Raw genomic sequence first — 43,606 nt, 5'->3', positions numbered from 1 at the left:
GCTGAGCGGGAAGGGGCGGGCGTTGCCGCTGAGCGGGAAAGCGCGGGATCGGCCGGTGCGCCGATCCCGCGCTTCAACCGACCGATTGTAAAGCATTTATTTGCGGCGGAGGCGCCTCGTTCGGGCTGCGTTCATATTGGCGGTGGAAAGTTCGGCAACGGCTGCCGCCTGTAAACCCGCGGCAGTCTTACCGGCCCGGCAGGCCAGCGTGGGGAGAGAGCGATGAAGTCATTCTTGATGAAAGCCGTGGGCACGCTCGCGATGAGCGGCGCGCTGATCGCGGCGGTGCCGGCCGAAGCGCGCTCAGGGGGGCATCGCGGCGGCTACAGCAATCATCGCGGCGGCCATGGCAGCTCGCACGGCTACCGCAATCATCGCGGCTATGGTGGTCACTGGAACCGCGGCTATCGCGGTCACCGGGGTTATCGCGGTTACGGTGGCTCTTATGGCTATCGCGGCGTGTACGGCTACCCCGGCTATTATCACTACGGCCATTATAATGACGACGCCGCGCTGGTGCTCGGCGCGGGCATCATCGGCGTCGCGCTCGGCGCTGCGATCGCCTCGGACCGGGACGATCGTTACTACGACGAGCGCTATGACGATCGGCGCTACGATGATCGGCGCTACGACGATCGCTATTACGACGACCGCTATCGCGACTGACCGGGCGGAAAATCTTCCCATTCTGCCGCGTGAGCGAGAGGCCTGACTCGGCTTCTCGCAGACCGGCATTAATCGCAATCGGGCCAGCTTCGGGTGCCGTGAGGAATCGCGGCAAATTTCCGGTGGCGTCGCGCTGCGCTTGCGGCCACTGAGGGGGCCGTCGATCCTCACGCCCAGGTGATCGTTTGCGCCATTGCCTTCGCTTCCCCTCAATGGACGGGGACAGCTAGATGCTCACCGACCCGTTGTTCTACGCGGTAGCCATTCCCGCGGTGATCCTGCTCGGGCTCTCCAAGGGCGGCTTCGTCGGCGTCGGCAACATCTCGATGCCGATGCTCGCGCTGGCGATCTCGCCGCTCGCGGCCGCCGCGATCCTGCTGCCGATCCTGATCGTGCAGGATGCGGTCGGCATCTGGGCGTTTCGGCGCGACTGGGACGGGACGGTGCTCAAGGTCATGATCCCCGGCGCAGCGGCCGGCATCTTCCTTGGCTATCTGTTCGCCGCGCAGGTCTCGGGCGACGTCGTGCTTGGCGCGGTCGGAATCCTCTCGATCCTGTTCGCGCTGCACCGCCTGTGGCTCGAGCGCGGCGGCCGGCTGGTCGCGGCTTCCAACTCGCCGGTCTGGGTCGGCGCGCTGTTCGGCGCCGCGGCAGGCTTCACCAGCCAGATAGCACACGCGGGCGGGCCGCCCTATCAGATGTGGGTGATGCCGCGCCGCCTGCCGCGCGACGTGCTGGTCGGGACCACCGCGCTCTTCTTCGGCGCGGTCAATTGGATCAAGGTGCCCGCCTATCTCGCGCTCGGGCAGTTCACCACACCCAACATGCTCGCGGCCGCATTGCTGATGCCGGTCGCGATCCTCTCCACCTTCGCCGGCGTGCGGCTGGTGAAATCGGTCTCGGCCGAGCGTTTCTACACGGCGATCTATATCCTGATGCTGCTGGTCGGCCTCAAGCTGACCTACGACGCCTTCTCTTAAGCGCCTTCGCGTGGCTTGACCTAGGATATCGTGCGCCGCGGGATGCCTTCCCGGCGGCGCCCGCGCAGAGGCTGGGCGGGGGCGAATTCGATTGCGCGCAAGCGCCAAAGCGCCCACGGTTCGGTTCTGCCGTAAAGGAACCGATCGATGACGAAGGCCGAGGAATATCAGACGAAGGCCGCCGAGGCGCTTGCTCAGCTCGCCGAAGCGACCACCGAGGCCGAGCGCAGCCGGTTGCGGCGCGCGCACAGCGTCTACGTCAAGCTTTCCACCCACGGCGCCGAAGCGGCCGCGCGCGCCGAGCGCCGCCCGCCGCCGCGGATCAAGCCCGAAAAGCCGACCGCAGCCAAGCCCGGCGCGCCGAGGAGCGGGGCTTCCGCCTTCAAGATCTGAGCCGCGCAGGGATTATGCAGTAAGCGCCGTCCCCGGGGCTAGCCGTATTGCGGCTGTGTCGCGTCCCGGCTGCGCGTTCAGTCGCTGATGAACGTGCGGACGAACGCGCTCTGCGGACGTTCCTGGATATCGGCGGGCGGCGCGAATTGCTCGATCACGCCGGCGTTGAGGATCGCGACCCTGTCGGACAAAGCGAACGCCTCGTCGCGGTCGTGGGTGACGAAGATCGAGGTCACCCCGATCCGGCGCTGGATGTCGCGCAACGCGCCGCGCAGCTCGCGCCGGACCTTGGCATCGAGCGCGCCGAACGGCTCGTCGAGCAGCAATATCTCGGGCTGTCGGGCGAGCGCGCGGGCGAGCGCGACACGCTGCCTTTGCCCGCCCGAAAGCTGCGCCGGATAGCGTGTGCCGAGCCCGGTCAGCTGGACCAGGTCGAGCAATTCCTCGACTCGCGCGTCGATATCCGCCTTGGACGGCCGGCTGCGACGGTTCATCACCTTGAGGCCGAACGCGATGTTCTTCGCCACCGTCATATGCCCGAACAGCGCATAATGCTGGAACACGAAGCCGATCCCGCGTTCGGACGCGGGCACGCGGCTGACGTCCTGCGAGCCGAAATAGACTTGGCCCTGATCGGCATAATCGAGCCCGGCGATGATCCGCAGCAATGTCGTCTTGCCTGACCCCGACGGGCCAAGCAGCGCGACGAACTCGCCGTCGAGGATCGACAGCGACACCGATCGCAGCGCCGGGTAGGCGCCGAATTCCTTCGACACGTTTTCAACAGTGATAGCCATGGATCAGTGCCCCATCGCGGCGATCGCATCGCGATGGCGCCATTCGAGAAAAGTCTTGAGAACCAGCGTGACGAGGGCGAGCATCGCGAGCAGCGAGGCGACGGCGAAGGCGGCAACGAAATTATATTCGTTGTAGAGCACCTCGACGTGCAGCGGCATCGTGTTGGTCTCGCCGCGGATGTGCCCGGACACGACCGACACCGCGCCGAATTCGCCCATCGCCCGCGCGTTGCAGAGCAGCACGCCGTAGAGCAGGCCCCAGCGTATGTTCGGCAAGGTCACGTTCCAGAAGGTCTGCCAGCCGCTCGCGCCGAGCGACAGCGCCGCCTCCTCGTCGGTGCGGCCTTGCGCGGTCATCAGCGGAATGAGCTCGCGGGCGACGAACGGGAAGGTCACGAACACCGTCGCCAGCAGGATGCCGGGAAGCGCGAAGATGATCTCGATATCGCGCTCCTGCAGCCAGGTGCCGAACCAGCCGTGCGCGCCGAAAAGCAGGACGTAGATCAGACCCGACACGACCGGCGAGACCGAGAACGGAAGGTCTATAAGGGTGATCAGCAGCTCCTTGCCGCGGAAATCATGCTTGGTGATCGCCCACGAGGCGGCGATGCCGAATGCGATGTTGAGCGGCACGGCGATCGCCGCGACCAGCAAGGTCAGCTTGATCGCGGCACGTGCATCGGGCTCCGCCACCGCCTCGAGCCATCCCGGCAAGCCAGCGCGGAACGCTTCGACGAACACCGCCACCAGCGGCAGCAGCAGGATCAGCAGAAGATAGGCGAGGGCGGCGAGAATCAGGAGCGTGCGGACAAGCGCCCCCTCCTGCAAGGGCGAACGGAACTTCATATTGCCACCCTCCGGCGCTGCCAGCCCTGCAGCACGTTGAGCAGCAGGAGCATGAAGAACGAGGCGATCAGCATCACCGCGGCGATCGCGGTGGCGCCCGCGTAATCATATTGCTCGAGCTGGGTGATGATCAGCAACGGCGCGATCTCGGTGCGGAACGGCATGTTGCCGGCGATGAAGATCACCGACCCATATTCGCCGATGCCGCGCGCGAATGCGAGGCTGAAGCCGGTCGCGAGCGCCGGCGCGATCGTTGGAAAGATCACCCTGGTGAAGGTCTGCAGACGAGTGGCGCCGAGCGTCGCCGCCGCCTCCTCGGACTCCTTGCCCATTTGCGCCAGCACAGGCTCGACCGTGCGGACGACGAACGGCAGGCCGATGAAGGTCAGGGCAATGACGATGCCGGGCAGATGATAGGCGATCGGCAGCCCCGCCGGGAGCAGCTTCCCGACCCACCCGGTGTCTGCGTAGAGCGCGGTGAGCGCAATGCCGGCGACCGCGGTCGGCAGCGCGAACGGCAGATCGACCAGGGCGTTCACCAGCCGCTTGAACGGGAAATCGTAGCGCACCAGTACCCAGGCGACGAGCAGGCCGAAGACGCTGTTGATCGCGCCGGCAATGAAGGCCGTGCCGAAGCTCACGCGATAGGCGGCGATCGCCCGCTCGGACGCCGCGGAAGCCCAGAAGCTTTCCCAGCCTTCGCCGGCGCTGCGGATGAACACGGCGCTCAGCGGGATCAGCACGATCACCGACAACCACAGCAGGGTCAGGCCCATAGACAGGCCAAAGCCCGGCATCGACGACCGGGCTTTGGACTTTCTCTTCCGATGCGGCGGGCTTGCAGAAGATGCGAGTGTCGCCATCAGAAGTCCAGGTGAAGACGAGTTGCCAATGCGTCCCCCTTCGTCTTGCTGCCGACCGGATCAAGCGGAGTGTTGTCGCCGCTGAAACGAACCCAGTTGAACAGCAGCTTGGCGTTGGCGGTCAAATACCAGTTGAGCCCAAGCGTCCAGCTCTGCGCCTTGTTCCCGGCGCGCGCAATCACGGGGGTGTCGGCAAGCGACAGATGGTCGTAGCGCAGCGCCAGTTCGAACGCGCCGAGCCCATCCTGGCCGAAGGTGGTGAACGGCTTCACGCGATCGAAATTGCCGTTCCTGAACGGCCGGGTCTCGCCGGTGATGAACCAGGTGACATAGGCGTAATAGCCGTCGAACGCCTCGTTCTGCAGCGACGGGCGATCGAGCCACAGGCGGCCATATTCGCCGGCGACGGTGAGTGGCCCAAACACGCCGGTGGCCTCGCCGCCAAGGTAGCGCAACGTGTCGACGCTGGTGATCACGCCCGAATCGGCGATATTGCCGTTGTCGATGCGGATGTTGGGGCGATCGCTGAGCCTCACCGCGTCTGGTGTGTCCCCGGATTTGAGCGAGGTGCGATAGAAGCCCGATGCGCCGAGGTGGACGATCTTGCCGGTGTCGAACACCGGCTCCCAGGTGACGCGGCCGTTGACGCCCCAGCTTTCGTCGGGCGTGTTGATAAGCGCGGTGGTGGTCGAGCGGCTGATGCTTTCATTGTCGCCGAACAGGCCCACGGTGGCGTTGAGCGTGTCGCTGACATAGCCGAGCGAGACGCCGATGCGCCGTTCGGCGCCGGCATTGCCGAACGCGTTGGTGAACATGCCGCGCTCGAGGAAGACGTTGTAATTGTCGCTGTTGTTCGATTCGAGGCCGAACGGCGCCTTGTGCTGGCCGGCGGTGACCAGGAAGCGCGGGCTCACCACATATTGGAGATAGGCGTCGGTGAGGCTGACCGCGTTGCCAGCGAAATCGACCTCGATGCGATAGTTGAACTTCTTGAGCGCCGTGCCCTCGAGGCCGATCCGGGCGCGGCGGAAGCCGGTGCCATTGTTATAGTCGTAGCCGCCGGCGCGCTCGAGGAATGCGGCATAATCGGCTTCGATCACGCCGCGAGGCTTGAAGGTGAAGTTGCCGGTCGGCTCGGCGAACGTCGGGCCCCAGCTGAATTGCACGTTCTTCGCGGCGCGGGTCTCGACAGTCTCGAGCCGGCTCTGGTTGAACTGGGCCTGCTGCTCGAGCTCGCCGTTGCGCTTCTCGAGCTGCGAGACCTTGGCTTCGAGCGCGGCGAGCCGGTCGAGCACCGGATCCCCGGTTGGCGCGGGCGCTGCTGCCGGCGCGGGAGCATCGTCCTCGACGAGCGTGTCGATCGTGCCGCCGACCGGCGCGTCGCCGGCATCGGTGCGATCGGAAGAGGCCTCGAGCGATTGGGCAAGCGCCGGCGCCGAGACGAGCGCGAGCAGGGAGACGCCCGCGGCGAGCAGGAGACGCATGTTATCTCTCCATTCGAATAAAAGCGGAGGTCCGGTCCGTGACCGGACCTCCAGGAGCGCTGGCTAGGGAGTCAGCGTGAGGGGATTCAGCGTTTTGCAGCTTCGAAGATCTGGTCGAACAGGCTGCCGTCGTTGAAATGGGTGGACTGCGCCTTCGCCCAGCCGCCGAAGTTTCCGATCGTCATCAGCCTGAGGTTCGGAAATCGGCTCTTGTACTTGGCCGCCACCTGCGGGTTGCGCGGACGGTAGTAATTGGCCGCGACAATCTCCTGCGCCTCCGGGGTGTAGAGATATTTGAGATACGCCTCGGCGACCTTGCGGGTGCCCTTCTTGTCGACGACCTTGTCGACCACCGCCACCGGCGGCTCGGCGAGGATCGAGAGCGGCGGCGCGACGATGTCGAACTTGCCGCGGCCGAGCTGGTTGACCGCGAGGAACGCCTCATTTTCCCACGCGATCAGCACGTCGCCCTGGCCGCGCTGGACGAAGGTCGTCGTCGAGCCGCGCGCGCCGCTGTCGAGCACCGGCACGTTGCGGAACAGGCGGACCATGAACTCGCGGGCCTTGGTCGTGTCACCGCCGAACTTGCGGACCGCATAGCCCCAGGCCGCGAGATAGTTCCACCGTGCGCCGCCGCTGGTTTTCGGATTGGGGGTGATCACCTTCACGTCCGGCCGGATGAGATCGTCCCAGTCGGTGATCTTCTTGGGATTGCCCTTGCGGACGAGGAACACGATCGTCGAATAATAAGGCGAGCTGTTGTTCGGCAGGCGCGCCTGCCAGTCCGGCGCGATCGATTTGCCGCGCGCCGCAATCTCGTCGATGTCGTAGGCGAGCGCCAGCGTGACGACGTCGGCCTGCAAGCCGTCGATCACCGAGCGCGCCTGCTTGCCGGAGCCGCCGTGACTTTGCCGGATGGTCACATTCTGCCCCGACTGCGCCTTCCAGCGCTGCGCGAAGCGTTCGTTGACGGCTCGGTAAAGCTCGCGGGTCGGATCGTAGGAGACGTTGAGCAATTGCGCCGGAGCGGGCGCGGCCGCCGGCAAAACGACGCTTGCGGACAGCAGCGCAGCAGCCACGAGCTTCTTTATACTGTTCATTGAGAGACCCTCCCGTTGAGTGACCGTGAAGCTAAACACTAGTACACTAGTAGGGAACAGGTATTTCACTCAACTCGTCGCTGAAACTGCACCGTTCGCCGTCTCACCCGCCTCCTCGAAACCCGCCGCAGCGGCCAGGCTGGTGCCTTCGAGAATCTGCGCGCTGGTGTCCCTGACGATCATCATCACCTTGCGAATCGCGCACGTCTCCTCGTCGTGGCAGTCGCCGCAACGCGCGTAGAAATTGACGCTGGCGCAGGGGACGAGCGCGATCGGCCCCTCGAGCGTGCGGATCACCTCGCCGAACGAAATATCCTCGGGACGGCGCGCAAGCCGATAGCCGCCGGCCGGGCCGCGCACGCTGGTGACGATACCGGCTTTCTTGAGCTCGAGCATGATCAGCTCGAGGTACTTGCGCGGCACCTGCTGGGTCTCGGCGATCGATCCGATCTGCACCGGTGCGCCCTTGCCCCGCTCGACGAGATACAGAAGCGCGCGCAGCGCATAACGGGTTTTTTGGGAGATCATTTCGTTCCTGTCATCTTCCGCGGCGGCTGCACCGCTGCGTCCGCGCGCCACTCGCACGCCGACAATCGCCAATCCTCTATTCCTTCGCTTGGGTATAACGTGGGCGCGCGGACATCGGCAAGCAAGCGGTGGATCGACCCTTACGGGCGATGAACGCCGAAACGATTTGCGGGGCGCATCGTTATTGGTTCAGCTGAAGAAGCTCATTCCCCTTGATGGGCGTCCCGGACGAACGGCCGGGGCGCCCTTTTTTCCGACTTTTGCCTTCGATGCCGGCACGTCGCTGTGAGCGGCCACGCTTGACCTTTTGCCCGCCGGGCGCAATGAGGCTGGCATGATCGCAACCGGTCCCACTCCATTTGGCTTTGGCCTTTCCCGCACCGCGTGCGGGCGCGTGCCCGCCTGCCGATCGCGGCGCTGGCGGTGGTGCGCGGACATTGACGGCGTGCCCTGCTGAGCTGACCCGCTCCCGCGAAAGCGAGGAGCGAACTCCCGGAAGGCCCGCCCACCGAGCGGGCCTTTTTTTGGTTGCGAGACATTCGATCATGAACCCCACCACTGACAGCGAAGCTGAAGAAAAAGCGCCCCCGGCGGTCGAGGAGGCGATCGATCGTCTCTGCGCCGGCGAGGACCTCGACGTCGATCAGGCGGAGGCGCTGTTCGCCGCGATCGTCGACGGCACGCTCGAGGAGATGCAGCTCGCCGGCTTTCTGGTGGCGCTCAAGGCGAAGGGCGAATCGGCAGCCGAGCTGATCGGCGCTGCGCGGGCGTTGCGCGCCGCCGCCGAGCCGTTTCCACGCCCGGACATATTGTTCGCCGATACCTGTGGAACCGGAGGCGACCGCTCCGGGACGATCAACGTCTCGACCGCGGCCGCGTTCGTCGCCGCTGCCTGCGGCCTGCCGGTGGTCAAGCACGGCAACCGCTCGTTCACCTCGCGCTGCGGATCGGCCGACGTGCTCGAACGGCTCGGCGCGCGGATCGACTTGCCCCCGGCCGAAGCGCGGCGCGTGCTCGACGCGTCGGGCGTGTGCTTCCTGTTCGCGCCGCAATACCACCCCGGCATGCGCCATGCAGGGCCGGTGCGGCGCGCGCTTCGCGTGCGGACGATCTTCAACATGCTCGGCCCGTGCCTCAATCCCTCGGCGCCGCCGGTGCAGCTCGTCGGTGTCGCCGACCCAACCCTGATCGAGCCGATCGCCCGGACCTTGCAGAATCTCGGCTGCGGCCGCGCGCTGGTCGTGCACGGCGCCGGGCTCGACGAGATCGCGCTTCATGCCGAGACCGCGGCGATGCGCGTCCAGGACGGCAAGGTCGAGGCGATCACGATCACGCCCGAGCAGGCGGGGCTGCGGCGCGCTGCGATCGAGCCGCTGACCGGCGGAGACCCGGAGGAGAATGCGCGGCGCCTTCAGGCCGTGCTTGCCGGCCGCGGCAGCGAGACCGAGCGCGGCATGGTCGCGATCAACACCGGCGCGCTGCTGATGACGGCGGGGCTTGCCGACGATCTGCGCGCAGGCACCGAGGCGGCGCTGGCCGCGCTTGGCGATGGGCGCGCGTTGGCCCGGCTCGATGCTTTCGTGGCCGCCAGCCGTGGTTGAGCCGGGCGGAGTCCTCGGCGAGATCGTCGCGCGCAAGCGCAAGGACGTCGCCGAGCGGCTCGAAGGGCAGAGCCTCGAGTGGCTGCGTGCGCGTGCCGAACCGACCGAGCGCAGCCTGGCGGCGGCGCTCGCGCGGCCGGGCGCGCGCTTCATCATGGAGATGAAGCGGACCTCGCCGTCGCGCGGCGCCTCGGCGGGGCATGAGCCGGACGTGGTCGCGCGCGCCTATGCCGACGTCGCCGATGCGGTCAGCGTGCTCACCGACACGCCCTATTTCCGCGGCTCGTTCGCCGATCTGCGCGCGGTGCGCGCGACGTTCGACGGGCCGATATTGTGCAAGGACTTCACCGTCGACGTCCGCCAGATACCCGAGGCGCGCACGCAAGGCGCCGATGCGGTGCTGGTGATGCTGTCGGTGCTCGGCGACGAGCAGGCGGCCGCCTGCCTCGCCGAGGCAGAGCGCTTCGCGATGGGCGCGATCGTCGAGGTGCACGACGAGGCGGAGCTCGCACGCGCGCTGGCGCTTGGCGCCAAGATCATCGGCATCAACAACCGCGATCTGAAGAGCCTCGAAACCGATCTCGCGGTCACCGAGCGGCTCGCGCCATTGGTGCCGCCTGGCCCGCTCGTGATTGCCGAATCGGGCATCAGGAGCCGGGCCGACGTCGAGCGGCTGGCGCCTTTCGCCGACGCCTTCCTGGTCGGATCGTCACTGATGGCCGAGGACGATATCGCCGGCGCCGCCCGCCGGCTCGCTTTTGGCAGGGTCAAGGTCTGCGGCCTGACCTCGCCGGCCGATCTCGAGCAGGCGCGGGCCGCGGGCGCGAGCCTCGGAGGCATGATTTTCGCCCCCGACAGCCCGCGTGCGGTTTCCGACGCTGTCGCAGGCGCGATCGCGGCGCGCGCCGGCGAGCAGGCTTTCCCGCTGGTCGGCGTGTTCCGCGACGCATCGGTCGACGACATCGCCGCTGCCGCAGTGCGGTTCGGCCTGGTTGCGGTCCAGCTCCACGGCGCGCGCAACGAGAGCGAGATCGAGGCGCTGCGCCAGAGCCTGCCGGACGGATGCGAGATCTGGACCGCGGTCGGCGTTTCGCAGCGCGGCGATACGGCGGCCGGCGCGCCGGGCGATCGGCCGCTGTTCGATACGTCGGTCGGCGGACGCTCCGGCGGCACCGGGCAAAGCTTCGACTGGGGCGCGGTGAGCGGGCGACCCGATCTCGCCGAGGGGCTGCTCGCCGGCGGGCTCGGCCCGGACAATGTCGACGCCGCCACGCAGCTCGGCGCGTGGGGGCTCGACGTCAATTCGGGCGTCGAGGATTCGCCCGGGGTCAAATCGGCCGAGAAGCTCGCCGCATTGTTCGAAGCGCTGCGGCTGCCGGTCCGCGACGAAAGGCGGGCCGGGGATGAAGTACGGCGCCGGGGAGAAAGAGGATGTTGAGCCGCGGCCGTTTCGGCGATTTCGGCGGTGCCTATGTGCCCGAGATCTTGATGCCGGCGCTCGAGCAGCTCGAGGCGGCGTTCGTCGCCGCCGGATCCGACGAGGAATTCAACACCGAGCTCAACGAGCTGCTCACCAAATATGCCGGCCGGCCGACGCCGCTCACCTTGTGCCGCAACCTCTCCAAGCCTCCGGTGCGGATTTATCTCAAGCGCGAGGATCTGCTCCACGGCGGGGCGCACAAGACCAACCAGGTGCTCGGCCAGGGCTTGCTCGCCAGGAAGATGGGCAAGACGCGGCTGATCGCCGAGACCGGTGCCGGCCAGCATGGCGTCGCGACCGCGATCGTCGGCGCATTGCTCGGCTTCGAGACGCGCATCTACATGGGTGCCCATGACGTCGAGCGGCAAAAGCTCAACGTCTTCCGGATGCGCCTAATGGGCGCCGAGGTCACGCCGGTGACGAGCGGCGGCCAGACCCTCAAGGACGCCGTCAACGAGGCGCTGCGCGACTGGGCCGGAAGCTTCGCGACCACCCATTATCTGCTCGGTACCGCGGCTGGCCCGCATCCTTTCCCGACGATGGTCCGCGATTTCCAGCGGGTGATCGGCCGCGAGGCGCGCGCCCAGATCATCGAGGAGACCGGCGCGCTCCCCGACGCGGTGATCGCCTGCGTCGGCGGCGGCTCGAATGCGATTGGCGCGTTTGCCGACTTCGTCGAGGACAAGGATGTGCGGCTGATCGGAGTCGAGGCGGCGGGCAAGGGGCTCGACGGCCACGAGCATGGCGCGAGCCTGCTGCGCGGGCGCCCCGGCATCATCCACGGCGCGTCGACCTATCTGCTGCAGGACGACGATGGGCAGATCACCGACACCTGGTCGGTCTCGGCCGGGCTCGATTATCCCGGCGTCGGTCCCGAACATGCATGGCTGAAGGACAGCGGCCGTGCCGATTATGTCGGCGCGACCGACACCGCCGCGCTCGAGGCGTTCACCGCGCTCGCCCGCTCGGAGGGCATCATCCCGGCGTTCGAAAGCGCGCATGCGCTGGCGCACGCGCTGGTGATGGCGCGCGAGGCCGAAGCGGAAGGGCGCGCACTGACGTTGATCGTCAACCTGTCGGGGCGCGGCGACAAGGACATGGAGCAGGCCAGCCGCATGATGAATCTCGCGTGACCGGCGGACCGGTGGCGACTCGCTACGATGCGATGTTCGAGCGGCTGCGCGCGCGCGGCGAAGGCGCGTTCGGCGCCTTCCTGATGCTCGGCGATCCCGATCTGGAGACCAGTGCGAGGCTGCTGCGCGCCGCGGCCGAGGCCGGTGCCGACATGCTCGAGGTCGGCATTCCCTTTTCCGATCCTGTCGCCGACGGGCCGGTGATCCAGGCCGCCGCCGAGCGTGCGCTCGCGGCAGGTGTCACCCCGGCCGATTGCTTCGCATTGATCGGCGAGTTCCGCGCGGCCTTTCCCGACGTCCCGGTCGGCATCCTCACCTACGCCAACATCGTCGTCGCGCGCGGCGAAGGCGCCTTTTACGGTGCGTCGGCCCAAGTCGGGCTCGACAGCCTGCTGATCGCCGACGTGCCGGTGTTCGAGGCGGAGCCATTCGTCGCCGCGGCGCGCGCGGGCAAGGTCGCGCCGGTGCTGATCGCGGCGCCGAACACGCCCGAGAGCGTGCTCGAAAAGCTCGCCAACTTGGGGGCTGGCTATACTTATTGCGTCGCGCGCGCCGGCGTGACTGGCGCCGACGAAAGCCTCGCCCTCGACCACCGCGGCCTGTTCGGGACGTTGCAGCGGCTCGGCGCGCCGCCGCCGATCCTCGGCTTCGGCATCTCCAAGCCCGAGCATGTCCGTTCGGCCCTCGCAGCCGGCGCCGCGGGAGTGATCTCCGGCTCGGCGATCGTCAGCCGCATCGCCGCCAATCTCGGCGACCCCGCCGCCGCCGAGCGCGAGATGGTGGGCTTCATCCGCGAGATGAAGGCGGCGACTCTCCGTTAACGGCCCTGCCGCGGTCGCCCACCGGCACGCGACAGGATCCTGCGAGCGGCAGAAATAATTCTTTAGCCTCAGGATCTCCCGCGTCCCGGTTCGTTATCGCGTGATGGCGCGATCGGATGAAAAGGCGAGCGATGATCGTCGGGGGCGCGATGCCGAGAGCCCCACCGAGATACCGCTGCGCGGCTGGCGCGACATTGCGATCAGGGCCTGGCGCGAGGCGGCCAGCGACAATATCGAAATGATCGCGGCGGGTGTCGCTTTCTACGCTTTTCTGGCGCTGGTGCCGATGCTCGGGGCGCTGGTGCTGACTTATGGCCTCGTCGCCGATCCCGCCAGCGTCACCGCCCATGCGCGTGCGGCCTTCTCGCTGCTTCCTCCCGATGCCGCGCGCCTCGTGGCCGATCAATTGCTCCAGCTGAGCGCGCAATCGGCCGGCAAGACCGGTCTTGGACTGCTGTTCTCGCTGGCGATCGCCCTCTATGGCGCGATGCGCGGCGCTAGCGCGATCCTGGTCGCGCTCAACATCGCCTATGACGAGGTGGACGAGCGCGGCTTTCTCGCGAGGACAATGCTCGCGCTCGCGATCACCGTCGGGACAATAGCAATCGCAATCGTCGCGTTCGCGGCGATCGGCTCGCTCGCCCTGCTCGACAGCCTTTATCCGACCGCCCCCGCGGCGATCCTGCTGATCGTCCGCCTGCTGTTCTGGGCAGCGGCGGCGGCGGTGGCGAGCGCCGGCATCGCGATCCTCTACCGCTGCGGGCCCGATCGCTACTCGGCGAAATGGCGTTGGCTGACCCCGGGATCGATCATCGCGACCGCGGCGTGGATCGCGATGACCTTCGGCTTCGGCCTCTACAGCGCCAATGTCGCCCATTATGACGCGACCTACGGCGCCCTCGGCGCGGTCGTCGGGCTGCTGATGTGGCTTTACCTTTCCGCTTACATTCTGTTGTTCGGCGCCGAGCTCAACGGCGAGATCGAGCGCCAGACCGAGGAGGACACGACCAAGGGGCCGGCGCGGCCAATGGGCAGGCGCGAAGCCTTTGTCGCCGACACCGTTGGCGAAGTTCCGTGAGGCGGATGGCCGCGGTCATGCCGATAATCGACGGAGGAACGCGCCCGGCGGCCGGCCGTTGCAGCCGATGACGGCGATGAGAGGTGCGGGATGGACGAGCCCAGGGAGCCCAGGCGACCCGGCGGCGGATCGGCGCTGCTGATGCTGTTCCTGCTGCTGGTCGTGGTCGGCCTGCTCGTCGCCTGGGCGATGATGCGCAACCCTTCCGACACGCCGAGCCCGAGCGCGACCGCCGCGCCGGCGACGCTCCCGCCCGCGCAGCCGAGCGCGCCGACCGGCCGATGATCCGCGCGTTCCTGTTCGACGTCGACGGCACCCTGGTCGACAGCAACGATCTTCATGCCGCCGCATGGCGCGAGGCCTTTCTTCATTTCGGAATCGACATCCCGTTCGAACGGGTGCGCGGCCAGATCGGCAAGGGCGGCGACAATCTGATTCCGGCCTTGCTCCCGCCCGAGCTGGTCGAGCGCCGCCAGAGGGAGATCGAGGCGTATCGCTCGGCCTTGTTCCAGCGCGACTATCTCCCGCTGGTCCGGCCGTTTGCGGGCGTGCGGCCGTTGTTCGAGCATATCAAAGCGGCGGGTGCGCGGATCGTGCTCGCGACGTCGGCGAAGAAGCCCGAGCTCGATCACCATATCGACCTGCTTGGCGTCGCAGATCTGATCGCGGCGGCGACCTCGAAGGACGATGTCGCACATTCCAAGCCCGACCCGGACATCTTCGCCGCCGCGCTCGCCAAGGTCGCACCGCTCGGCGCCGCCGATGCGAGGGTGGTCGGCGACACGCCGTACGACGCCGAAGCCGCCGGCAAGCTCGGCATCGCCGCGATCGGCTTCCGCTCCGGCGGCTTTGCCGATGAGCAGTTGCGGGCGGCGGGCGTGCGCTGCCTGTTCGACGGGCCCGAGGACATGCGCCGGCGCTTCGACGAATTGGAGGAGGTGTGCGGAGCCTAGAGGGTTGCGGCGTGAGGCGAAGCATCCGGAGCCTGTGGTCATCGGCAAGACCCCGCAACTTCCCGGAGCGACACCCGTTCTCCTGCCATGACCGATAAAAAGAACGGGCCGCGCAAGGTCCCCGCTGCCGCCAAGAACGCCACCGCCCTCGAACAAGCCGATACGACCGTGACCAAGGCGGTCGCGCCGTATCAGGAAAGCTGGCCGGTGCGCGCGCTCTCGGCGATCGGCAAGTTGGGCGACCAGCCGCCGATGCTCGCCATCTCGTCGGCGGTGCTCGGCGCCGGCCTGGTCCGCGGCGACCGGCGGATGCTTCGGGCGGGGGCGCGGATGATCGCCGCGCACGTCATCGCCACCGCCACCAAGAATTACATCAAGCACCGCGTCGACCGCACCCGCCCGCACGTGCTGGTCGAGGAGGGACGCTACAAGATGGAGCCGGGGCACAACCAGGCGAAGGAGGAGACCAGCTTTCCCTCCGGCCACACCGCCGGCGCGGTGGCGGTCGCGCGCGCGTTCGCCCGCGATTATCCCGAGCATCGCCGCGCCGCTTATGCGGCCGCCGGGGTGATCGCGCTCGCCCAGATCCCGCGCTGCGCCCATTATCCCTCTGACGTTGCGGCCGGGACGGCGGTGGGGCTCGCCGCCGAAGGCCTGGTGCAGCTCGCGACGGGGCGGGCGGAATCCGGCGAAAACAGCCACTTTCCGAGCGACGAGCGCGCCGCATCGCAGGCCGTGCCCGAGCCCGGGCTTTAACCGACCTGACAGCGTCGCGCCGACGAGCATCCGGCGAGCCGCGATGCTTAATCGACGCGCTTTTAACCAACCATCAAGTCTCTTTGGCTAGGAGAGCTTGCCTGCCAGATCAGTATTGGACGTCGATGTATCACGCCCCTGTTTCCGTGAATGCTCCTCCCGAAGGCGTGGCGATCGAAACTCGTGAGGACGAGGCCGGTCACGAGGTCGGCAACAAGGAATTGCGTGACGAGCATCTGCGCAATGCGCAAGCCGAGGCGCGCGCCTTGTTCGCACCCTATCTCGCGGTCGCCGGCATCGCGACGACCTTGCTGGTCGCCTGGGCCTTGTTCGACCGCACCAATCCCGCCCTGCTCGGTGGCTGGGTGTTGGTCGTCGGCGGTTCCAATTATTTGGGCTGGCGTCGCGCGGTCAACGCCGCTTTCCAGGCGCACCGCACGCCCGAACCTTATTCGCGCCTGCGCGCCATCGGCGAGGCGATCCTGCTTGCCGGCCTGTGGGCCTCGCTGCCGACCTACGCCTTCGCCACCCAGGCCAACGACGTCCAGATCGTGATTGGCGGCGCGATGGCGGCGATGATCATCGCCGGCATCGCGCTCGCGGCGGTGCCGGCCGCCGCAATTGCCTGGATCGTGACGATCACCGGCGCTTTGTGCGCCGGCTACATGGCCGGGACCAGCGCGCTCGAGCCCAAGCTCGGCTTCACCATCATCGCCGTCGCGAGCGTCGCGATCGCCGGCGTCAACGGCGTTAGCCGCTGGATCTATGCCCAGCTGCGGTCGATGTCGACCGTCCGCTCGCACGCCGAATCGGTGCGGCTGCTGCTCAAGGAATATGAGCATCGCGGCGTCGGGTGGCTGTGGCAGGTCGATTCGGAGAATCGGGTCGTCTATATTTCGTCGCGAATGACCGCCCTGCTCGGCCGCTCGACGAGCCAGCTGATCGGCCATTCGCTCCCCGCCTCGCTCGGCGGCAACTCGGTGCTCGGCAGGACATTGCTCGAGCGCCAGCCGTTCGCCAATCTCGAGATGGAGCTGCGCACCCGCCGCGGCACGCGCTGGATCAGCCTGGCCGGCGATCCGATCATCGACATGTCCGGCCAATTCCAGGGCTTCCGCGGCGTCGGTTCGGACGTCACCGAGGTGAGGAAGACGCAGGAGCGCCTGACCAATCTCGCCAACATGGACGTGCTCTCGGGCCTGCCCAACCGCGGCAGGGTCCGCCAATTGCTCGGCGAGGCGCTGTCGAACGCGCAATCGTCGAATGTCCCCTGCGCGATCATGTTTCTCGATCTCGACGGCTTCAAGCCGGTCAACGACACGTTCGGCCATCCCAAGGGCGACGCCGTGCTCAAGAGCGTCGCGCAACGGCTGGTCAAGGAGGTCGGCGACACCGGCCATGTCGGCCGGATGGGCGGCGACGAGTTCGCGATCGTCATCCGCGACGGCCAGAGCCGCAAGTCGATCGAGGATCTCGCGCGGCGGCTGATCGCCTCGGTCGCCGAGCCCTATCTGATCGACAAGATCGAGATCCGCATCGGCGTCTCGATCGGCTGCGCGTTCGGGCCGATCGACGGCCAGAGCGTCGATGATCTGATCCAGAAGGCCGATCTCGCGCTCTACGAGGCCAAGGCGCAGGGCCGCGGCACCTGCTGCTATTTCAGCGCCGACATGCAAAGCGAGGCCGAGGACCGGCTGCGGCTCGAGCAGGATCTGCGCCACGCGATGATGCTGAAGCAGTTCCGGCTCGACTATCAGCCGCTGATCAACGCCCAGGACCAGAGCCTGATGGGCTTCGAGGCGCTGATCCGCTGGCATCATCCCACCCGCGGCATCGTTTCGCCGCTCGATTTCATCCCGCTCGCCGAAGAGACCGGGCTGATCATGCATTTGGGCGAATGGGTGATCGAGGAGGCCTGCCGCGCGGTCGCGAGCTGGCCGGAGCCGATCAGCGTCGCGCTCAACGTCTCCGCGCGCCAGCTCGTCTATCCGGCGCTGCCCAATGCGGTCAGCGAAGCGCTGTCGCGCCACAAGGTCCAGGCCAACCGGCTCGAGCTCGAGGTGACCGAAAGCGTGTTCCTCGGCGAATCGGACGGCGCGCTCGATGTCCTCAAGCGGCTGCGCGCGCTCGGCGTCGGCATCGCGCTCGACGATTTTGGCACCGGCTATTCGTCGCTCGGCTATCTCAACAAGGCGGTGTTCCACAAATTGAAGATCGACGGCAGCTTCGTGCGCGAGGCGGCTCACAGCCGCGAGACGGTCGCGATCATCCAGTCGATCGTCAGCCTCGCCAAGAGCTTCCGCATGACCGTCACCGCCGAAGGCGTCGAGACCGCCGACGATTTCACCCGCATGCGCGATCTCGGCTGCCACCAGATCCAGGGCTATCTGTTCGGCCGCCCAATGAGCTACGAACGCGCCAGCGAGCTGGTCACCGGCACGCTGGCCAAGCTCAGCGCCTGAGGCTTCTTGAGCTGAATCAGCCGGATTAGTTCGAAGTACGCCCCTCCACCGCTTCGCGGTCCCCCTCCCCACGAAATCGTGGGGAGGAAGGAAGGTCCCTCCTATTCCTCCCCTGCTTTTGCAGGGGAGGGGAACCGCGTAGGGGTGGAGGGGCGTCTTGCTTCACATTCCGAGAGGATGAGCCGGCCGACGGCATCCAGATCGTTCTGAACGTCAGCCGCTGGGAACCGTAGTGCCTTGACGTGGCGGGCGGCGAGCCATCGGTCGCGCACCTCGTCACGTGCGGGGTTCTGGCCCATGTCATGGGCGATGCGGTCGACCTCGATCGCGAGGCCGGTCGAGGCGCAGTAGAAGTCGAGGATATAGGGGCCGAGCGGGTGCTGGCGGCGGAATTTGAAGCCCTCCGGGCGCTGGCGAAGCAGGTTCCAGAGGGTGATCTCCGGTGCCGTCATTGTGCGGCGCAGGCGGCGGGCTTGGGCGAAGGTGACGAACTAACGGGCATCGTCGGTCAGTAGCAGATAGTTGGCAGGAAGAGCGCCCCTCCACCGCTACGCGGTCCCCCTCCCCACGAAATCGTGGGGAGGAAAGAAGGCGACCTCCACCGGTCGGAACTTCCTCCCCAGGAAATCCCGCGAAGGAACGAACGGGCCGCTCCGCGCGTCGACTCCACACCCGCGGAAAACCGCCAATGCGACGAATGGAGTGGTCAAGACGGCATTTACGGTCTTGCATCCCCACGCAGTTCGGGCACAATTGGTTGTGGCGATGCGATGGGGGCAACGCTAGGCGTTGTGGATAGGGGGGTTAATCCCCATGTTCCATAAGTCAAGGCGGTCGTCCTGTGGATATCGGGGACAAGGCCGCAAAAGCGAGCCCGCAGACTTGGACCGCACGCCCGCTGGGGCTATGGGTGCTTCATGCGAACGGAACAAGAACAGGGGATGAAGCGATGGACCTTTCTGGCAGCAGCGAAACGGGATCAGGCCCAGGATCGGGTGACGTGAGCATCGGCACGATCAGCGCTGCGAAGAGCCCGGCGAAGGCCGGCAAGCGCGATTCCAAGTCGGTCACGCCGCTTCCCTATCCGGTCGAGGTCGATCACAGCCGCGACGACTTGCTGACCGACTTCGGCCGCGAGACGCTCAAGGACCGCTATCTGCTGCCGGGCGAATCGTACCAGGATCTGTTCGTCCGAGTCGCGTCGGCTTATGCCGACGATGCCGCGCATGCGCAGCGCATCTACGATTACATCTCGAAATTGTGGTTCATGCCGGCGACGCCGGTGCTGTCGAACGGCGGCACCGGCAGGGGCCTGCCGATCTCCTGCTATCTCAACAGCGTCGACGACAGCCTCGAAGGCATCGTCAACACCTGGAACGAGAACGTCTGGCTGGCCTCGCGCGGCGGCGGCATCGGCACTTATTGGGGCAATGTCCGCGGCATCGGCGAGGCGGTCGGGCTCAACGGCAAGACCAGCGGCATCATCCCGTTCGTGCGCGTGATGGACAGCCTCACCCTGGCGATCAGCCAGGGCTCGCTGCGCCGCGGCTCGGCGGCCTGCTATCTCGACGTCTCGCACCCCGAGATCGAGGAGTTCCTCGAGATCCGCAAGCCTTCGGGCGACTTCAACCGCAAGGCGCTGAACCTCCACCACGGCGTGCTCGTCACCGATGCGTTCATGGAAGCGGTGCGCACCGGCGACGAATGGGTGCTGCGTTCGCCCAAGGACGGCTCGGCGCGGGCGACGGTCGATGCGCGCAGCCTGTTCCAGAAATTGGTCGAGACCCGGCTCGCGACCGGCGAGCCCTATATCGTGTTCATCGACGCGGTGAACCGCAACATGCCTAAGTTCCAGCGCGACGTCGGCTTGAAGGTCTCGACCTCGAACCTGTGCTCGGAGATCACGCTTCCGACCGGCCGCGACCAGAATGGCCAGGACCGCACCGCGGTCTGCTGCCTGTCGTCACTGAACCTCGAGACCTGGGACCAGTGGCACGGCGAGAAGATGTTCGTCGAGGACGTGATGCGCTTCCTCGACAACGTGCTGACCGACTATATCGACCGCGCGCCCGACGAGATGGCGCGCGCCAAATATTCGGCGACCCGCGAGCGCTCCGTCGGCCTCGGCGTGATGGGCTTCCACAGCTTCCTCCAGGCGCGCAACATCCCGTTCGAAGGGGCGATGGCCAAGAGCTGGAACCTCAAGGTCTTCAAGCACATCTCGGCGCAGGTCAACGAAGCCTCGATGATGCTCGCGCACGAGCGCGGGCCGTGCCCCGACGCCGCCGACCAGGGGGTGATGGAGCGTTTCTCGTGCAAGATGGCGATCGCGCCGACCGCGTCGATCAGCATCATCTGCGGCGGCACTTCGGCGTGCATCGAGCCGATCCCGGGCAACGTCTATACACACAAGACGCTGTCGGGCAGCTTCTCGATCCGCAATCCCTATCTCGAGAAACTGCTGGTCGAGAAATCGAAGAACAGCGATGCGGTGTGGAACTCGATCCTCGAGCAGGGCGGATCGGTCCAGCATCTCGATTTCCTGAGCCAGGACGAGAAGGACACGTTCAAGACCAGCTTCGAGATCGACCAGCGCTGGCTGCTCGAGCTCGCCGCCGACCGTACGCCCTATATCGATCAGGCGACGTCACTGAACCTGTTCATCCCGGCGGACGTCGACAAATGGGATCTGCTGATGCTCCACTATCGCGCCTGGGAGCTCGGTATCAAATCGCTCTACTATCTGCGCTCCAAGTCGGTGCAGCGCGCGGGCTTCGCCGGCGGCGTCGAGGCCGACAACACGCCTGATCTCAAGGAGATCAAGCTCGAGACCACCGATTACGACGAGTGTTTGGCTTGCCAGTGATTTGGCCAATGACCCTGGCGCCGCCCACCGTGGCGTGCCCGCAGCAGGGCGCCGCTCCCACGGGAGCAGCGCCTACGCTTGCGAGCGGGTCAGGCTTCCTCTTCGAAGATCTCGACGGCGACGTCGGCATTGGCGGAGAGGCGGACCTGATCGCCTTCGACCGTGGCGACGAGGCCGAGCGGGATGGCGTGATGGTGCCCTTCGTGGCTGCCCTGGCCGGAATCGGCCTTGATCAGCTTGATGCGGTCGCCCTGGACCTTGTCGACGGTGCCGACATGCGCGCCGTCGGCGCCGATGACTTCCATATGCTCGCGAATCTGGCTCGTATCGGCCATGGTGATGCTCCTTCTGCACTGTTTCGTTACGGCCAACGCACGAGCGCCCGGAGCGATGCATCGGCAGCGGCGGCGAGCCTTGGCAGCGGGTCGAATGCATGAGCGTGATGCTCGACAGCCTGCTCGGCGCCGCGACCGGCCTCGCGCTGGCCGCGGCCGCGCCGCGGCTCGGCTTTAGGGCCGCGCCGGGGGCGGCGGCAGGGCAGGGTCAGGGGCAGGGGCAGGGGCAGGCCGCGATGCTGGCGCGGCGCGCGTACGACCGCCGCACGCTCGCGCTGGTGATCGCCGCATCGGGCGCGCTCGCCGCGCTCGCCCATGTCGCGGAGAATGCGCTGCGCTGATCGGGCGCTGATCGGGCGGGGCCCGGTTCTGGATTTATGGCCGCCCGTGCGGCAGACTGATTAGTGAGTGAAGGAACGGAACGATGTCACTTCTCGAGGCCCGCAAGCAGTACAAGCCGTTCGAATATCCCTGGGCGTTCGAATATTGGAAGCGGCAGCAGCAGATCCACTGGATGCCCGAGGAGGTGCCGCTCGGCGAGGATTGCCGCGATTGGGCGCAGAAGCTGACCGAGCATGAGCGCAATCTGCTGACGCAGATCTTCCGCTTCTTCACCCAGGCCGACGTCGAGGTGCAGGATTGCTACCACGACAAATATGCGCGCGTGTTCAAGCCGACCGAGATCAAGATGATGCTGACCGCTTTCTCCAACATGGAGACGGTGCACATCGCCGCCTACAGCCATCTGCTCGACACGATCGGCATGCCCGAGAGCGAGTACAGCATGTTCCTTCAGTATAAGGAGATGAAGGACAAGCACGACTATCTCGCGACGTTCGGCGTCGACACCGACGAGGACATCGCCAAGACCCTGGCGATGTTCGGCGGCTTCACCGAGGGGCTGCAATTGTTCGCGAGCTTCGCGATGCTGATGAACTTCCCGCGCTTCAACAAGATGAAGGGCATGGGCCAGATCGTGTCATGGTCGGTGCGCGACGAAAGCCTCCACTGCGACGGCATCATTCGCCTGTTCCACGCCTTCGTGAAGGAACGCGACTGCCTGACCAAGACGGTCAAGGAGGAGATCCTCGACGTCTGCCAGCGCACGGTGCGGCTCGAGGACGCGTTCATCGATCTCGCGTTCGAGATGGGGCCGGTGCCCGGCATGACACCAAAGGAGATCAAGAAGTACATCCGCTACATCGCCGACTGGCGGCTGGGGCAATTGGGCTTCTCGCCGATCTACATGATCGAGGATCACCCGCTGCCGTGGCTCGCGCCGCTGCTGAACGGCGTCGAGCACGCCAATTTCTTCGAAACCCGCGCGACCGAATATTCGAAGGCGGCGACCCGCGGGAATTGGAACGAGGTCTGGGACAATTTCGACCGCCGCAAGCAGGCCAAGGCGAACGACGTCGCCGAGGAGCCGGCGGGGGATGATATGTTCACGCGGGCTGGCGTGGCGGCGGAGTAAGCAGCTGGGATTGATGCGTTAGATTAGGAGCGCAGTTGAATTTCTGCGCTCCGCCAGGTGCATCTATTCGGCCCGCGGTCCCACCAATCCGAACCCCGCGCCCTGCGGATCGCTGGCGACGATGATGAACCCGCCGCCCGGTATCTCCGCCGGACCGTGCATGATCGCGCCGCCATTGTCGTTGATCGCGGCGGCGGCGGCGTCGATATCGGGGACGCCGAAGTAGAAGGTCCAGCTCGGCGGTGGGCCGGCGGGCGGGCGGGTCATGATCGCGCCGATCGTGCGGCCGTCATGCTCGATAAACTGATAGTCGCCCATCTCGCCCATCGGCATCGAATCCCCCTTGGTCCAGCCGAACTGCGCGCCGTAGAAATCGAGCGCGGCCTGCTGGTCGAGCGTCGCCAGCTCGTTCCAGTGGCAATGGCCGGGCAGAGCCTGATCGAACGCGGCGCTCGCCTGCCCGCCGGCGCCGCGCATCACGTAGAATGGCGCGCCGAGCGGGTCGGTGACCATCGCGATGCGGCCGACGTGCTCGACGTCCATCGCTGCCATCTGCACGCTTCCCCCAGCGGCGGCGATCGCGTCGACCGCCGAGTCGACGTCATCGACGCCGATATAGCCGAGCCAGGCGGGCCGCATCCCCGCTTCGGCGGCAACCGCGGGCAGCGCCGCGTGGCCAGCAACTGCGCCGCCGTCGCTGGCGAGGAAGTAGCGGTAATCGAAGCCGGGCTGCCCGCAGCCCTGCGCGCTCCATCCGACGACGGCACGGTAAAAGGCCGCTGCGGCGTCGGGGTCGGTGGTCAGCAGCTCATACCAGATGAAGCGGCCATGGGGGCTATGCATCGCTTCCTCCTGTCATCGAACGCGCGTCCGGAAGCTCGGAACGCGGTCACGCAAATCATGGCATTTTGGCCGGATCGCCGGAGTATAAGCGGTCCCCGGGCACAGTCGCCGCATTGGGGTAGCCGTCCACAAGCTCCTGATGCACCGGTATAGCCGCCGGATCGCGGATGCCCAGCGCGAATCCCGGCGACACGCCCTTGCGCCGCGCCGAGTGCCATTTCTGCCACGCCGACGATCGGACCAGCGCCGCGCTCGAAGCCATAGCCGACGATGTGAGGCAGTTTCGTGACCCGTTTCGGGCAGCGTTCGCGCCTGGGAGTTCAGCCTTGCGTGACGCGGAGATTTGCACCGGACTGGCCATGAGAGCAGCCGCGATAGTTGCTCGCTCGAATGAACGCCGCGATGTACAGGCGGAAGGCGCTCGGGACAGGCGCGGGCGCGCATGCCGAGCTGACGCCGCGGCGGGATCGGAGGGAAATCTCTTGAAAGATGCTTTCGCGGCAGAGGTCGCAGCGCAGGGCAAGGATCCCGAGATCGTCGCCATCCTCGAGGAAGTCTGCCGGATCACCCGAATGGGCTTTGCCGCGGTCGCGCGCGTCACGGAAGAGAGGTGGATCGCCTGCCAGGTCGTCGACAAGATCGAGTTCGGGCTCGATCCCGGCGACGAGCTCGAGATCAAGAAGACGATCTGCGACGACATCCGCAAATCGGGCCATCCGATCATCATCGACCATATCGGCGCCGACCCGGACTGGCGGACGCACCCGGTGCCAATGCTCTACGGCTTCGAAAGCTATGCCTCGCTGCCGATCGTGCTCGACGACGGCAGATTCTACGGCACCATGTGCGCGATCGATCCCGAGCCCAGGGAGATCAACGCACCCGAGCTGATCGCCTTGCTCAAGCGCTATGCCGCGCAGGTGGCGGGGATCATCTCCGCCACGGTTGGGGCGGCGAGCTAGGGGTACGCAAGGGAGAGGGCTTTTGCGGGGTTGGGCTGGCCCGGTGCGCCGCATCGGCGGGATAAACCCTCCTTATTCTTGATGGGGGAGGTTAGGTGGGGGTGCTGCTCGTGCAGCGCCGTGTCGATCATCGCCAGAACGCCGTCCGGCGAGCATCGGTGCAATTGCGGCGCAGACTGCGCGCGCTGACGGCTTCGGCGGGACGAACGCTTTTCACTTGGTCGTCTTACGCCGCGCGTCACCCTCACCCAACCCTCTCCCATCGAAGGGGGAGGGCTTTTGCGGCAGCGGGCCGGCACGCTCGCGTGGGATACACCTCCTTATTCCTCCCCCTTGACGGGGGAGGCTAGGTGGGGGGGCTGCTCGCGGGTAGAGACCGGGTACATTCCCCACAGAACGGACCGGGTAGATGTCCCACAGTTTATGGTCGTCGGAGGGAGGATTCCTTCGATGCCATTGTGCGGTTGCCTTGTTCTATGGGTGTCGGCCGCCTCCGGCCGGCCCGGCTCGCTTCAGACTTCGACCTCGTTCAGCGTCGTCGTCTCGGGCATCGGCAGGCCTTCCTTCTTGTAGGTCGCCATCAGCTCCCGCTTGCGGGCGGCAAGCTGCTCGCCGAGCGCGTCCATGTCGAGGCCGGCCCTGCGCGCCTGGGAGAACATGCCCTTGAGCATCTGCTCTTCCTCCTTGACGTGGTGCTCGATCTGCTCCTGGAGCACCTTGACCTTGGCGTCATAATATTCGTCGTCGGGCCCGCCGGCCTCGATCTCGGCCATCAGCACCTTGGCGCCGTCATGCTCGACATAGGCTTCCTTGATGAGGTCTTCCTCGACCTTGCCCTCGCACGCGGGGTAGAAAATCTCTTCCTCGATCGCGGTGTGGACGGTGAGCTCGGTGCAGATCTGAAGCGCGATCTTGCGCTTCGCACCGTCGCCCTTCGCGCTTTCGAACTTCTCGAACAATTCCTCGACCTTGCGATGATCCGCCTTGAGAAGCGCGATCGCATCCTGCTTTGCTTCAGCCATTTTAAGTCTCCCGATTCAGTGGCTTCAACCAAGGCCTGCGCGCGTTCGTTCCGCGGGACCCGCTTGGCGGCTGGCGAGGCGAGATGCCGCGCGACGCGGTCGCTTGCTGTCGGAGGCGAGGAAGGCCGCGATCGACGCGGCTGTATCGTGAGCGCCGATTTTCCGCTCGATCAAGAGCAGGCTGCGCTGAGGTGGACTCGCAGCCTGCGCTAAATGTTTGATGCCGCATTGCTGTTTGCGAAAAGCCGGTACCCATCTTTTCGCGCGCTGCTTTCGCGGATCAAGTCTACTCGCGGATGACCTTGGCGATTGCCTTCGCCGCGTTGGTGCGGTTGTTGGGCAAACGCTGCTGGCTCTTGGGCTTCTTCTTCTGGCGCGGAAGCTTGACGCTCCGCGCCGCCGGCAGCGCCGGGCCAGCGACGCTGGCGGTCTGGAGGGCCTTCTTGCGCGGCTGCTCGATCCGCCAGTTGGCGGTATGCAGCGCCTGGTTCATGGTCACGGCCTTCTTCTTGCGCGGCTTGTTGAGGCTCCACTTGGTGGTGAGCATCTCCACGCTCTCGCCTGATGCTTCGGTATCAGCTTCGACTCCGACTTCGGCTTGCGCGAACGCCGCTGCGGGAAGCGCTGCCGCGCAGACGAGGAGCAGAAGGATCGCGGAGCGTTTCATTTTCCGTCTCGAAGCGTCATGATCGGAGCGGGGCAGTTTACGCCACGGCGGCGGCGGCGGCAACGGCAACGGCAACGCGGGGCGCGGCGCGCCGCACCGCGCCAGCAAAGGAGTGAACATGAGCGATCTCGCGGACATCAAGGTCAAGGCCCCTGACGAGAGCGAAACCGACCTTTCCGCCTGGCGCGGCAAGGTGATGCTGATCGTCAACACCGCCTCGAAATGCGGCTTCACGCCGCAATATGCCGGGCTCGAGACCTTGTGGCGCAAATATGCCGACCAGGGACTGGTGGTGCTCGCCTTCCCCTCCAACGAGTTCGGCGGCCAGGAGCCGGGCACCGCCGAGGAGATCGCCGATTTCTGCGCGACCCGCTACGACGTGACCTTTCCAATCTTCGCGAAGGTCGAAGTCAACGGCGCCCGGGCGGCGCCTTTGTTCCAGGTGCTCAAGGAAGAGGCGCCCGGGCTACTCGGCTCGAAGGCGATCAAATGGAACTTCACCAAGTTCCTGGTCGACCGCGAAGGCAATGTCGTCCAGCGCTACGCACCGACGACCACCCCCGAGCAGATCGAGAAGGACATCGTGGCGTTGTTGTAGAAGGGGGCGCGCGAGAAGCCCCTCCACCACCCTGCGGGTGGTCCCCCTCCCCCGGAAAACCGGGGGAGGAATTGAGGTGCGAGAAGCCCCTCCATCACCCTGCGGGTGGTCCCCCTCCTCCAGAAAACCGGGGGAGGAACTAAGCGCGAGAAGCCACATCATTCCTCCCCACGATTTCGTGGGGAGGGGGACCGCGAAGCGGTGGAGGGGCTCGGTGGCGCACGTGGCAAATAGCACCCCGGAGAACCCCGTTTCGACGGGGGCTTGCGTCAGCCCAAGCGAAGAGGCAAGCCTGAGAAAATATAAGACGGTGGGGGGGGATGATGAGCAACTTTCTCGGGCGCTTGCCGCGCCTTCTTGCCTTCGTGGGGCTGAGCGCATTGGCGGGCGCCGCCCAGGCAGCCACTCCCGCGCTTCCGCCGATCGATCACGGCGATACCGCCTTGCTGATCTTTTCGTCGGCGTTGGTGCTGTTCATGACCTTGCCCGGGCTGGCCTTGTTCTACGGCGGCCTGGTGCGCGCCAAGAACTTCCTCTCGGTGCTGATGCATTGCTTCGCGCTCGCGGCGCTGATCTCAATCCTGTGGTTCGCGGGCGGCTACGGCCTTGCGTTCGGCACCGGCGCCGCCGGCGGCGGCGGCTGGATCGGCGACCTCGGCACCGCGACCCTCGCCGGCCTGCAAGGCGCGCGCGCCGGGCTGACCGTGCCCGAGAACGTGTTCGCGCTCTACCAGATGATGTTCGCGATCATCACCCCGGCGCTGATCATCGGCGCTTTCCCGGAGCGGGTGCGCTTCGGCTGGGTGATGATCTTCTCGGGCGCGTGGCTGCTGCTCGTCTACGTGCCGGTCGCCCATTGGATCTGGGGCGGCGGCTGGCTGGCGGCGCGCGGCGCACTCGACTTCGCCGGCGGCATCGTCGTCCACACCACGGCCGGCATCGCGGCGCTGGTGCTGGCGATCATGATCGGGCCGCGGCGCGGCTTTCCGAACACGATGATCCCACCGCACAGTCCGGCGATGACGATGGTCGGCGCGGGCATGCTCTGGGTCGGCTGGTTCGGCTTCAACGGCGGCTCGGCGCTGGCGGCGAACGCGCTCGCCGGCGACGCCTTGATCGCGACCCATCTCGCCGCTTCGGCCGCGGCGCTGACCTGGTCGCTGCTCGAGCGGATCAAGGTCGGCAAGGCGACCTCGGTAGGGCTCGTCACCGGCGCGATCGCCGGGCTTGCGACGGTGACTCCGGCCGCCGGCTATGTCTCGCCGATGGGCGGCGTGGCGCTCGGCGTGATCGCCTCGCTCGCCTGCTTCGCCGCGGTGCTGACGATCAAGCAGCGCTGGCGGATCGACGATTCGCTCGACGTGTTCGCGATCCACGGCGTCGGCGGGATGATCGGCTCGCTGCTGCTGGCGGTGTTCGCGAGCAGCGCGCTCGGCGGCAGCGGCGTTGCCGACGCGCGCGGCATCGGCGGCCAGCTTGGGGTGCAGGCGCTTGCGGTCGGCGTGACGGTGCTGTGGTCGGGACTGCTGACCTTCGTCATCGCGCGCATCGCGGCGATGATCGTGCCGATGCGGGTCGACTCGGAAGCCGAGCATGACGGGCTCGATCTTTCGAGCCACGGCGAGCGCGCCTATGACTTCGAATGACCGGAACGCCTGACGCGGGCAACCGCCCCGAGTTGACGGTGGTCATCCCGGTACGCGACGGCGAGCGGTTCATCGAGCAGGCGATCCGGTCCGTGCTGGCACAGCTCGGCGGCGGCGACGAATTGCTGATCCTCGATGACGGCTCGACTGACGGCACGGCCGCGCTCGCGGCGGCGATCGGCGACGCGCGAACTCGCATCATAGCCTCCCAAGCCAAGGGGGTTTCGGCCGCCCGCAACCTTGGCCTCGCGGCCGCGCGCGGCGAATATCTCGCTTTCCTCGACCACGACGATGTCTGGCCGCCGGGGCGTCACCAAAAGTTGGCGCAAGCGTTGCGCGACAATCCCGCAGCCGGCGTAGCCTATGGGCGGATCAGGGTGCGGGCGGAGGCAGATGCGACTCAGCCGGGGCGCGGTGCCCGGCTCGATGGTCAGCATCTTCCAACCCAAATCGGCGCGAGCCTGTTCCGGACCGCGGCCGTGCGAGCGGTGGGCGGTTTCTGCGAGGAGCTGCGCATCGGCGAGGACATCGACTTGCACCACCGGCTGACCGAGGCGGGCGTGATTGCAATCCGGTGCGAGTGCGAAGCGCTCATCTACCGAATGCACGGGAGCAATGTTACCAACGACGATGCGGCGGTCCGGCAAGCCTTGATCGAGGTCGCGCGGCGGCGGCTATCGCGAGCGCAACGGGCGCGGGTCCAAAGCCATGTCGAAGCTCAATCCGGCTCTGAGTGAAGCGGCTGGGCCGAAGCTCTTGTTTTGCGCGATTTCGGAATAGTCAGCTGATCGACTGCATTCGAGAGAACGTCGCCTTCGGGAGAGGCCCGGTGGCGAGCGACCGCCGCCCGGAACAGGCCGAGCGGCATCAGCTCCCGCGGGTCGCGCGCGAAGGTCACATTGTCCTCGTGGCGGCGCACGAGCAACGTGATCGCATCGAGCCGCTCGATACGCAGCCGATTTTCACGAACCCGCATGAACCAGTCGGTATCTTCGGCGAAGCGCAGGCTTTCGTCGAACGGCCCGACCTGCTCGAACGCGCTGCGGCGGACCAGCGCAGCGCCGATATAGAAGGGAAAGCTGCCGGGGGCGTCGCCGACATAGAGCCACTCGCCGCTTTCCGGCTCGCGCGCGACGAGCTGGCCGTGGCCGGTGGCCACCGCCAGCTCGGGCGCCGCGAGCGCCGCCAGACGCGCGCCGAGCGAGCCTTCCGGCCAGAGATCGTCGGCGTCGAGAAACGCCAATATCTCCCCATTGCTGTGGCGGAGGCCATGGTTGCGCGCTGCCGCAGGGCCGAGGTTGGGCTGCTTGAGCAGACGCGCTTCGACCGGCAGCGCCGCGACGGCGGCCTCGATCGCATCGGTCGAGCCGTCGTCGACCACGATCAGCTCGAGCGGGCGATGCTGCTGGGCGAGGATCGAACCGACCGCATCGGCCAGGAAATGGGCGCCGTTGTGGACGGGGATGATCACGCTGACCAGCGGCCGGGCATGCGGCTGCGCGGCCGGCGCCGGCGCGGGAGCAGGAGGGGCGGGGGCAGGAGGGGCGGCAAGGAAGGCCGCCAGCCGCGCCGCGCGCTGCTGCGGGTCGGAACCGGTCGAGAGGCGGTACGACGGCAGCCGGTCGAGCAGTCGATCGATGAAGTGCAACGTCGGCGGGCCGGCGTGAGGAAGCTGCGCGAGCGTGCCGAAGCTCAGCGCATCACGCATCGCCGCTCGCGGCAAGGGCTCGATCCTGGTCTCCCGATGATCGCCGTATCGAGGGATCATCGCCGCCTTGAGCGTGAGCGAGCGCGCGGATGAGGGATCGAAGACCAGATCGCCCGCACCCGCCGCTTTGATCCTTATGGTGCGGTAGAGGCTTTGCGCGGTCGGCTCCGGCTCGAGCGTAACCGCGACATGATCGCCGCCGGCCGTGAGGAGGCCGTCACCAAGCGAGGCGAGCGCGGCAGTCGTGCTGCCGACCGCACCCCCTTCACCAGGCCCGCCAGCGATCAGGATAGCGCCGTCGGCGGTGCCGACCGCCGCTGCCTTGAGCAATTGGGCGCCCTGCTGCTCGAGCCACCAGTGGAGCAAAGTGCGCAACGGCGCGCCGCGAACGTGGGGCGAAAGCTGGGCCGCCGCCGGGGTCCAGAAGATGCCGACTTGCGCGGCGGTGTCGAGCAGGCTGAGCGAGCGCTCGTTGAAGTCGTAAGCGCTGCGGACGCGGCGGCTCAGCATCGTCCAGATGTCGCCCCGGCCGGTGAAACAGGTCGGCGGGCAAGGTGCCGGCGCGGCCGCGACCCGGCTCGTCTCGCTCTCCCACACGTGGATCAGCAGGCTCGGGACAAGCAGGTCGGCGGCCTCTTCCGCAGGGACGACGCGGTGCGCAAGCGCGGGCAGCAATGCGCCGCGCAGCATCGCGCCGGCGAAGCGAATGCGGATGCGTGTGCCGACCAGCGCTAGGTCGACGTCGAGCGTGCCGCAGGCTTGTTCGGCGCGGAGCGCGCGGGCAAGGACCGCCTCGAAGAAGCTCCGCTGCTGCGCCTCGCTCTGGGGCGGCAGATCGGCGCCGTTGATCATCGCCGGGGAAGGGACCAGGGAAGCACGGGGCGCATCACGCGGGGCCGGACCGTCTCAGTCGCAAGGTCGAGCGGATGGCGCGCAGATAATGCGCGCGTAGCGCCGCTTCGTCATAGACGCTGTTGCTGTTGTGGATACGCCGCCTGAGGACGAGCCGGTCGATGCCGATGCCGGCGATCCCGGCCTGCTGCGCGCGGGCGAGCCACTCCATCACATAGCCGAAATTGATGCTCGGATCGAAGCCGCCGAGCCGGTCGAACACCGAGCGGCGGAACAGGCTCGCGCCGAGCATTCTGCCGGTCACCGGGGGCGCGTCGGCAATGCGCCGGCTGGGATCGAGATCGGGGCTGGGAAACTGGTCGACCGCGCCGTAGCAATAATCTTTCTCCGGATGCGCGTTCAACGCCTCGAGCCGCAACGCTAGGCTGTCGGCGGGCCAGAGATCGTCAGCGTCGAGGAAGGCGATCAGACCTCCGCGTGCAATCTCGAGTGCGAAATTGCGGCCGGCGGGGTCGCCCTGGTGGGCGCGGCGGACGAGGCGCAGCTGCGGCACGCGCATCGCCTCGACGATCGTAGCGCTTGCATCGGTCGAGCCGTCGTCGATGACGATGATCTCGTCGGGCGCGCGCGATTGCGACAGAGCGGATGCGACCGCTTCCGAGATATAGAGCTCGGCATTGTAGCAGGGAATGATTAGGCTGATCCGGTCCTGCCATTGCGCGTCTTTGGCCCCTGCATTGCCCCCCGCCGGGGCTGCCGACCGCGCCATCGCCGCCGTCAGCCCGGCTTGCGGTTCGAAACCGGCCAGCCCGCGTCGTCGACATCGTGGATCGGATCGAGCAGCAGGATGTCCTCCATGTCGGAAAACAGCTCGATCGTGGGAGCGGAATAAGCGCCGGTGCCATCGCCCCAATCCGGCTGCGAGCGTCCAGCCCCATTCCCCCCGTTCGTCGCATCCTCGCGCGTGCATGGCCGCACCAGATCGTGGCCGAGGAGCTGCTCGATGAACTGGCCGACGTCGCGGCGGGCGTCCTCGATCGAAAGATCGAAGCGCGTGGCGAAGGCTGCCGCAATGTCCTCGACCGGCACCTGATGCTCGATTCCGGCCCAGATCAACGCGCCGCTCCCGGGAATGCTGAAATAATGGCCCGAGGTCATGTTGAGCACCACCGCTTCATTATCGACGATCTCGCCAAATACGGTCGGAGCATTGATCTCATAGACGCCAGACACATTGTTTCCTTCGCATCCAGAGCAGGGGCTCAGGCTTAGCATATCCTCAAGCGGGCCCGGCGCAATGGTGCGCCGCCGCTCACCGGGCGCCGCTTGCCGGGGCGACGTTCGCCAGCGCGACGTCGAACGTGCCGGGCGGCGAGGGCCTCAGCACTTCGGCGGCGGGAACGGCGGGATCGAGCCAGCGGCCCCAGTCAGCGCGCTCGATGACCACGATCTGGCGGTTGTGATAGGGCGCGATGTCGGGCCCGGGATCGACCGTGAGCATCGTGCAGGCTTCGCCGACCGGCGAATTACGCCACAGGCCGGCGATGCCGAACCACTCCTCGTCGGGCTTGGTGAACAGCCAGCGATCCTTGCGCGCGCGCTTCTTGGGCGCTGTCCCCAGTTCTGGGCCCGGCCCTGCTGCGGCTTCGGTATATTCGTAGAAGCCGTCCGCGACGATCAGGCAGCGGCCGCTCGGGAATTCACGGCCTTCGGCACGATAGTTGAACACCGGCTTGCCGGTCGGCCCCGGCCAGCTCCAGCGCCGCTGGACGAGCTCGGCCGCGCCGGGCTCGTCGCGGCTGGCGCGGATGATCGCGGTCGGATCGCTGATGCGGATGCTGTCGAGCGGCGCGAGGTTGGGGAGGCCCTCGGGAAAGCGCAGCGGAATGCGTGTCTGCGACCAATCGCCGGGGATCTGCCCGAGCGCGACGAGGCGGCGATGTTCGTTGCACATGACACCCCTCATAGCGCCCGCCGGGTCGCTTGCGAGGGGCTGCGCCGACTTTCCTTCGCAATTGCGGCGGCGGCCGGACCTATTTCATCAGGCCGGCGGCGCGCAGCGCATCTTCGATCACCTTCTGAACGCCGGAAGCGGGGGGCTGCGCCTGCCGCTCTGCAGCAGCGGGCGCCTCGAACGCTACCGGAGCGAGCGGCACGGCGGCTAGCGGGCCCGGCCCTTGTGCGGGAGCCGGCCCTTGTGCGGGAGAAGGACTCGGCTCGGCGGCCGGCGTCGGCTTGGCCGCTTCGGACGTCGCCGGGATGAGGCCGAAGAAGGCGGCGATGCGGTCCGTCGAACTGATCCTCGCGTCGAGCATGTGTGCGCCGGCCTGGCCCGACTGGCCCTCGCCCTCGCCCGGCATCAGCGGCGTGCCGTGCGCCATGCCGGTGATGTCGTAGCGCTCGATCACCGCCGCACCCGCCGCATCGTGCCAGATGTGGTGCGGATAGCCCTCGACCTGCTCGGTCAGGCTCGGCGCGGGCGGCAGGCCGTGGAGCTGCGACCATTGCAGCACGATCGCGTCGGCGTTGCTCGGCGCGACTGTGGTGTCGGCGCTGCCCTGCCAGACCGAGACGCGCGGCCACGGGCCCTTGTGCGGCGATGCGCGGCGGACGTTGCGGGCGAGCTCCTCGGCCGGCGCGCGCGCCCGTCCGCCCATGCAGTCGAACGCCTCACGCACGTCGCTCGCGCAGCCGTACGGCAGGCCCGCGATGATCGCGCCGCCGGCGAACAATTCCGGATAGGTGGCAAGCATCACCGAGGCCATCGCGCCGCCCGCCGACAGGCCGGTGATGAACATTCGGTCGCGATCGATGCCGTGCGCATCGCGCATGGCCGCGACCATCGCCGCGATCGAAGCGGGCTCGCCCATCCCGCGCTGGCTGTCGCCGACCATGAACCAGTTGAAGCAGAAATGGGCGTTGTTCTCGCGCTGCTGCTCGGGGAACAGCAAAGCGAAGCGATGGCGGTCCGCGAGCCGCGACCAGCCTGACCCGCGGTCATAATCGGCCGCATGCTGGGTACAGCCGTGCAGCACCACGACCAACGGTGCGCCGGGCTCCAGACCTTCGGGCACATAATAAAGCGCGCGCAAATTGCCGGGGTTCGGCTTGACCGGCGCAAGCTCGGACAGCCGGATAACTCCATCGGGATTGGCGCCGCCGTTGAGCGGGCGCCTGAGCCCCTTCGTTCGGCTCGTGGGGATGTTGCTGTAAGGCAGGTGCATCGGACTCCTTCCACTCATCGCCCGAAGCTCGCGCGGCACTGCTGATAATGATCTGCTAGGAGTTTTGTTGCACTGCAGCAAATGCGCAGTGGCGACGCACCCGTGCAGAATGCGCACTCAGCGGCGGCTGAGCAGCCGGTCCACGGTCTCGGTCGGCCGCCGGCCAGGCGGCGCGGCGGCGACCTCCTCCTCGAGCTTGCGCCTGATTTCCTCGACCTGAGTATCGGTAAGATGCTCGATGCCGACGAATTCGGCCCGTGCGCCCTCGAGCGCGCGGATCAGCTCGTCGAGCTTCGCCTGGATCGCGGCGGCGTCTCGATTCTGGCTGTTCTGGATCAGGAACACCATCAGGAAGGTGACGATCGTGGTCGCCGTGTTGATCACCAATTGCCACGTGTCCGAATAACCGAACAGCGGGCCGGTCACCCCCCAGATCAGGATCACCGACAGCGCGATGATGAACGATGCCGGCTGGCCCGCGAAGGCGGCGATGCGCGAGGCGATGGCGGTGAACAGCCTGTCCATGCGCCGCCCATAACCTATTTTAGTTTGCGGCCGAAGCGCTACGTCGCCGGCGTCCCGGCGCGATACGTTCGGGTGACTGGTCGGCTTGGTCAGCGAGCGGCTTGGCCAGCTCGGGCGCGGGCGGCCTCGATGTCGCTGCCCTTGATCACCTGGGCAGCGCCGTTGCTGCCGATCAGGATCACCCAATTGCTCGCCTTGTCGCAGGTCGCGACCCAGGTCGGCGCCCCTGCGGAGTTGCCCTGATAGGACGAGCTGTCGACATGCTGGCAGTCGAAGCCGGCGTCGCGGATGGCGCGGATGAAGACGGCGTTGCGTTCGCCTTCGGCCATCGCAGCCAGGCGTGCCTGGGTGTCGCGCTGCGCGTCGGCGGCCGCTGCCGCCGGCTGCTGTGCCTGCGACCCGCCGCGGTCGCATGCCGCCAGCGCCAGCAGGGCCGCGGTTGCGGCGAGGGTCATTGTCGGGATCATCTTGCGCATGTCACCCTCCTTCTCTCTGGCCGTTCTCTCTGGCCGTTCTCTTTGGCCCTTCTCTTTAGCCCTTTTCCTTGGCCAGTCTCCCTTCGGCCGCTCCGCCCCGCCGATCGCTCGTCAGTCGTCCGATCCGTGAAAGCCGCGCATCCTAGTCTGTTCCGTGGCCTCTCGCAGCCGGAACGGCGCTGCGGGGTGCGCGTTCTTTGAACATTCAACGCTTTCAAGGATTTGTGCCATGTTTACCGACACCATCTCGCCAAGACGGCGTGCGTCGCGATTTCTTGCAGGAGCCTCGCTCGCCGCGGCGCTGCTGCTGTCCGCCTGCGCCACGCCGACGCCCTACCAGCCGCTGACCCGCGGCGCGCAGGCGAGCGGCGGCTACAGCGAGCAACGGCTCGAGGACAATCGCTTCCGCGTCACGTTTCGCGGCAATTCGCTCACCTCGCGCGAGCAGGTCGAGAATTATCTGCTGTTCCGGGCATCCGAGCTCACCCTGCAATCGGGCTATGACGGCTTCACGATGGTGACTCGCGCGACCGATCCGCGGACGCGCACCAGCGTCTCCTCCTACGGACCCTACGGCCCCGGCCCGTGGGGTTATTGGGGCCCGTCGTGGCGCTATTACGGCGGTTACGGGTGGCACCACTGGGATCCGTGGGGCCCGGATCCCTTCTGGGCCGATTCGGTCGACGTGCGCACCGTCACCAGCTTCGAAGCGAGCGCCGAGATCGTCATGTTCCGCGGCCGCCGCGCGAACGATCCGCAAAGCTTCGATGCCCGCCAGGTGATCGCCAATCTCGGTCCTCGGATCAGCTACCCGCGCGAGTCGCGCTGAGCGCGGCGGAGCGGCGGCGAGCCCGGCGGGCGGCAAGCGCCGGCCGGGCTGATGCCCTCGACCGTCATCCGCGCACTCGCTTACCACCCGGAACGGCGGGAGCTGGAGGTGCTGTTCACCACCGGCCGGCGCTACATCTTCCACGATGTGCCGCCGCCGGTGGGCGAGGCCTTTCGAACTGCCCGGATCAAGGGACGCCATTTCAACGCCCATATCCGCGGCCGCTATGCCTTCACCGAAATCGAGGAGGAGGCCAGTGAGGAGGCGGTGCCCGGCAGGCCCGCCGAGGAAAAAAACTAGCTCTTAGCCGGCGAGGCGGCGCATTCGGGCAGACCCAATTGCTTCGCCTCGTTGCAGGCGCGCACCTGGACGATGCCCGAAGGCGAGATGTAGACTGCCCAGTCGCGGTTCGAGCAATGCGCGACCCACATCGCCATGTTCTGATAATCCTGCTGATAGGTGCTGCCCGAGATGCGCGGGCATTGCCCGGCATCGTCCTGCACCGCGCGCATCAACGTCAGCATCCGGTCGCGCTCGTTGAGCGCGAGCAATTTCTCCTGGAACGGGTTGGGTTTGACCCTTTTGGCAACCTGCTGCGGCGGAGCACCGCCCTCGCTCCCCCCGCCGCCGCCGCCACCGTCGCAGCCGCCGAGCGCCAGCGCGAGCACCGAAACAGCCGAAACGGCCAAAGTGCAAAGTCTCACCTTCATATCCTCCGATCCGGACCAACGATAAAACCAACCCGTCGAACGGTCGAGAGGTGCCGGCGTGCCATGGCGGCCATGGTCATTCGCTGGTGTAGATGCGCCAGCGGCGCTGGGCGGCGGTCGCGCCGGGGACGCGGTTCACCCGGCGGAGCGTGACCGTGCCCGCCGAGCCGAAGCTGTCGCCGTTCTTCATCTGCCCGTAGAGCTGGACCGGGATCTCGACGTAGGACGATCCGGCTGCGCCCTGGACCTCGCTCGGATTGCCGACGGTGGCGTGATATTCGGCATAGTCGCCGAAATGGGCCGCGAAATCGGAAGCATCGCCGGCATCGCTCTCCCAGCGCAGCCGCCACGCCTGCTCATATTGGCCCGCCTCGATCAGCCGATAATAGGTCTTCAGGACGTCGGCGGCCGCCCGCGCGTCGGCCCCATCCGGCGGCGCTTCGGGCGCCACCTCCCGTGGTGTGACGTCCGATGCGGGAGCCGGTGCGGGGCCCGCCGGCCGACGCTCGACGGCAGACGCGTTCGATGCCTGCGTGGGGTGCAACGGCTGTTCATCGCTGCGCCCGCAGCTTGCCGCCACGCCCGCCAGCAGCAGGATCGGCACGCGAGGATTCATCGGCCGACGAATAGGAAGGCGACCGCGGCCATGATGCAGGCGAAGGCCGCGACATGGCGCCAACTGAGCGGCTCGCCGAGCACCCAGACCATGAACCCGCCGAACACCAGCAACGCGATCGCTTCCTGTGTGATCTTGAGCTGGCCAGCGCTCCAGCCGCCTGCGTAGCCGATGCGGTTGGCCGGCACCGCGAAGCAATATTCGACCAGCGCGATCCCCCAGCTGATCAGGATCACGAGCAGGATCGGCTTCGCCATCCCGCCTTTCAGATGCCAATACCAGGCGATGGTCATGAAGACGTTCGAAAGGAGCAGCAGCAGGATCGTGGGCATTGACCGCTCTAGCTCCCGTGCTTCCAATGGCGCTTCTTGCCCTCGGCGAGCCACGCCACGGCCTGCGCGATCCGCCTCGCGCGTGTCTCGGGTCGCTTCGCCTCGACGATCCACTCGACATAGTCGCGGCGCGCCGCCGCGGTGAACTGCCCGAAGGTGGCGGCGGCAGCGGCATCGGCATCGAGCGCCGCGCGCAAATCCTCCGGTGTCCCCGGCGGCGGCCGGGGCCGCCGAGCGGGCTTGATGCCTTGGTCGGTGAGCGCCATCGCCTTGTGGATCAGTGCGGCCAGCGACTCGTCGTCGGGCAGGTCGTCGATCGAGCGGATCCGGCCGAATTGCCCCATTGCGCCGCCTCGGGATCCGACACCGCCGCCGCCATCTTCGCCGCCACCTCCGCCGCTCTGGCCGGTGACAAGCTCGCCCTTGGGAAAGACCAGGGCGACGTGGGACTTGAACGACGCGGTCAGCACCAATTGCTCGCCCTTGTAGAGGAAGGCCGGCATGTTCCACTTGATCGTCTCTTCGGCCGCGGGGCAGGCGGCGTGGATCGCGGCGCGCAGATGGACGAGGATCGGCTGCGCGAAAGCCGCCGCGGCGGCGATATAGGCATCGATCCGGGGATCGCGGGACATGAGAGGCTCGCGGCAGTGGATGGGGGGCGCGATCATCGCGCCTCGGCGCGCGCGCGGCAAGCGCCTCTCGGGCCGATCCGGCCCGTTACCGCCCGATCAACCGGTGCGGCGCATCTCGTCCGTCGCTGCGACCAGCCGCGGCGGGTTGGCGCGCCAGAACGTGCGCAGGTCGATCGAGTCGGAGAAGCGACCGCCAAAGCGGTTGCCGACGCTCCAGCGGACGCTGGCGAGCGACCAGCCGATGCCCGGCAGATAGAGCATCACGTCGCTGCCGATCACCATGCCGAGCGGGGCGTCGGCCATGAAGCCGCGCGCCGAGATGTTGCGCACGTCGACCGCGATGTCGGGGCGGCCGGCAACGCGCATCTGGGTGGCGAGCAGCACGCGTACGCGGTCAGGCTTCCTGACGTTGTAGCGGTCGACGCCAAGCTGGTGCGCGGTCTCGATGCTCATCCACAAACTCCCCCGGGGCAACGGCCAAGCTCTAGCCGCTGTTTGCGAAGAGAGGATGTTATGGGATGCCTAGCCGCGCGTTAACTTCGTTCGGCGAAGGCGCGGCGCGAGGCGCCGATCGATGCCATGCGGTTGGAAAGCGACCTTACGCCTGGGCTGCCGCGCGTTCGCGGGCCGCGGCGCGGCCGGAACGCGCGCTGTCGACCGCGAACACCGCAAGCGCCGTCCAGATGAAGGCGAAACATATCAGGTGCGGAATGGTCAGTGCCTCGCCGAAGATGAACACCGCGATCAGGAACTGGAGCGACGGCGAGATATATTGCAGGAGCCCGATCGTGGTCAGCCGCAGCCGCCGCGCCGCGGCGCCGAAGAACAGCATCGGCGTCGCGGTGATCGCGCCGCCGAGGATCAACAGGACGTCGGTCCGCGTGTCGCGGCCGAAACCGCTCTCGCCCATCTGCTGCAGCCAGAGGACATAGGCCAGGGCAAAGGGCGAGAGCAAAAGCGTCTCGACCGTCAGTCCCTCGATCGCGTCGACCGGGATGATCTTGCGGACATAGCCGTAGAGGCCGAAGCTGATTGCGACCGAAAGGCTGATCCACAGATGCTGGACGGCGCCGGAGCTCGTCGCGAGCACCAGCACGCCGATCGCGCCGAGAGTGATCGCGACGATCTGCGCCTTGGTGAGCTTTTCCCTCAGCAGCACCACGCCGAGCAGCACGTTGACGAGCGGATTGAGATAATAGCCGAGGCTGCCGGCGAGCGCGTGGCCGTTGACCACCGCCCAGATGTAGACCAGCCAGTTGATCGCGATCAGGACGGCGGTGGTGGCCAGCGCGGCCATCAGCCTGGGATTGAGCAGGATCGCCTTCAGCGACGACCAGCGTTTCCACAAGGTCAGCAGCGCGGCGAGGAAGATCAGCGACCAGAGCAGGCGCTGCGCGACGATCTCGCTGGCGAGGACGTTGCTGAGCGCCTTGAAATAGAGCGGGAGCACGCCCCAGGAGAGGTAGGCGCCAAGTCCGAAGAGAAGGCCGGCGCGGGCCCGCGCATGTTCGTCCATGAACGATTGCTAGCCGGGATGAGGGGGGCTGGATAGCCCGCGCCGACAAAGTCCGCAGGAAGGGTGGCGGCACCCGCTTTGTCATGCCGCTTCTGTCCTTTGCCGCGCCTGCCGAACAGCTCGTCCTGACAAGATGGCGTTAAGCTTGTTTCCCTCCGCGCGGCAGGATCAGTTCGATCGGCTTCGCGGTGGGGAAGAGCAATGCTTGGGGTGCAAGGCCAGATTCGAGCGCTGCTTGCGCTGTTGCCGTTGCTCGGCGGCTGCGCCCCGGCTCTGGTCGACAGGCCAGTGCGCGCGGTTTCGGTCGAGCTGATCGCCGAGCCCGAATGGCACCAGGTCGCGACCCCTGAGGACGAGGACAGGATCGGCCGGATCGATGATGCCTGGACGCGGGCGCTCGGCGAGGCGCGCGCGAAAGGCTTCCGCAGCGCGATCACCGGCGAGGGCGAGCTGCTCGATCCCGAGGCCGCGCTGCCGCGGCCGGCGCCATCGCCCGGGCCCTATCGGTGCCGGCTGATCCGCCTCGGCACTCAAGGCGCAAAGGGGAGGGGCGTCAGCGCCTTCACGGCGTTCAAGCCGTTCTTCTGCTATGTCGAAGCCGAGGGTCCGCTGCTGACCATCGTCAAGCAGACCGGATCGCACCGCCCGGCCGGCTGGCTCTATCCCGACAGCGACGAGAAAAGGCTGGTCTTCCTCGGCACATTGTCGTTCGGCGCCGAACAGGCCCCCGCCGCTTATGGCGAGCGACACGACCGGGACATGGCCGGCGTGGTCGAGCGAGTCGCGCCGTTCCGCTATCGGCTGGTGATTCCATGGCCGCGCGGCAATTCGAAGCTCGATGTGTTCGAATTGATCCCGGTCACCGAATAACCGGGGAGCTGCGGCTCATGCGATTTGCCCCATCGCGCGGATCGTCTAATCGAAGCCATGGCGCTTGCCGATCCTGAAGAGGTGCGCGCGCATCTCGTCGCCGCCGCGCGCACAGGCGCGGCGCTGACCTACGGCGCGCTGCTCGAGCAGCTCGGCTACGCCTTCTCGCGGCCGAAGATGCGCCAGCTGTGCGCGATCCTCACCCATGTCGACGAGGAGGGACGCGCCCGCGGCGAACCCGAGCTTGCAGTGCTGGTCGTGCGGCAGAGCGATGGCATTCCCGGCCAGGGCTGGTGGGCCGGCGGCGGCCCGCGCGAGCGCGGTTATCAAGGGCCGTGGGAGGGGCCGGAAGCGGCGCGCTTCGTCGCTGCGGTGCAGGCGGAAGCTTTCGCTTACTGGCAGTCCGAAATTGGGACAGTGGCGCCCCGGGCTCCACGTTAACCACTTACGCTCACCCATCGGCCTCGAAAGTCGGGCATAAAGGCGGTCGAGGAGCTTCTATGTCGATCCGCATCAGCAAATTCCTGTCGCCCGTCTCCCGAGCCATGCTCGCAACCATGCTTGTCGCGACGATGTCGCTGTCCGCGTGCAGCCGCAGCGAGGACGACGAACTGGCCAATCTCGACAACCAGCTTGTCGGCAACGAGGTCGATCCGGCCCTGACCAGCGCATTGGAAGACCAGATATTGGTCGATCCGACGCTCAGCCAGCAGTCGAACCGCAATGCGGTCCGCCGCGCCGGCACGCCGGTGCAGGGCCAGTATCCGGTCGACGCCCGCAGCGCATCGGTGATGCGCGACGGCGCCGCGATCGGCAGCGGCTGCGGCACCCAGTTCGATTATGCGATGGCCTGGGCGAACCGGCTGCCGGCCGCCTTCCCGGTGTTCCCCGGCGGGCGGGTGACCGACGCTGCGGCGAACAATGCCAACGGCTGCAGCATGCGTGTGGTCACCTTCACGACACAGCAGCCTCCCGCCACGGTGCTCGACTGGTACGATCGGCGTCTCGCCGGCGCCGGCTACAGCGCGGAGCGGCAGACGCGCGGTGCCGACCAGGTCCTCGGCGGCGTCAATGCAGCGGAGGATGGCGCCTTCTATCTGATCGTCACCCCCCGCGGCGCCGGCTCGGACGTCGCGCTTTTCACCAACAGCGGAAGATAAAAGCAGCCGCTGATCGCCTCCCGGCGTTCATCGCTGAGCTTTCGCCCACTGGCGAAGCGCGCCGCCGGCCGCTACATCGCCGGCGATGCCCAATCTCCTCCTCGTCATGATCGGCGGCGCTATCGGCGCCGGCTGCCGCTATCAGCTCAGCCGGTTCGCGCTGCATCAGGTCGGCGCCGCTTTCCCGTGGGGGACGTTGATCGTCAACCTGCTCGGCGGGCTGCTGATCGGGCTGCTTGCCGGCCTGTTCGCGCGCAGCGGCGGCAACGAGCCGCTGCGGCTGCTGCTCGCAGTCGGCGTCCTCGGTGGCTTCACGACCTTCTCGGCTTTCTCGCTCGAGACCTACGACATGATCGCGCAAGGCGCGCTCGCCGCCGCCTTTGCCTATGTGCTCGCGTCCGTTCTCGGCGCGTTGATCATGCTGGTTGCCGGCCTCTGGCTGGCGCGGGCGGCGGTATGAGCGAGAGCGCCGCCTCCGGCGAGGTCCGCCAGTTCACCGTCACGGGCGACGACGACGGCATCCGGCTCGATCGCTGGTTCAAGCGCAACCTGCCCGATGCCAGCTTCAACCTCGTCTCGCGCTGGGCGCGCACCGGCCAGCTGAGGGTCGACGGCAAGCGCGCGGGCCCCGGCGACCGGGTCGAGGCCGGCCAGGTCATCCGCGTCCCGCCGGCCGAGGCATCGGCGACCGCCCAGAGCCAGAGGATGAAGCCCGAGCGGCCGTCGCTCAGCCAGGACCAGATCGATTATGTGAACGAGATGGTGATCCACCGCGATTCGGCGGCGATCGTCGTCAACAAACCGCCCGGCCTCGCGACCCAGGGCGGCACCAAGACCAATGTCCATCTCGACGGCCTGCTCGACGGGCTGGCCGGGCCGGGCGAGCCGCGGCCGAAGCTCGTCCATCGGCTCGACAAGGATACCTCCGGCGCATTGCTGGTCGCGCGCACGCCGCGCGCCGCCGCTTTCTTCGCCAAGGCGTTCGCCGGCCGCGCCGCGCGCAAGGTCTATTGGGCGCTAGTGATCGGGGTCCCGCCGATCGCCGATGGACTGATCGAGCTTCCGATCGCCAAGCAGCCGGGCACCGGCGGCGAGAAGATGCACGTCGACGAGGAGGAGGGGCTCGAGGCACGCACCCGCTACCGGGTGATCGAGCGGGCCGGCAACCGCGCCGCCTGGGTCGAGCTCCAGCCCCATACTGGCCGCACGCACCAGCTGCGCGTCCATATGGCGGCGATCGGCCATCCGATCGTCGGCGACGGCAAATATGCCGGGCAGGAGGCGTTCCTGACCGGCGCGGTCAGCCGCAAGCTCCACCTCCACGCGCGCCGGCTGCGGGTCGACCATCCCGACGGCGGGCGGATCGACGTCAGCGCGCCGCTGCCGGTGCATTTCGCCGAAAGCCTCGCCACCTTGGGCTTCGATCAGGCCGCGGGCGATCTGCCGCTCGACGAGCCCCGCTTCTCGGAATCGCCCGAGGGCAAGCGCAAGGCCGTGAGCCAGGCCGCCAAAGCGCGGCGCAAGGAGCGCAAGGGCGAACGCCGCAACCGCGGGAGCGGCCGGGGAAGGGGCGCATGAACCGGCTCGCGCTCTTCGACTGCGACGGCACGTTGGTCGACAGCCAGGCGAATATCTGCCGCGCGATGGAGGATTGCTTCGATCGCGCCAAGCTCGCCCCGCCGAGCCGCGATGCGACCCGGCGGGTGGTCGGGCTCAGCCTGGTCGAGGCGATGCGCGCGATGCTGCCCGGCGCCGATCCCGACCTGCACCATGCGCTCGCCGAGGATTACAAGCTCGCCTTT

At 67.2% G+C, this 43,606-nt stretch carries 51 protein-coding genes; 27 read left to right on the top strand and 24 right to left on the bottom strand.

Features of this window, described 5'->3' with window-relative positions; all coding sequences use genetic code 11:
* Positions 1 to 222: 222 nt before the first annotated feature.
* The 3 genes from V6M48_RS06580 to V6M48_RS06570 all read left to right on the top strand — a co-directional run bounded on the left by V6M48_RS06580 (position 223) and on the right by V6M48_RS06570 (position 2,039).
* A complete protein-coding gene (locus V6M48_RS06580; RefSeq protein ID WP_332811735.1) occupies positions 223 to 666 on the top strand; it encodes a hypothetical protein in 444 nt (147 codons plus the stop codon).
* A 230-nt stretch (positions 667 to 896) separates the two neighbouring features.
* Entirely contained in the window at positions 897 to 1,646 is a 750-nt protein-coding gene (locus V6M48_RS06575; protein ID WP_332811734.1) for a sulfite exporter TauE/SafE family protein, read from the top strand.
* Positions 1,647 to 1,793: 147 nt separating this feature from the next.
* On the top strand, positions 1,794 to 2,039 hold the full coding sequence (locus V6M48_RS06570) for a hypothetical protein (protein WP_332811733.1): 246 nt from the start codon (positions 1,794 to 1,796) through the stop codon (positions 2,037 to 2,039).
* A 77-nt stretch (positions 2,040 to 2,116) separates the two neighbouring features.
* Here the strand turns inward: V6M48_RS06570 and V6M48_RS06565 are convergent, their stop codons facing one another.
* The 6 genes from V6M48_RS06565 to V6M48_RS06540 all read right to left on the bottom strand — a co-directional run bounded on the left by V6M48_RS06565 (position 2,117) and on the right by V6M48_RS06540 (position 7,657).
* Positions 2,117 to 2,836: a sulfate/molybdate ABC transporter ATP-binding protein gene (locus V6M48_RS06565; RefSeq protein ID WP_332811732.1), complete on the bottom strand. Its 720-nt coding sequence runs from the start codon at positions 2,834 to 2,836 to the stop codon at positions 2,117 to 2,119.
* 3 nt (positions 2,837 to 2,839) lie between these two features.
* On the bottom strand, positions 2,840 to 3,682 hold the full coding sequence (gene cysW, locus V6M48_RS06560; RefSeq protein WP_332811731.1) for a sulfate ABC transporter permease subunit CysW: 843 nt from the start codon (positions 3,680 to 3,682) through the stop codon (positions 2,840 to 2,842).
* Positions 3,679 to 4,479 (bottom strand): sulfate ABC transporter permease subunit CysT, encoded by an 801-nt coding sequence (gene cysT, locus V6M48_RS06555; protein WP_332811730.1) that lies wholly within the window; start codon positions 4,477 to 4,479, stop codon positions 3,679 to 3,681. Before cysT ends, cysW begins: the two co-directional genes overlap by 4 nt.
* Positions 4,480 to 4,544: 65 nt before the next feature.
* Entirely contained in the window at positions 4,545 to 6,029 is a 1,485-nt protein-coding gene (locus tag V6M48_RS06550) for an OprO/OprP family phosphate-selective porin (protein WP_332811729.1), read from the bottom strand.
* Between the two features lie 86 nt (positions 6,030 to 6,115).
* Positions 6,116 to 7,129 (bottom strand): sulfate ABC transporter substrate-binding protein, encoded by a 1,014-nt coding sequence (locus V6M48_RS06545; RefSeq protein WP_332811728.1) that lies wholly within the window; start codon positions 7,127 to 7,129, stop codon positions 6,116 to 6,118.
* Between the two features lie 69 nt (positions 7,130 to 7,198).
* On the bottom strand, positions 7,199 to 7,657 hold the full coding sequence (locus V6M48_RS06540) for an RrF2 family transcriptional regulator (RefSeq protein ID WP_332811727.1): 459 nt from the start codon (positions 7,655 to 7,657) through the stop codon (positions 7,199 to 7,201).
* Positions 7,658 to 8,202: 545 nt separating this feature from the next.
* On the opposite strand from V6M48_RS06540, the gene trpD reads away from it, so the two are divergent.
* The 9 genes from trpD to V6M48_RS06495 all read left to right on the top strand — a co-directional run bounded on the left by trpD (position 8,203) and on the right by V6M48_RS06495 (position 17,941).
* Positions 8,203 to 9,258 carry an anthranilate phosphoribosyltransferase gene (trpD, locus tag V6M48_RS06535; RefSeq protein WP_332811726.1) on the top strand — a complete coding sequence of 352 codons (1,056 nt, stop codon included), beginning with the start codon at positions 8,203 to 8,205 and terminating at the stop codon, positions 9,256 to 9,258.
* On the top strand, positions 9,230 to 10,696 hold the full coding sequence (gene trpCF / locus V6M48_RS06530; protein ID WP_332811725.1) for a bifunctional indole-3-glycerol-phosphate synthase TrpC/phosphoribosylanthranilate isomerase TrpF: 1,467 nt from the start codon (positions 9,230 to 9,232) through the stop codon (positions 10,694 to 10,696). The genes trpD and trpCF overlap by 29 nt, the downstream gene beginning before the upstream one ends.
* Entirely contained in the window at positions 10,690 to 11,871 is a 1,182-nt protein-coding gene (gene trpB / locus V6M48_RS06525; RefSeq protein ID WP_332811724.1) for a tryptophan synthase subunit beta, read from the top strand. The genes trpCF and trpB overlap by 7 nt, the downstream gene beginning before the upstream one ends.
* Positions 11,868 to 12,692 (top strand): tryptophan synthase subunit alpha, encoded by an 825-nt coding sequence (trpA, locus tag V6M48_RS06520; RefSeq protein ID WP_332811723.1) that lies wholly within the window; start codon positions 11,868 to 11,870, stop codon positions 12,690 to 12,692. The genes trpB and trpA overlap by 4 nt, the downstream gene beginning before the upstream one ends.
* Before the next feature lie 103 nt (positions 12,693 to 12,795).
* Positions 12,796 to 13,770: a YihY/virulence factor BrkB family protein gene (locus V6M48_RS06515; RefSeq protein ID WP_332811722.1), complete on the top strand. Its 975-nt coding sequence runs from the start codon at positions 12,796 to 12,798 to the stop codon at positions 13,768 to 13,770.
* Between the two features lie 90 nt (positions 13,771 to 13,860).
* Complete coding sequence (locus V6M48_RS06510) at positions 13,861 to 14,055, top strand: hypothetical protein (protein ID WP_332811721.1); 195 nt, start codon at positions 13,861 to 13,863, stop codon at positions 14,053 to 14,055.
* On the top strand, positions 14,052 to 14,723 hold the full coding sequence (locus V6M48_RS06505) for an HAD family hydrolase (protein ID WP_332811720.1): 672 nt from the start codon (positions 14,052 to 14,054) through the stop codon (positions 14,721 to 14,723). The genes V6M48_RS06510 and V6M48_RS06505 overlap by 4 nt, the downstream gene beginning before the upstream one ends.
* Before the next feature lie 87 nt (positions 14,724 to 14,810).
* The gene (locus tag V6M48_RS06500; RefSeq protein WP_332811719.1) at positions 14,811 to 15,479 is read left to right on the top strand and encodes a phosphatase PAP2 family protein; all 669 of its coding nucleotides are present in this window, start codon (positions 14,811 to 14,813) and stop codon (positions 15,477 to 15,479) included.
* 167 nt (positions 15,480 to 15,646) lie between these two features.
* A complete protein-coding gene (locus V6M48_RS06495; RefSeq protein ID WP_332811718.1) occupies positions 15,647 to 17,941 on the top strand; it encodes a putative bifunctional diguanylate cyclase/phosphodiesterase in 2,295 nt (764 codons plus the stop codon).
* Between the two features lie 101 nt (positions 17,942 to 18,042).
* Here V6M48_RS06495 and V6M48_RS06490 read toward each other — a convergent pair whose 3' ends face one another.
* Positions 18,043 to 18,393, bottom strand: a complete 351-nt coding sequence (locus tag V6M48_RS06490) for an endonuclease domain-containing protein (protein ID WP_443019055.1) — start codon at positions 18,391 to 18,393, stop codon at positions 18,043 to 18,045.
* 497 nt (positions 18,394 to 18,890) lie between these two features.
* Here V6M48_RS06490 and V6M48_RS06485 point away from each other — a divergent pair, with 497 nt between their 5' ends.
* Positions 18,891 to 20,807 (top strand): ribonucleoside-diphosphate reductase subunit alpha, encoded by a 1,917-nt coding sequence (locus tag V6M48_RS06485; protein WP_332811717.1) that lies wholly within the window; start codon positions 18,891 to 18,893, stop codon positions 20,805 to 20,807.
* An 89-nt stretch (positions 20,808 to 20,896) separates the two neighbouring features.
* Here V6M48_RS06485 and V6M48_RS06480 read toward each other — a convergent pair whose 3' ends face one another.
* Positions 20,897 to 21,142 carry a DUF2171 domain-containing protein gene (locus V6M48_RS06480; RefSeq protein WP_332811716.1) on the bottom strand — a complete coding sequence of 82 codons (246 nt, stop codon included), beginning with the start codon at positions 21,140 to 21,142 and terminating at the stop codon, positions 20,897 to 20,899.
* A gap of 98 nt (positions 21,143 to 21,240) precedes the next feature.
* Between V6M48_RS06480 and V6M48_RS06475 the strand changes: the two genes are divergently transcribed.
* Positions 21,241 to 21,483 carry a hypothetical protein gene (locus V6M48_RS06475; protein WP_332811715.1) on the top strand — a complete coding sequence of 81 codons (243 nt, stop codon included), beginning with the start codon at positions 21,241 to 21,243 and terminating at the stop codon, positions 21,481 to 21,483.
* 83 nt (positions 21,484 to 21,566) lie between these two features.
* Positions 21,567 to 22,616, top strand: a complete 1,050-nt coding sequence (locus V6M48_RS06470; RefSeq protein ID WP_332811714.1) for a ribonucleotide-diphosphate reductase subunit beta — start codon at positions 21,567 to 21,569, stop codon at positions 22,614 to 22,616.
* A gap of 63 nt (positions 22,617 to 22,679) precedes the next feature.
* Here V6M48_RS06470 and V6M48_RS06465 read toward each other — a convergent pair whose 3' ends face one another.
* Positions 22,680 to 23,459 (bottom strand): VOC family protein, encoded by a 780-nt coding sequence (locus V6M48_RS06465; protein WP_332811713.1) that lies wholly within the window; start codon positions 23,457 to 23,459, stop codon positions 22,680 to 22,682.
* Positions 23,460 to 23,941: 482 nt separating this feature from the next.
* Between V6M48_RS06465 and V6M48_RS06460 the strand changes: the two genes are divergently transcribed.
* Entirely contained in the window at positions 23,942 to 24,421 is a 480-nt protein-coding gene (locus V6M48_RS06460; RefSeq protein ID WP_332811712.1) for a GAF domain-containing protein, read from the top strand.
* A gap of 512 nt (positions 24,422 to 24,933) precedes the next feature.
* On the opposite strand, the gene V6M48_RS06455 is transcribed toward V6M48_RS06460, so the two are convergent.
* Both V6M48_RS06455 and V6M48_RS06450 read right to left on the bottom strand, forming a co-directional pair.
* A complete protein-coding gene (locus tag V6M48_RS06455; protein ID WP_332811711.1) occupies positions 24,934 to 25,443 on the bottom strand; it encodes a hemerythrin domain-containing protein in 510 nt (169 codons plus the stop codon).
* Between the two features lie 286 nt (positions 25,444 to 25,729).
* A complete protein-coding gene (locus V6M48_RS06450) occupies positions 25,730 to 26,110 on the bottom strand; it encodes a hypothetical protein (protein WP_332811710.1) in 381 nt (126 codons plus the stop codon).
* A 118-nt stretch (positions 26,111 to 26,228) separates the two neighbouring features.
* Here V6M48_RS06450 and V6M48_RS06445 point away from each other — a divergent pair, with 118 nt between their 5' ends.
* From V6M48_RS06445 to V6M48_RS06435, 3 genes are all read left to right on the top strand, one after another.
* On the top strand, positions 26,229 to 26,708 hold the full coding sequence (locus V6M48_RS06445) for a glutathione peroxidase (protein ID WP_332811709.1): 480 nt from the start codon (positions 26,229 to 26,231) through the stop codon (positions 26,706 to 26,708).
* 323 nt (positions 26,709 to 27,031) lie between these two features.
* Positions 27,032 to 28,354, top strand: a complete 1,323-nt coding sequence (locus V6M48_RS06440) for an ammonium transporter (RefSeq protein ID WP_332811708.1) — start codon at positions 27,032 to 27,034, stop codon at positions 28,352 to 28,354.
* Positions 28,351 to 29,091 carry a glycosyltransferase family 2 protein gene (locus V6M48_RS06435; protein ID WP_332811707.1) on the top strand — a complete coding sequence of 247 codons (741 nt, stop codon included), beginning with the start codon at positions 28,351 to 28,353 and terminating at the stop codon, positions 29,089 to 29,091. Before V6M48_RS06440 ends, V6M48_RS06435 begins: the two co-directional genes overlap by 4 nt.
* On the opposite strand, the gene V6M48_RS06430 is transcribed toward V6M48_RS06435, so the two are convergent.
* From V6M48_RS06430 to V6M48_RS06400, 7 genes are all read right to left on the bottom strand, one after another.
* On the bottom strand, positions 29,073 to 30,914 hold the full coding sequence (locus tag V6M48_RS06430; RefSeq protein ID WP_332811706.1) for a glycosyltransferase family 2 protein: 1,842 nt from the start codon (positions 30,912 to 30,914) through the stop codon (positions 29,073 to 29,075). The two genes, V6M48_RS06435 and V6M48_RS06430, sit on opposite strands and share 19 nt — an antisense overlap.
* Positions 30,915 to 30,948: 34 nt before the next feature.
* Entirely contained in the window at positions 30,949 to 31,683 is a 735-nt protein-coding gene (locus V6M48_RS06425; RefSeq protein ID WP_332811705.1) for a glycosyltransferase family 2 protein, read from the bottom strand.
* 8 nt (positions 31,684 to 31,691) lie between these two features.
* Positions 31,692 to 32,147 (bottom strand): PqqD family protein, encoded by a 456-nt coding sequence (locus V6M48_RS06420; RefSeq protein ID WP_332811704.1) that lies wholly within the window; start codon positions 32,145 to 32,147, stop codon positions 31,692 to 31,694.
* Positions 32,148 to 32,226: 79 nt separating this feature from the next.
* Positions 32,227 to 32,868 (bottom strand): SOS response-associated peptidase family protein, encoded by a 642-nt coding sequence (locus tag V6M48_RS06415; protein ID WP_332811703.1) that lies wholly within the window; start codon positions 32,866 to 32,868, stop codon positions 32,227 to 32,229.
* A 79-nt stretch (positions 32,869 to 32,947) separates the two neighbouring features.
* Entirely contained in the window at positions 32,948 to 34,138 is a 1,191-nt protein-coding gene (locus tag V6M48_RS06410; RefSeq protein ID WP_332811702.1) for an extracellular catalytic domain type 1 short-chain-length polyhydroxyalkanoate depolymerase, read from the bottom strand.
* Positions 34,139 to 34,255: 117 nt separating this feature from the next.
* The gene (locus V6M48_RS06405) at positions 34,256 to 34,663 is read right to left on the bottom strand and encodes a low affinity iron permease family protein (RefSeq protein WP_332811701.1); all 408 of its coding nucleotides are present in this window, start codon (positions 34,661 to 34,663) and stop codon (positions 34,256 to 34,258) included.
* Between the two features lie 89 nt (positions 34,664 to 34,752).
* On the bottom strand, positions 34,753 to 35,139 hold the full coding sequence (locus tag V6M48_RS06400) for a hypothetical protein (RefSeq protein WP_332811700.1): 387 nt from the start codon (positions 35,137 to 35,139) through the stop codon (positions 34,753 to 34,755).
* A 229-nt stretch (positions 35,140 to 35,368) separates the two neighbouring features.
* Between V6M48_RS06400 and V6M48_RS06395 the strand changes: the two genes are divergently transcribed.
* Together V6M48_RS06395 and V6M48_RS06390 are read left to right on the top strand one after the other, a co-directional pair.
* Complete coding sequence (locus V6M48_RS06395) at positions 35,369 to 35,968, top strand: CC0125/CC1285 family lipoprotein (protein WP_332811699.1); 600 nt, start codon at positions 35,369 to 35,371, stop codon at positions 35,966 to 35,968.
* A gap of 51 nt (positions 35,969 to 36,019) precedes the next feature.
* Complete coding sequence (locus V6M48_RS06390) at positions 36,020 to 36,268, top strand: KTSC domain-containing protein (protein ID WP_332811698.1); 249 nt, start codon at positions 36,020 to 36,022, stop codon at positions 36,266 to 36,268.
* On the opposite strand, the gene V6M48_RS06385 is transcribed toward V6M48_RS06390, so the two are convergent.
* From V6M48_RS06385 to rarD, 6 genes are all read right to left on the bottom strand, one after another.
* Complete coding sequence (locus V6M48_RS06385) at positions 36,265 to 36,678, bottom strand: hypothetical protein (protein ID WP_332811697.1); 414 nt, start codon at positions 36,676 to 36,678, stop codon at positions 36,265 to 36,267. The genes V6M48_RS06390 and V6M48_RS06385 overlap by 4 nt on opposite strands.
* Positions 36,679 to 36,754: 76 nt before the next feature.
* Positions 36,755 to 37,282, bottom strand: coding sequence for a hypothetical protein (locus V6M48_RS06380; protein WP_332811696.1), 528 nt, complete (start codon positions 37,280 to 37,282; stop codon positions 36,755 to 36,757).
* An 8-nt stretch (positions 37,283 to 37,290) separates the two neighbouring features.
* Positions 37,291 to 37,626 (bottom strand): DMT family protein, encoded by a 336-nt coding sequence (locus V6M48_RS06375; protein ID WP_332811695.1) that lies wholly within the window; start codon positions 37,624 to 37,626, stop codon positions 37,291 to 37,293.
* Positions 37,627 to 37,634: 8 nt separating this feature from the next.
* Positions 37,635 to 38,258, bottom strand: a complete 624-nt coding sequence (locus V6M48_RS06370) for a YdeI/OmpD-associated family protein (protein WP_332811694.1) — start codon at positions 38,256 to 38,258, stop codon at positions 37,635 to 37,637.
* Between the two features lie 96 nt (positions 38,259 to 38,354).
* Positions 38,355 to 38,711 carry a hypothetical protein gene (locus tag V6M48_RS06365; protein WP_332811693.1) on the bottom strand — a complete coding sequence of 119 codons (357 nt, stop codon included), beginning with the start codon at positions 38,709 to 38,711 and terminating at the stop codon, positions 38,355 to 38,357.
* A 145-nt stretch (positions 38,712 to 38,856) separates the two neighbouring features.
* Positions 38,857 to 39,774 carry an EamA family transporter RarD gene (gene rarD, locus V6M48_RS06360; RefSeq protein ID WP_332811692.1) on the bottom strand — a complete coding sequence of 306 codons (918 nt, stop codon included), beginning with the start codon at positions 39,772 to 39,774 and terminating at the stop codon, positions 38,857 to 38,859.
* A gap of 201 nt (positions 39,775 to 39,975) precedes the next feature.
* Between rarD and V6M48_RS06355 the strand changes: the two genes are divergently transcribed.
* The 6 genes from V6M48_RS06355 to V6M48_RS06330 all read left to right on the top strand — a co-directional run.
* A complete protein-coding gene (locus V6M48_RS06355) occupies positions 39,976 to 40,644 on the top strand; it encodes a DUF4893 domain-containing protein (RefSeq protein WP_332811691.1) in 669 nt (222 codons plus the stop codon).
* A 57-nt stretch (positions 40,645 to 40,701) separates the two neighbouring features.
* A complete protein-coding gene (locus tag V6M48_RS06350; protein WP_332811690.1) occupies positions 40,702 to 41,085 on the top strand; it encodes a ribose-phosphate pyrophosphokinase in 384 nt (127 codons plus the stop codon).
* Positions 41,086 to 41,144: 59 nt separating this feature from the next.
* Positions 41,145 to 41,804 carry a hypothetical protein gene (locus V6M48_RS06345; protein ID WP_332811689.1) on the top strand — a complete coding sequence of 220 codons (660 nt, stop codon included), beginning with the start codon at positions 41,145 to 41,147 and terminating at the stop codon, positions 41,802 to 41,804.
* Between the two features lie 85 nt (positions 41,805 to 41,889).
* Positions 41,890 to 42,264 (top strand): fluoride efflux transporter CrcB, encoded by a 375-nt coding sequence (crcB, locus tag V6M48_RS06340; RefSeq protein ID WP_332811688.1) that lies wholly within the window; start codon positions 41,890 to 41,892, stop codon positions 42,262 to 42,264.
* Entirely contained in the window at positions 42,261 to 43,382 is a 1,122-nt protein-coding gene (locus tag V6M48_RS06335; protein WP_332811687.1) for an RluA family pseudouridine synthase, read from the top strand. The genes crcB and V6M48_RS06335 overlap by 4 nt, the downstream gene beginning before the upstream one ends.
* A partial coding sequence (locus V6M48_RS06330) for an HAD hydrolase-like protein (protein WP_332811686.1) occupies positions 43,379 to 43,606 on the top strand: 228 nt, incomplete at its 3' end. The genes V6M48_RS06335 and V6M48_RS06330, both read left to right, overlap by 4 nt.

Source organism: Sphingomonas sp. (assembly GCF_036677245.1).
Classification (GTDB): Bacteria; Pseudomonadota; Alphaproteobacteria; order Sphingomonadales; family Sphingomonadaceae; genus Allosphingosinicella.
Note: the sequence above shows the minus strand (reverse complement) of the source record. Positions and strands in the feature narration are given on the sequence as shown.

Bases quoted from the DNA above. Each gene is read 5' to 3' on its own strand.
- V6M48_RS06450 (WP_332811710.1), bottom strand. From the start codon at position 26,110: ATGAAACGCTCCGCGATCCTTCTGCTCCTCGTCTGCGCGGCAGCGCTT.
- V6M48_RS06400 (WP_332811700.1), bottom strand. From the start codon at position 35,139: ATGCGCAAGATGATCCCGACAATGACCCTCGCCGCAACCGCGGCCCTG.
- V6M48_RS06395 (WP_332811699.1), top strand. From the start codon at position 35,369: ATGTTTACCGACACCATCTCGCCAAGACGGCGTGCGTCGCGATTTCTT.
- trpD (WP_332811726.1), top strand. From the start codon at position 8,203: ATGAACCCCACCACTGACAGCGAAGCTGAAGAAAAAGCGCCCCCGGCG.
- V6M48_RS06410 (WP_332811702.1), bottom strand. From the start codon at position 34,138: ATGCACCTGCCTTACAGCAACATCCCCACGAGCCGAACGAAGGGGCTC.
- V6M48_RS06515 (WP_332811722.1), top strand. From the start codon at position 12,796: ATGGCGCGATCGGATGAAAAGGCGAGCGATGATCGTCGGGGGCGCGAT.
- V6M48_RS06350 (WP_332811690.1), top strand. From the start codon at position 40,702: ATGGCGCTTGCCGATCCTGAAGAGGTGCGCGCGCATCTCGTCGCCGCC.
- V6M48_RS06505 (WP_332811720.1), top strand. From the start codon at position 14,052: ATGATCCGCGCGTTCCTGTTCGACGTCGACGGCACCCTGGTCGACAGC.
- V6M48_RS06435 (WP_332811707.1), top strand. From the start codon at position 28,351: ATGACCGGAACGCCTGACGCGGGCAACCGCCCCGAGTTGACGGTGGTC.
- V6M48_RS06415 (WP_332811703.1), bottom strand. From the start codon at position 32,868: ATGTGCAACGAACATCGCCGCCTCGTCGCGCTCGGGCAGATCCCCGGC.
- V6M48_RS06390 (WP_332811698.1), top strand. From the start codon at position 36,020: ATGCCCTCGACCGTCATCCGCGCACTCGCTTACCACCCGGAACGGCGG.
- V6M48_RS06375 (WP_332811695.1), bottom strand. From the start codon at position 37,626: ATGCCCACGATCCTGCTGCTGCTCCTTTCGAACGTCTTCATGACCATC.
- cysT (WP_332811730.1), bottom strand. From the start codon at position 4,479: ATGCCGGGCTTTGGCCTGTCTATGGGCCTGACCCTGCTGTGGTTGTCG.
- V6M48_RS06565 (WP_332811732.1), bottom strand. From the start codon at position 2,836: ATGGCTATCACTGTTGAAAACGTGTCGAAGGAATTCGGCGCCTACCCG.
- V6M48_RS06470 (WP_332811714.1), top strand. From the start codon at position 21,567: ATGTCACTTCTCGAGGCCCGCAAGCAGTACAAGCCGTTCGAATATCCC.
- V6M48_RS06550 (WP_332811729.1), bottom strand. From the start codon at position 6,029: ATGCGTCTCCTGCTCGCCGCGGGCGTCTCCCTGCTCGCGCTCGTCTCG.
- V6M48_RS06345 (WP_332811689.1), top strand. From the start codon at position 41,145: ATGTCGATCCGCATCAGCAAATTCCTGTCGCCCGTCTCCCGAGCCATG.
- V6M48_RS06545 (WP_332811728.1), bottom strand. From the start codon at position 7,129: ATGAACAGTATAAAGAAGCTCGTGGCTGCTGCGCTGCTGTCCGCAAGC.
- V6M48_RS06465 (WP_332811713.1), bottom strand. From the start codon at position 23,459: ATGCATAGCCCCCATGGCCGCTTCATCTGGTATGAGCTGCTGACCACC.
- V6M48_RS06500 (WP_332811719.1), top strand. From the start codon at position 14,811: ATGACCGATAAAAAGAACGGGCCGCGCAAGGTCCCCGCTGCCGCCAAG.
- V6M48_RS06405 (WP_332811701.1), bottom strand. From the start codon at position 34,663: ATGGACAGGCTGTTCACCGCCATCGCCTCGCGCATCGCCGCCTTCGCG.
- trpB (WP_332811724.1), top strand. From the start codon at position 10,690: ATGTTGAGCCGCGGCCGTTTCGGCGATTTCGGCGGTGCCTATGTGCCC.
- V6M48_RS06425 (WP_332811705.1), bottom strand. From the start codon at position 31,683: ATGGCGCGGTCGGCAGCCCCGGCGGGGGGCAATGCAGGGGCCAAAGAC.
- V6M48_RS06540 (WP_332811727.1), bottom strand. From the start codon at position 7,657: ATGATCTCCCAAAAAACCCGTTATGCGCTGCGCGCGCTTCTGTATCTC.
- V6M48_RS06485 (WP_332811717.1), top strand. From the start codon at position 18,891: ATGGACCTTTCTGGCAGCAGCGAAACGGGATCAGGCCCAGGATCGGGT.
- V6M48_RS06490 (WP_443019055.1), bottom strand. From the start codon at position 18,393: ATGACGGCACCGGAGATCACCCTCTGGAACCTGCTTCGCCAGCGCCCG.
- cysW (WP_332811731.1), bottom strand. From the start codon at position 3,682: ATGAAGTTCCGTTCGCCCTTGCAGGAGGGGGCGCTTGTCCGCACGCTC.
- V6M48_RS06575 (WP_332811734.1), top strand. From the start codon at position 897: ATGCTCACCGACCCGTTGTTCTACGCGGTAGCCATTCCCGCGGTGATC.
- V6M48_RS06335 (WP_332811687.1), top strand. From the start codon at position 42,261: ATGAGCGAGAGCGCCGCCTCCGGCGAGGTCCGCCAGTTCACCGTCACG.
- V6M48_RS06445 (WP_332811709.1), top strand. From the start codon at position 26,229: ATGAGCGATCTCGCGGACATCAAGGTCAAGGCCCCTGACGAGAGCGAA.
- V6M48_RS06570 (WP_332811733.1), top strand. From the start codon at position 1,794: ATGACGAAGGCCGAGGAATATCAGACGAAGGCCGCCGAGGCGCTTGCT.
- V6M48_RS06385 (WP_332811697.1), bottom strand. From the start codon at position 36,678: ATGAAGGTGAGACTTTGCACTTTGGCCGTTTCGGCTGTTTCGGTGCTC.
- V6M48_RS06365 (WP_332811693.1), bottom strand. From the start codon at position 38,711: ATGAGCATCGAGACCGCGCACCAGCTTGGCGTCGACCGCTACAACGTC.
- V6M48_RS06370 (WP_332811694.1), bottom strand. From the start codon at position 38,258: ATGTCCCGCGATCCCCGGATCGATGCCTATATCGCCGCCGCGGCGGCT.
- trpCF (WP_332811725.1), top strand. From the start codon at position 9,230: ATGCTTTCGTGGCCGCCAGCCGTGGTTGAGCCGGGCGGAGTCCTCGGC.
- V6M48_RS06440 (WP_332811708.1), top strand. From the start codon at position 27,032: ATGAGCAACTTTCTCGGGCGCTTGCCGCGCCTTCTTGCCTTCGTGGGG.
- V6M48_RS06580 (WP_332811735.1), top strand. From the start codon at position 223: ATGAAGTCATTCTTGATGAAAGCCGTGGGCACGCTCGCGATGAGCGGC.
- V6M48_RS06510 (WP_332811721.1), top strand. From the start codon at position 13,861: ATGGACGAGCCCAGGGAGCCCAGGCGACCCGGCGGCGGATCGGCGCTG.
- V6M48_RS06475 (WP_332811715.1), top strand. From the start codon at position 21,241: ATGAGCGTGATGCTCGACAGCCTGCTCGGCGCCGCGACCGGCCTCGCG.
- V6M48_RS06430 (WP_332811706.1), bottom strand. From the start codon at position 30,914: ATGATCAACGGCGCCGATCTGCCGCCCCAGAGCGAGGCGCAGCAGCGG.
- crcB (WP_332811688.1), top strand. From the start codon at position 41,890: ATGCCCAATCTCCTCCTCGTCATGATCGGCGGCGCTATCGGCGCCGGC.
- V6M48_RS06455 (WP_332811711.1), bottom strand. From the start codon at position 25,443: ATGGCTGAAGCAAAGCAGGATGCGATCGCGCTTCTCAAGGCGGATCAT.
- V6M48_RS06480 (WP_332811716.1), bottom strand. From the start codon at position 21,142: ATGGCCGATACGAGCCAGATTCGCGAGCATATGGAAGTCATCGGCGCC.
- rarD (WP_332811692.1), bottom strand. From the start codon at position 39,774: ATGGACGAACATGCGCGGGCCCGCGCCGGCCTTCTCTTCGGACTTGGC.
- V6M48_RS06355 (WP_332811691.1), top strand. From the start codon at position 39,976: ATGCTTGGGGTGCAAGGCCAGATTCGAGCGCTGCTTGCGCTGTTGCCG.